This is a genomic window from Anaerococcus tetradius (assembly GCF_947087635.1).
Classification (GTDB): Bacteria; Bacillota; Clostridia; order Tissierellales; family Peptoniphilaceae; genus Anaerococcus; species Anaerococcus tetradius.
This window is the reverse complement of record NZ_CAMUDP010000005.1, coordinates 57,672-115,342: the sequence shown is the minus strand read 5'-3', so window position 1 is coordinate 115,342 and position 57,671 is coordinate 57,672. Positions and strand designations below refer to the sequence as shown.

The 57,671-nt window shown below is 35.5% G+C and carries 48 protein-coding genes, 1 tRNA gene, 1 riboswitch and 1 other annotated feature (1 of these 51 only partly in view); of the genes, 46 read left to right on the top strand and 3 right to left on the bottom strand.

Going from position 1 to position 57,671, the window contains the following annotated elements:
* The 4 genes from pflB to P6936_RS02955 form a co-directional block, all read left to right on the top strand.
* Positions 1-559, top strand: partial view of a formate C-acetyltransferase gene (pflB, locus tag P6936_RS02970; RefSeq protein WP_276861605.1) — the end only. It extends 1,688 nt beyond the left edge of the window; 559 of the gene's 2,247 nt are visible here — the last part of the coding sequence; its start codon lies off the left edge, out of view; its stop codon occupies positions 557-559.
* Between the two features lie 12 nt (positions 560-571).
* Positions 572-1,291 carry a pyruvate formate-lyase-activating protein gene (pflA, locus tag P6936_RS02965; protein WP_004837182.1) on the top strand — a complete coding sequence of 240 codons (720 nt, stop codon included), beginning with the start codon at positions 572-574 and terminating at the stop codon, positions 1,289-1,291.
* A 9-nt stretch (positions 1,292-1,300) separates the two neighbouring features.
* On the top strand, positions 1,301-1,975 hold the full coding sequence (locus P6936_RS02960) for a Crp/Fnr family transcriptional regulator (RefSeq protein WP_004837183.1): 675 nt from the start codon (positions 1,301-1,303) through the stop codon (positions 1,973-1,975).
* Positions 1,976-2,153: 178 nt separating this feature from the next.
* The gene (locus tag P6936_RS02955; RefSeq protein ID WP_276880798.1) at positions 2,154-3,392 is read left to right on the top strand and encodes a YkvI family membrane protein; all 1,239 of its coding nucleotides are present in this window, start codon (positions 2,154-2,156) and stop codon (positions 3,390-3,392) included.
* Positions 3,393-3,696: 304 nt separating this feature from the next.
* On the opposite strand, the gene P6936_RS02950 is transcribed toward P6936_RS02955, so the two are convergent.
* Positions 3,697-4,794 carry a sortase gene (locus P6936_RS02950; protein WP_276880797.1) on the bottom strand — a complete coding sequence of 366 codons (1,098 nt, stop codon included), beginning with the start codon at positions 4,792-4,794 and terminating at the stop codon, positions 3,697-3,699.
* Between the two features lie 342 nt (positions 4,795-5,136).
* Here P6936_RS02950 and P6936_RS02945 point away from each other — a divergent pair, with 342 nt between their 5' ends.
* The 37 genes from P6936_RS02945 to P6936_RS02765 all read left to right on the top strand — a co-directional run bounded on the left by P6936_RS02945 (position 5,137) and on the right by P6936_RS02765 (position 48,025).
* On the top strand, positions 5,137-5,823 hold the full coding sequence (locus P6936_RS02945; protein WP_060929321.1) for a hypothetical protein: 687 nt from the start codon (positions 5,137-5,139) through the stop codon (positions 5,821-5,823).
* Complete coding sequence (locus P6936_RS02940; RefSeq protein ID WP_060929322.1) at positions 5,823-6,746, top strand: P1 family peptidase; 924 nt, start codon at positions 5,823-5,825, stop codon at positions 6,744-6,746. Before P6936_RS02945 ends, P6936_RS02940 begins: the two co-directional genes overlap by 1 nt.
* A gap of 498 nt (positions 6,747-7,244) precedes the next feature.
* Positions 7,245-7,592 (top strand): CidA/LrgA family protein, encoded by a 348-nt coding sequence (locus tag P6936_RS02935; protein ID WP_004837188.1) that lies wholly within the window; start codon positions 7,245-7,247, stop codon positions 7,590-7,592.
* Position 7,593: 1 nt separating this feature from the next.
* The gene (locus P6936_RS02930) at positions 7,594-8,337 is read left to right on the top strand and encodes an LrgB family protein (protein WP_004837189.1); all 744 of its coding nucleotides are present in this window, start codon (positions 7,594-7,596) and stop codon (positions 8,335-8,337) included.
* Positions 8,338-8,358: 21 nt separating this feature from the next.
* A complete protein-coding gene (locus P6936_RS02925; protein ID WP_276880796.1) occupies positions 8,359-9,552 on the top strand; it encodes an ArsA family ATPase in 1,194 nt (397 codons plus the stop codon).
* The gene (locus P6936_RS02920) at positions 9,533-10,699 is read left to right on the top strand and encodes an ArsA family ATPase (RefSeq protein WP_276880795.1); all 1,167 of its coding nucleotides are present in this window, start codon (positions 9,533-9,535) and stop codon (positions 10,697-10,699) included. The genes P6936_RS02925 and P6936_RS02920 overlap by 20 nt, the downstream gene beginning before the upstream one ends.
* A 38-nt stretch (positions 10,700-10,737) precedes the next feature.
* Positions 10,738-11,286: a LutC/YkgG family protein gene (locus P6936_RS02915; protein ID WP_276880794.1), complete on the top strand. Its 549-nt coding sequence runs from the start codon at positions 10,738-10,740 to the stop codon at positions 11,284-11,286.
* A gap of 31 nt (positions 11,287-11,317) precedes the next feature.
* Positions 11,318-13,477: an L-lactate dehydrogenase (quinone) large subunit LdhH gene (ldhH, locus tag P6936_RS02910; RefSeq protein ID WP_276880793.1), complete on the top strand. Its 2,160-nt coding sequence runs from the start codon at positions 11,318-11,320 to the stop codon at positions 13,475-13,477.
* A 2-nt stretch (positions 13,478-13,479) separates the two neighbouring features.
* Entirely contained in the window at positions 13,480-14,472 is a 993-nt protein-coding gene (locus P6936_RS02905; protein WP_276880792.1) for a polyprenyl synthetase family protein, read from the top strand.
* Positions 14,472-15,392 carry a prenyltransferase gene (locus P6936_RS02900; protein WP_276880791.1) on the top strand — a complete coding sequence of 307 codons (921 nt, stop codon included), beginning with the start codon at positions 14,472-14,474 and terminating at the stop codon, positions 15,390-15,392. The genes P6936_RS02905 and P6936_RS02900 overlap by 1 nt, the downstream gene beginning before the upstream one ends.
* 1 nt (position 15,393) lies before the next feature.
* The gene (locus P6936_RS02895) at positions 15,394-16,083 is read left to right on the top strand and encodes a ubiquinone/menaquinone biosynthesis methyltransferase (protein WP_276880790.1); all 690 of its coding nucleotides are present in this window, start codon (positions 15,394-15,396) and stop codon (positions 16,081-16,083) included.
* A gap of 27 nt (positions 16,084-16,110) precedes the next feature.
* Positions 16,111-17,406: an FAD-dependent oxidoreductase gene (locus P6936_RS02890; RefSeq protein WP_040349529.1), complete on the top strand. Its 1,296-nt coding sequence runs from the start codon at positions 16,111-16,113 to the stop codon at positions 17,404-17,406.
* Complete coding sequence (locus tag P6936_RS02885) at positions 17,406-17,690, top strand: hypothetical protein (protein ID WP_004837198.1); 285 nt, start codon at positions 17,406-17,408, stop codon at positions 17,688-17,690. Before P6936_RS02890 ends, P6936_RS02885 begins: the two co-directional genes overlap by 1 nt.
* Before the next feature lie 282 nt (positions 17,691-17,972).
* Positions 17,973-18,257 (top strand): 30S ribosomal protein S6, encoded by a 285-nt coding sequence (gene rpsF, locus P6936_RS02880; RefSeq protein WP_004837199.1) that lies wholly within the window; start codon positions 17,973-17,975, stop codon positions 18,255-18,257.
* 3 nt (positions 18,258-18,260) lie between these two features.
* Entirely contained in the window at positions 18,261-18,791 is a 531-nt protein-coding gene (locus P6936_RS02875; protein WP_276880789.1) for a single-stranded DNA-binding protein, read from the top strand.
* 18 nt (positions 18,792-18,809) lie between these two features.
* The gene (gene rpsR, locus P6936_RS02870; protein ID WP_015777443.1) at positions 18,810-19,037 is read left to right on the top strand and encodes a 30S ribosomal protein S18; all 228 of its coding nucleotides are present in this window, start codon (positions 18,810-18,812) and stop codon (positions 19,035-19,037) included.
* A gap of 253 nt (positions 19,038-19,290) precedes the next feature.
* On the top strand, positions 19,291-21,255 hold the full coding sequence (locus P6936_RS02865; RefSeq protein ID WP_276880788.1) for a sodium-translocating pyrophosphatase: 1,965 nt from the start codon (positions 19,291-19,293) through the stop codon (positions 21,253-21,255).
* A gap of 65 nt (positions 21,256-21,320) precedes the next feature.
* Positions 21,321-21,549, top strand: a binding site (T-box leader).
* Between the two features lie 93 nt (positions 21,550-21,642).
* Entirely contained in the window at positions 21,643-22,866 is a 1,224-nt protein-coding gene (locus P6936_RS02860; RefSeq protein WP_276880787.1) for an argininosuccinate synthase, read from the top strand.
* An 8-nt stretch (positions 22,867-22,874) separates the two neighbouring features.
* Positions 22,875-24,254, top strand: coding sequence for an argininosuccinate lyase (gene argH, locus P6936_RS02855; RefSeq protein ID WP_004837204.1), 1,380 nt, complete (start codon positions 22,875-22,877; stop codon positions 24,252-24,254).
* A complete protein-coding gene (locus P6936_RS02850; protein WP_276880786.1) occupies positions 24,251-25,726 on the top strand; it encodes an ABC transporter substrate-binding protein/permease in 1,476 nt (491 codons plus the stop codon). Before argH ends, P6936_RS02850 begins: the two co-directional genes overlap by 4 nt.
* Positions 25,719-26,444, top strand: coding sequence for an amino acid ABC transporter ATP-binding protein (locus tag P6936_RS02845; RefSeq protein ID WP_276880785.1), 726 nt, complete (start codon positions 25,719-25,721; stop codon positions 26,442-26,444). The genes P6936_RS02850 and P6936_RS02845 overlap by 8 nt, the downstream gene beginning before the upstream one ends.
* A gap of 52 nt (positions 26,445-26,496) precedes the next feature.
* A tRNA-Leu gene (locus P6936_RS02840) sits at positions 26,497-26,587 on the top strand.
* Positions 26,588-26,857: 270 nt separating this feature from the next.
* Entirely contained in the window at positions 26,858-27,085 is a 228-nt protein-coding gene (gene relB / locus P6936_RS02835) for a type II toxin-antitoxin system RelB family antitoxin (protein ID WP_004837208.1), read from the top strand.
* Positions 27,075-27,341, top strand: a complete 267-nt coding sequence (locus tag P6936_RS02830) for a type II toxin-antitoxin system RelE family toxin (protein WP_060929331.1) — start codon at positions 27,075-27,077, stop codon at positions 27,339-27,341. Before relB ends, P6936_RS02830 begins: the two co-directional genes overlap by 11 nt.
* Before the next feature lie 197 nt (positions 27,342-27,538).
* A complete protein-coding gene (ispE, locus tag P6936_RS02825; protein WP_276880783.1) occupies positions 27,539-28,375 on the top strand; it encodes a 4-(cytidine 5'-diphospho)-2-C-methyl-D-erythritol kinase in 837 nt (278 codons plus the stop codon).
* Complete coding sequence (gene murI / locus P6936_RS02820; protein WP_060929333.1) at positions 28,368-29,120, top strand: glutamate racemase; 753 nt, start codon at positions 28,368-28,370, stop codon at positions 29,118-29,120. The genes ispE and murI overlap by 8 nt, the downstream gene beginning before the upstream one ends.
* Complete coding sequence (locus tag P6936_RS02815; RefSeq protein ID WP_276880782.1) at positions 29,117-30,022, top strand: exopolyphosphatase; 906 nt, start codon at positions 29,117-29,119, stop codon at positions 30,020-30,022. The genes murI and P6936_RS02815 overlap by 4 nt, the downstream gene beginning before the upstream one ends.
* A 1-nt stretch (position 30,023) precedes the next feature.
* Positions 30,024-32,222: an RNA degradosome polyphosphate kinase gene (locus tag P6936_RS02810; RefSeq protein WP_276880781.1), complete on the top strand. Its 2,199-nt coding sequence runs from the start codon at positions 30,024-30,026 to the stop codon at positions 32,220-32,222.
* A 326-nt stretch (positions 32,223-32,548) separates the two neighbouring features.
* On the top strand, positions 32,549-33,547 hold the full coding sequence (locus tag P6936_RS02805; RefSeq protein ID WP_276880780.1) for a M15 family metallopeptidase: 999 nt from the start codon (positions 32,549-32,551) through the stop codon (positions 33,545-33,547).
* Positions 33,548-33,612: 65 nt separating this feature from the next.
* A complete protein-coding gene (locus P6936_RS02800) occupies positions 33,613-33,984 on the top strand; it encodes a RidA family protein (RefSeq protein WP_004837215.1) in 372 nt (123 codons plus the stop codon).
* Positions 33,985-34,040: 56 nt separating this feature from the next.
* Positions 34,041-35,228 (top strand): amidohydrolase, encoded by a 1,188-nt coding sequence (locus tag P6936_RS02795; protein WP_276880779.1) that lies wholly within the window; start codon positions 34,041-34,043, stop codon positions 35,226-35,228.
* 309 nt (positions 35,229-35,537) lie between these two features.
* The gene (locus P6936_RS02790) at positions 35,538-36,374 is read left to right on the top strand and encodes an SAM hydrolase/SAM-dependent halogenase family protein (RefSeq protein WP_276880778.1); all 837 of its coding nucleotides are present in this window, start codon (positions 35,538-35,540) and stop codon (positions 36,372-36,374) included.
* Positions 36,374-36,925: an ECF-type riboflavin transporter substrate-binding protein gene (locus P6936_RS02785; protein ID WP_276880777.1), complete on the top strand. Its 552-nt coding sequence runs from the start codon at positions 36,374-36,376 to the stop codon at positions 36,923-36,925. The genes P6936_RS02790 and P6936_RS02785 overlap by 1 nt, the downstream gene beginning before the upstream one ends.
* 1 nt (position 36,926) lies before the next feature.
* Positions 36,927-38,645, top strand: a complete 1,719-nt coding sequence (locus P6936_RS02780) for an ABC transporter ATP-binding protein (protein WP_276880776.1) — start codon at positions 36,927-36,929, stop codon at positions 38,643-38,645.
* Complete coding sequence (locus P6936_RS02775) at positions 38,638-39,465, top strand: energy-coupling factor transporter transmembrane component T family protein (protein ID WP_276880775.1); 828 nt, start codon at positions 38,638-38,640, stop codon at positions 39,463-39,465. Before P6936_RS02780 ends, P6936_RS02775 begins: the two co-directional genes overlap by 8 nt.
* A 145-nt stretch (positions 39,466-39,610) precedes the next feature.
* Positions 39,611-40,978 (top strand): aldehyde dehydrogenase family protein, encoded by a 1,368-nt coding sequence (locus P6936_RS02770; protein ID WP_276880774.1) that lies wholly within the window; start codon positions 39,611-39,613, stop codon positions 40,976-40,978.
* A 480-nt stretch (positions 40,979-41,458) separates the two neighbouring features.
* On the top strand, positions 41,459-48,025 hold the full coding sequence (locus P6936_RS02765) for a S8 family serine peptidase (RefSeq protein ID WP_276880773.1): 6,567 nt from the start codon (positions 41,459-41,461) through the stop codon (positions 48,023-48,025).
* A 180-nt stretch (positions 48,026-48,205) separates the two neighbouring features.
* On the opposite strand, the gene P6936_RS02760 is transcribed toward P6936_RS02765, so the two are convergent.
* Positions 48,206-49,420, bottom strand: coding sequence for an FprA family A-type flavoprotein (locus P6936_RS02760; RefSeq protein WP_276880772.1), 1,215 nt, complete (start codon positions 49,418-49,420; stop codon positions 48,206-48,208).
* A gap of 256 nt (positions 49,421-49,676) precedes the next feature.
* On the opposite strand from P6936_RS02760, the gene P6936_RS02755 reads away from it, so the two are divergent.
* The 3 genes from P6936_RS02755 to P6936_RS02745 all read left to right on the top strand — a co-directional run bounded on the left by P6936_RS02755 (position 49,677) and on the right by P6936_RS02745 (position 54,425).
* Positions 49,677-51,362, top strand: coding sequence for an acyl-CoA dehydrogenase family protein (locus tag P6936_RS02755; RefSeq protein WP_276880771.1), 1,686 nt, complete (start codon positions 49,677-49,679; stop codon positions 51,360-51,362).
* A gap of 208 nt (positions 51,363-51,570) precedes the next feature.
* Positions 51,571-51,668: riboswitch (purine riboswitch) on the top strand.
* A gap of 61 nt (positions 51,669-51,729) precedes the next feature.
* On the top strand, positions 51,730-53,145 hold the full coding sequence (locus tag P6936_RS02750; protein WP_276861638.1) for an NCS2 family permease: 1,416 nt from the start codon (positions 51,730-51,732) through the stop codon (positions 53,143-53,145).
* Positions 53,146-53,153: 8 nt separating this feature from the next.
* Entirely contained in the window at positions 53,154-54,425 is a 1,272-nt protein-coding gene (locus P6936_RS02745; protein ID WP_276880769.1) for an amidohydrolase family protein, read from the top strand.
* A gap of 18 nt (positions 54,426-54,443) precedes the next feature.
* On the opposite strand, the gene P6936_RS02740 is transcribed toward P6936_RS02745, so the two are convergent.
* The gene (locus P6936_RS02740) at positions 54,444-54,962 is read right to left on the bottom strand and encodes a nucleoside 2-deoxyribosyltransferase (RefSeq protein WP_004837227.1); all 519 of its coding nucleotides are present in this window, start codon (positions 54,960-54,962) and stop codon (positions 54,444-54,446) included.
* Positions 54,963-55,047: 85 nt separating this feature from the next.
* Between P6936_RS02740 and nadE the strand changes: the two genes are divergently transcribed.
* The gene (gene nadE, locus P6936_RS02735) at positions 55,048-56,850 is read left to right on the top strand and encodes an NAD(+) synthase (RefSeq protein WP_276880768.1); all 1,803 of its coding nucleotides are present in this window, start codon (positions 55,048-55,050) and stop codon (positions 56,848-56,850) included.
* Positions 56,843-57,646 carry a metallophosphoesterase gene (locus tag P6936_RS02730; RefSeq protein WP_276880767.1) on the top strand — a complete coding sequence of 268 codons (804 nt, stop codon included), beginning with the start codon at positions 56,843-56,845 and terminating at the stop codon, positions 57,644-57,646. Before nadE ends, P6936_RS02730 begins: the two co-directional genes overlap by 8 nt.
* The last annotated feature ends 25 nt before the right edge of the window (positions 57,647-57,671 follow it).

Here is a 57,671-nt window from a genome sequence, read left to right as displayed (position 1 = left end):
TGATAGGGTTGATGAAATAGCAGTAGAAATTCTAAGCTACTTCTCAAATGAGCTTAAAAAACACAAGACTTACAAGAATGCAAAGATTACCCTATCAGCCCTAACTATTACATCTAATGTAATGTATGGTAAAAAGACAGGTACAACACCTGACGGAAGAATGGCAGGAGAACCATTTGCACCAGGAGCTAACCCAATGCATGGTAGAGATGAAAATGGAGCCCTAGCTTCTCTTAACTCAGTAGCCAAACTTCCTTACGAATGTGTATGTGAAGATGGTATATCAAATACCTTTACAATAGTCCCAGACGCCTTAGGAAAAGAAAATGAAGTTAGAATAGACAATTTAGTAAATATTATGGACGGATATTTCGGTCAAGATGCCTTCCACCTAAACGTAAATGTCCTCCAAAGGGAAAAACTATTAGATGCTTATCACAATCCTGACAAATATCCAAACCTAACAATAAGAGTTTCTGGATATGCAGTTCACTTTAATAGATTAAGTGATGAGCAAAAGAGAGAGGTACTTCAAAGAACCTTCCACAGCTTTGCTTAGATAGGAGAAATTATGGCAAAATTACACTCAATAGAAACTATGGGACTGGTAGATGGACCAGGGATAAGAACTGTGTTTTTTCTGTCTGGTTGTCCTCTTAGATGTGTTTTTTGCCATAATCCTGATACTCAAAGCCCAAATTATGGAAGAGATATTACAATAGAAGAAATTGTAGATAGGGCAAAGAGGATGAAGCCCTATTACAAAAATACTGGTGGGGTTACCATCTCTGGTGGTGAACCGATGAATGATGGGAAGTTTTTAGTTGATCTAATAGATGCCCTTCATAAGGAAAACATTCATGTAACGGTTGACACATCTGGGATTGGTGATAGTAAATATTACGAGGAGATTGCCCAGAAGGCAGACCTTTTTCTCCTAGATATCAAACACTATGACCCCGAAAAATTTGAGCGGATAACAAAGGCTAAGCAAGACCTTCTAGTAAAATTCATGTATCAAATATCAAAAACCAATACTAGGGTTTGGATTAGACATGTTATGATGCCACAAGTTACAGATACAAGGGAAGATATGGAAAGGCTTGTCGAATTTATTAAGCCCCTAAAGAAAAATATAGACAAGATAGAGATACTTCCATATCACACCCTAGGGGTAGAAAAATACAAAAAACTAAATAGGGATTATCCCCTAAAAGATATGCCACAGATGAATAAACAAAAGGCCAAGGAGCTTGAAAACTATGCCAACTTTATGCTAAAATCTAGCTAAGGAGAGGCTATGAGAAAAGAATTTTACAATATAGATCTGTTAGAATATATCTCGGATGAGGACTTAGATAAGTTTACCCATAAGGTTGAAATAAAAGAAGTCAAGAAGGGAACTATAATATTCAGATACAACGATTTGGCTGAATATATGTATATAATTGTAGATGGTTTCATAAAGATATCCATGTTTCTGACAGATGGTAGAGAGCAAGTTCTCTATACCTACTCCAAGGGAGAATTTGTAGGTGCTCATAATCTTTTAACCAACGAAAACTACCAATATGAGGCCAAGGCTCTTACAAAAAGTAAACTTATTTACATTCATAGATTAGATTTCTTTAATGTCATGATAAAAAATAACAAGATTCTAATCAAGATTTTGGCTCAGTCTTTTAAAAGAATTAGAAGAAGTGAGGAGCTTATAGATAGGCTAGTTGGTCTAAATGCGGATATGAAGGTAGCAAAACTCCTCCTCGACCTTGCAGAAGATGATGGGAAAAGTTGTAAGGAAAAAATAATCACCTGCTATCTAAATAGGGAAGAGCTTGGATCATATTCAGGCGTTGTAAGAGAAACTCTTTCAAGAAAATTATCCTACTTCGAGGACTTGGGTCTTATCAAGTTACTAGCAAAGGGAGAAATTCTTATAAAAAATATTGAAGCTTTGAGAAAAATTGTCAACTAAGAGGCTATTGAACTTATGGATTAGCATTTCATTCTTAGAAAATTTTCTAGGGACGATGAAAAATCATCCATAGACAATAGCTTCTTTTTTTATATGTTATTAAAAATAAATAAATCTATAAGAATAGTTATGTTTGAAAATAAATTTGAAACAAGTATTATGGTAAAACGGAGGAATTATGAATAAAAAAATAATTACTATAATGCTTGCCTATGTGGGCGTACTTACGGGAGCCGGTCTTGCATCAGGTCAAGAACTTATGCAATATTTCGTCTCTCTTGGCATATCAGGAATAGTTGGCATAACAATTGTCGCTATCCTTCATATGTTAATAGGAGGTATACTTTTACAACTAGGTAGCCACTATCTAGCGGGCGACCACTCGGAAGTATTTGATGAAATAACTAATAAATTTATAAGTAAATTTATGGACATATCTTTGATATTAACTTGCTTTATCATAGGCTTTGTAATGATAGCAGGAGCAGGTTCTAATCTTAATCAAGCCTTTGGTGCTCCTAGGTGGTTGGGGGCTGTGATTTGTACAGGCCTAATCATCGGAGTCGGCATGCTCGATTTTAACAAGGTTAGTAAGGTGATAGGATCTTTTACACCCCTTATTGTTATTTTTACCTTGCTTGCAAGTATTTATACCTTTACCAACTACAAGGTCGATTGGCAGAGTCTAAATCAAATAGCTAAATCCTTGCCCAGCAATTTCGATAGCCTAAGTTTGACTGTAATCAACTATTTTGGTATGTGTATCATGACAGCTGTTTCCATGGCCCTAGTTTTGGGTGGCGATGAGCTTAACACAGCTATGGCAGGAATTGGAGGCCTCCTTGGTGGTCTTTTGGTAGGAATTTTGGGAATCCTAATAGTTCTTACACTTTTTATAAGGGTTGATGAAGTAAAATCTTTGGATATACCTATGCTTTATATAATAGAAGATCTTAGTCCAGTCCTTGGCTTTCTTATGGCTCTTGTGATTTTCGGCATGATTTTTAATACAGGAATTTCACTCTTCTATGCCTTGGCACGTAGATTTGCTGGAGGAGATGAGAAGAAGTTTAAGGTTTTACTTATAGGAATTAGCTTGTCTGGCTATATTTTAAGCTTTGGAGGCTTTAAAAAGCTTGTTTCTATATTTTATCCTCTGATAGGCTATGCAGGAATGATTATGTTAATTGTACTTGTCTATGCCTATTATAGGGAGAGGACTTCTATTAAATATGAGAATGTAAGAAGATTTGCCATAAATCATTATATGAGAAAAAAACTAGATGATTCTATGGAATATAGTAGGGAAGATAAGGATAAATTAAAAAAATTAATTGAAAGATCGCATATAGATAACAAAGATTTGATAGAAAAATCCAAAGAAGCTGTTATGGAAAAAATAGAAGAAGAAAAGTAGCTAGGTATTGTCTTATTCTATCTTATGGATTTTTACTATGATAAAGAAAATTCGGCTAAATTAAGACCTAGCCTATAGAAAGCCTAGCTTTTATAAGAATAAGTTAAAAATAATAGCCCCTCTTAGCATGGATTTTGCTAGAGGGGCTAAATTTATTATTTAAGGGGATAGCCACAAAATTGACAGATGTATTTATCATCCTTAACTTCATTGACCCCACCACAAGATTTACATTCTATAATTTTTGAGCTTTGATTTAGGTCACAATTCTTATAGCTTGATTTATCAATTAAAGAAGTGTGAATTATTTTTTTCTTTTTGTAGCAAGGAAGGCTAAAGAGCTTGCGAAGAAAGTGGAAACAAGTCCTAGTGAAGATTCAACACCTGTTTTAGAATTAGGAGCTGCTTTTTTATCTTCCTTCTTTTGTTCTTTCTTTTCTTCCTTCTTTTGTTCTTTCTTTTCTTCTTTTTTATCCTTAGCAGTTGACTTATCCTTATTTTCAGCCTTTTCTTCTTGCTTTGGACTATCATTTATAGCAAAAACTAGATCACCATTTTCAAAAAATGTTCCATCAGCAAGTTTTTTGAGGACTATAGGCTTAATAAACTTTGTATTTTCAGGCATATGTAGGATTTCTACTACATATCCACCATCAACTTCTGTAAGCTTATAATCAGCTTCAGGAAGTTCTTGTTTATTGTATTTTGGTGTAGAAGAGCTAACTCCATCTACCTTGACAGCCTTGTAATCTTCATCAGTAACATAATTTAGTTTGATAAATTGATTTTTATTTTCACTAGCTTTCTTTAGTCCCTTTAGGCTAGATTTAATAAATATTTTATTATCATTTAGTGATGAATAATTCTTATTGTTGTGTGGATTTGTCTTTGTTCTTTGACCAAGAACTTCAAAGTCAACCAAGGCCTTGTGGGCAAATTTTCTGAGAAGTCCTTGTTTCTTTCCATTTACTTTCTTGAAAGGAATTTTTTCCATTTCACTAAGCTTTGCTTGATCAATATTTTTATCTTCAAGCAAGTCCCTTGCTCTCTTAACAGCGTCTTTAAGCTCTTGTCTGCTATCTCCTTCAAACTTTATAGAAGGATTGTCAATAGCAGCCTCATCCAAACCATCAAGGTAGGCCTTGAGTTCTTCTTTGGCTTTTTTTACTTTTTCATCAGCCACAGTATCCTTTGCTGAAGAAGTCTTTTCGGTACTTTCGCTTGGGTCAGCTTGAGGAGCTTTATTCTCATCGACCTTGTCCTTGTCAATTTCATCTAGGACTTTTTCTATTTCATCTATATTAATAGATTCATCTGCCTTACTTGTTGGAGCACTTAAACTCATGAAATTAACAGCCAACAATAAGGCTAGGGATAAGCTAACTTTTTTACTTATTTTCATATTTCCTCCTTTACTAAGTAGGCTTGGGACAAAAGTTTTTATATTTATTTTAAGAAAACTAAAAATAAAATGACACATATTGCCCACTAGCCCTACATAAGTTAAGTTTAGTATAATAAAAAATCAAGACTTTGTCAATAATGATAATCTTTTTCAGCCTACTTTTTTTTAAGATAGTTTATATAGAAAAATATAAATCTATAATATTTAAAAATAAAAATTACTTCTATAAAGCTAAAAGCTTTAAGCCAGTCTTCTTAACTCCATTATATTGTAAAAATCCATTATAATTGTAGAATATTATTTGAAAGATTTATATTTTAAAATAGAAAGAAGGGAAAGATGAGCGAGAAGAAGGAAAAATATATACCTCAAGTCCATTCCAAACTTAGAAAATCATTTATAACAGTTCCCAAGGAAATATATAAGGCAAGTGGCATCATGATTTTTGAAAAAAGAATCAAGTCCTTACTATTTACGACAGATTTGGCTATAATTAGAAATTCTAATGCAGATTCTATTATGGCTGTCTACCCATACACACCTCAAAATTCAATTTCTCAAGCAATCCTTGACGTTTCTAACGTTCCATGCTTTATTGGTGTCGGTGGTGGAACAACCAAGGGCCTAAGATCAAAATACATAGCAATTGAAGCAGAGCTTGCAGGAGCCTACGGGGTTGTAGTTAATTCACCAATCCCTAATGAGGATATCAAATCTATTTCGGATTTTATAGACATTCCAGTTATCGCATCAGTAGTTAGCTTTGAGAATGACTATATGGGCAAAATTGAAGCTGGTGCAGAAATTTTAAATGTATCTGGTGGCAAATACACAGCTGACTTAGTTAGAGAGATCAGAAGAAATATAGGCGATGAATTTCCGATTATTGCAACAGGTGGAAAGAATGGCGAACAAATACTTAAAACAATAGAAGCCGGAGCCAATGCAATTTCCTATACACCACCATCAAGTGCAGAAGTATTTGCTTCTATGATGGATACTTACAGAAATGAGGATATCCACTGATGTATGACGGATATTTGACAGATGTAGGAGGGCTTAGGCTAGGTCATGCCCAGGATATGGAAGGGGGATGTGGTCTATCCATAGTTCTTCCTGATAAGGGCAATACTTGTGGGGTCGATGTAAGGGGTGGAGCACCTGGAAGTCGTGAAATTGCCCTACTAAATCCCCTAAATCAAGTTTCAGAAGTAAATGGCCTTATCCTTTCTGGTGGGTCTGCCTATGGCCTTGAAGCAGGATCAGTTCTCATGAAACTCTTAGAAAAAGATGGTCTAGGCTTTGATGTCGGAGTTGGCATAGTTCCTATAGTTTGCCAGGCGGTCTTATTCGACCTTGCCTACAAGAACCCTCATGCTAGACCTAATGAAGCTATGACAGAAAAAGCCTACAAAAATGCAAGTTATGAAGATAAAAGCCAGGGCATTATAGGAGCAGGAACAGGAGCGACAGTTGCTAAGGGCCTAGGTGCAGATCATTTAGTAAAGTCCGGTCTAGGTCAAGCATCAATAAGAAGGGGAGACTTAGTAGTATCTGCCATGGTCGCAGTAAATGCCCTAGGAGATGTTTTCGACTACGGCAAACAAATTCAGCTGGCAGGTCCAATGGTCGATGGGAAAATGCTAAGGACTATGGATTTTATAGATAAAATTCTAGCTTCCTTTAAGGATGTCAAGCCAACCAATACTACAATAGGTATAGTTGCAACAAATGCAAGCTTTAATAAGACAGAGCTAACCAAAATAGCAGGCATGGCCCACGATGGTTATGCTAGAAGTATTAATCCTGTCCACACCCTAATGGATGGCGATACTATCTTTAGTCTAGCCACCAACAAAATCAAAGCAGATATAAATTTAGTAGGAGCTATGGCTGCGGATGTCATGAGCATGGCTATAGCTAATGCAATTTATTTTTCTAAAAAATAATTTTTCATAAAATTGAGCAAAACTACCATAAAAGCCTTATCTTAATTAAATAAGATAGGCTTTTTTATTACAAAAATTGTCAAATACTTTATCAAAACTTATGATTTATGACAAAAACAAACTTAGATTTTCATAAAAAAACCTTTTCTTTTATTTTGAAACATGCTATAATAAACCCAATAAATCTCTTAGCTTAATGTAGGAAATAATTAGTGATAAAAGTAAATGATTAAAGTCGATATTTTGGCGTATTAGCAAGGATTATGAAGGAAGAATAGAAAGGTTATAGCTTGTATCAATTTCATCTTTTGTATTGTTTTCTTGTTAGGGCTTTGAGTTCTGACTTCAATTGATAAACGTTATCACTAGACTTGCGGCTGATTCTTTAGAGTAAACTTTAAAGAAATATCGAAAGGAGGTAAGAAGGAAATAATTTATGTCGGCTGTTTATCAATAATTGAGCAAATTTGTTACTAATTAAATATAAGAGGAGTTTATATGAAATATTTGAAAGAATTTTGTTACTTGTTGTTTTTCTTATTGCTAGGCTTTATAGCAAAAAAAGTTACTGGCCTTCCAATTCCTGAACCAGTTTTTGGTATGATTTTCTTATTCATAGCCCTAGTAAGTAAGCTTGTTAAATTGGATGATATTCAATCTACATCTAGCTTTTTGACATCAATCCTAGCCTTTACCTTCACCCCACTTGGAGTTGGTCTAATGGTTCAATTTGATGTTATAAAAGACAATGCTATAAAAATCTTGATAGTAATGACAATATCATGCCTAATAACAATGGCAGTAACAGCTAAGGTTGTTGAATTAGTACAAAAAGCGAGGAAATAAGATGAGTGAGATTTTAAATACATATTTAGCGGACAATGATTTCTTTGGGATAATCCTCAGTATAGTAATGTTTAGAATTGGCATGATAATTAACAAAAAAACAAAAATTGCCATTCTAAATCCCCTTCTACTAGCCATAGTTTTTTCTATAGCATTTTTGAAATTGACAGGCATAAGCTATGACAATTTCAACAAGGGTGGTAAATACATATCATTTTTAATAGCACCTACAACAGTTGCCTTGGTAGTAAGTTTATATAAAAATATAGACAGATTAAAGGCTAATCTTCTACCAATCCTGATAGGAGTTATTGTAGGATCAATAGTAGCTATAATTTCAGCTTATCTCTTATCAAAAGTATTTAGTTTTGATAAGGAGCTTACTCTTGCTATGATGCCACAATCAGTAACAACACCAATTGCCAAGTCTCTAACAGAAGAATATGTAGGTAAGTTTATAACAGATGATGTAACAATCAAGACCTATGCGGCAATAACAACAATAACAGTTATCCTAAGAGGTACTGTTGGAGCAATCTTTGCACCTACCGTTATGAAAATAATGAAAGTAAAAGATGCTGTTGCTATGGGTGTTGGAATTGGTACATCAAGCCACGCTATGGGAACATCAAAAGCCATAGAGATGGGTGAAGTTCAAGGAGCTATGAGTGGTTTATCTATCGCTATAGCTGGTATTTGTACAGTAATCTTGATGCCTATCTTTGTAATGCTATTTATTGGATAAAACTGTAAGTAAGTGAATTAAATGCCTAAAAAAATATTCATGTACACAGGAAAGGGGGGAGTTGGCAAAACTAGCATAGCTAGTGCCACTTCACTCATTTCCGCAGGAAGTAATATCAAAACTATTTTGATAAGTATAGATACAGCTCACAGTTTATCTGATGTATTCGATATCAAAATAGCTGGAGATTTTAAGCAAATTAAAGACAATTTAACTGCCATAGAACTAGATAGTTCTAAAATATTAAAGGAAAAGTTTCCTAAGATTAAGACTAACTTAGCAGATGGCTTTAATAGGGCTGATATAGCAGGCTTACAATATAGTTCGAGTTTTGATATGCCCTTCATTGTTAATATTTTAACCTTACTTGAGATTTTAGCCATCTATGAGAACTACGATTATGAAAATATTATAGTCGATTGTCCAGCTTCTGCTTCTACTTTTGCTTATTTGAAATTTCCTGAGATGCTTTCTTGGTATTTGGAGAAATTTTTTGGAGTTGGCAAGAAGGTCATAAGGGGCCTAAGGCCTATTTCAAAATATAAGTATAAGATTGATTTACCTAGTGAAGATTCTTTAGGCCAGTTAGAAGTTATTTATAAAAGATTGCTAAAGTTAGTTAATATCTTAAAGGATCCAAATATTTCGACCATTAGGCTAGTAGGTCTTGCCGAAAAAATGGTTATAGAAGAAAGCAAGAGAGATTTATCATATCTAAGGCTTTTTGATTACAATGTTGATGGATTTTTCGTAAATAGACTCTATGAGGATGATGGAAGTGAATTTATTAAAAAAAGATTAGAGATTCAAAATAAAAATCTTGATCTTATTGATAAAATTTTCTACGATGTTCCTATTTTTAAAATCAACCTGATGAAAGAGGATATGAGAAATCTTCATGATTTAGAAAAATTCGCTATGAAAATAGAAAATAATGATAAACTTATAGAAATTAAGTCTATGCCAGATACATATATTATTGAAAAGAAAAAAGCTACTTATCTAATCAACATCGATGTCGGTGATGTGGATGATGTTGAAGTTTTAAAGAATGGTCTTGACTTAAATATTAGGATAAAGGATGTAAGAAGAATTATAAGTCTTCCTAATATCCTAAAAGATTCAACTCTATCTAATTATCATATAGAAGCTTCTAAGCTTATGATTTATTTGGATAAGGAGGATCCAGGGCAAAATGATGAGAATTATAATTAATACAGGCAAAGGCGGTGTCGGTAAAACTACCCTATCTGCTCTTACAGCCATAAATATCTCAAAGAGATTAAAAACTCTTGTTGTTAGTAGTGATACAGCTCATAGCCTTAGTGATTTATTTGAAAAACCTTTATCAAACGAAGCAAGACTAATAGATGAAAATTTGTATGCACTAGAAATAAATCCTTTAGTTGAGGGCAAGAAGGCTTGGGGTAAGTTAAATTCTTATTTAAGAGAAATTATTAAGAATAATGCAATGGATGATGTTCAGACTGATGAACTCTTACTTATGCCAGGTCTAGATGATATTTTTTGCCTGCTAAAGATTTTAGAAATTTATAAAGAAGGAAAATATGAAGCCCTAGTAGTTGATTGTGGACCTAGTGGAGAAACTATATCGTTTTTATCAACTGGGGAAAAGCTAAAGAACTTAGCTGATAATCTTCTACCGACCTTAAAGCGATTCAACAATATTTTTGGGGGCTTTATTGAGAAAAAAACAGAAGTTAAAAAACCCAAGGACATAGTCTTTGATGAGTTTATAAAATTGTCTAACGATTTATACGAGCTTGAAGAGATTCTTAGAGATAAGAAGATTACAAGTATAAGGCTTGTAAGTAAGGCGAATAGGGTTATAGCCAATGAAGCCTTTAGAACTTATAGCCTAGCTAATCTTTATGGTTTTACTACGGATTTAGTATTTATTAATATGATTTTTCCTGACCAGCTCAAGAATACAAGCTATGCTAATTTGTTAGATGAAGAAAGAGAAAATATAAAGAGAATCGAAGATTATTTCTTTGATAAGGAAATAATTAAACTTTCTTTACAAGATGATGAAGTGATTGGCATAAAAGCCTTAAATATTCTACACGATAAGGTATTTGCTAACTATAAGCTAGAAGATGTTTTTGTAGATTACGAGGCTTTTGAGATTATACAAGAGAAAGCTAGCAAAATAATTTCTATAGAAATTAAAGATGCGAGTGATAAGGAGGTGATTGTAGAAAAGATAGGAAATGATTTGGAAATTTCATATCTAAATTTCAAAAGGAGATTTAAATTGCCAGATAGTGTGTCTTCCAGGAAAGTAAGTTCATTTTCACTGAAAGATAATAAGTTGAGAATTGTAATGGATTATGACTGAAATTGTAAAAAAATTCTAATATTGAGAGGTTTTAAATAATGGAGAGTAGATTGGAATTATTTGATACTTTTGCCAAAAACCTAGAGGCTGTCAATGGTACTTGCTATAAGACAGATATAGCCAATTTGGCAGAAACCATTGTAAAGATTTATAAGGATAATGGCATTGATTCAACTTGTATGCTTGAAACAGACCTAGCTAAAAAAGCAGGTTTAAGTAAGGCACTTATGGATAATGGTATCCAAGTACATAGTGATCATATCAGATTAAATAACGAAACCGACAAGGGTGGGATAACAGAAGTTGCTTATGGTATAGCTGAACTTGGTTCTTTAATTCAAGCCAGTGATGATATAGATAATAGAGTGATGGCTATTATGCCAGAATATTATATAGGCATAGTTAATGGATCAACAATTGTGGAAACATACGATGATATGTTTGACAAACTTGCTGAGCTTAAACCATTTCCTAAATATGTCGGTTTTATAACAGGACCTTCTAGAACAGCAGATATTGAATGTGTTGGTACTGTTGGTGTTCATGGACCTTTACAAATGAGCGTAGTTATAGTTACAGACTTATAGTTTAAAGATCTAAATTTATGAGGAGAAAAATATGGTTGATAGTGTAAGTTTAAAAGACGAGATAAAGGATGCGTTAGATAATGCGACCTTGGGTAGAACTTTAGGAAATTTCTGTAAAACATATCCACAAAGAAGACTAAATTCTTATGCTGGAGTTGATTTTAAGAATACTCAACAAACTATTAAGAAGGTAAAATCTTATGCTGCTGAACATGTTGATCAAATGATCGCAGAGTTTACTAAAAATTGCGAAAAAAGAGGCGGACATGTTGTTGTAGTTAAGAGCAAGGAAGAAGCAGCTGATTGGGTTAAAAACTTCATTAAAGAAAAAAATATTAAGTCAGCAGTAAAATCTAAATCAATGTGCTCAGAAGAGATACATTTTAATCACATTCTTGCTGAAAATGGAGTAGAGTGTCAAGAAACTGACCTTGGAGAATTTATCATTTCCCTAGAACATAATACACCAGTACATATGGTAATGCCTGCTCTTCACTTAAATAAGGAACAAGTAGCAGATTTATTTTCAGATTATACAAAGACCAACCACGAGCCAATAATATCTGAAGAAGTAAAGACAGCAAGAAAGGTTATGAGAGATAAATTCATTAACGCTGACTTGGGTGTTTCAGGAGCAAATGTTGCTGTAGCTGAAACAGGAACAGTCTTTACAATGACAAATGAAGGTAATGGTAGGATGGTTGGAACCCTACCTAAAAATCATCTATATATCTTTGGTATTGAAAAATTCGTAAATTCTATATCAGATGCTAGATGGATTTTCAAGGCTTTGCCACGTAATGGTACTGCACAAAGAATAACTTCTTACTTATCTATGTACACAGGTGCTTGTGAAGTTGTTACAGATAAAGAAAATGACACTAAAGAAGATAAGGGATTTTATTGTCTAATATTAGATGATCCAGGAAGAAGAGAAATTTTAGCTGAAGAAGAATATAGAGAAATCTTTAACTGCATCAGATGTGGTGCTTGTCTAGACATTTGTCCAGCTTTTGCCCTAGTTGGTGGTCACGTTTATGGTTCTAATGTCTATACTGGAGGAATTGGTACCCTACTAACCCACTTCCTAATAGATGAAAATAGAGCAAGTGAAATCGAAAGTGTATGTCTCCAATGTGGTAGATGTAATGAAGTTTGCGGTGGTGGTCTTCCAATTGCCCAAATGATAATGGGAATAAGAGAAGAAAATGTAAAGAATAATCCAAATCCTATCAAGAAATTCGCCCTAGATGCTGTTACAGATAGGAAACTCTTCCACTCACTACTAAGGATTGCTTCAATAGCTCAAGAACCATTTAGCAAGGGTGGAACTATGATTAGGCACTTACCTGATTTTGTTTCAGGCATGACTGGAGGAAAGGTCCTACCAAGTATTGCAAAAGTTCCATTAAGAGATATCTTTGATCTTATCGAACAAGATGTCAAAAATCCTAAGGGAACAGTTGCCTTATTTGCAGGTTGTTTACTAGACTTTGTGTATGTCGATACTGCCAAATCACTAGTTAAGAATATGAACTCAATTGGCTATAAGGTTGAATTCCCACAAGGTCAAGCTTGCTGCGGATGTCCTGCAAGCAATATGGGTGATGTGGAAAATGCTAGAAAAGAAGCTGAAATTAACATCAAGGCTATGGATGCAGAAAAATATGATTACATCCTTCTTGCTTGTCCATCATGTACCCACCAACTTCAATCTTACAAGACTTTCTTCGAAGAAGGTAGCGAGATGTACAAGAGAGCAGAAATCTTGGGATCTAAGTGTGTAGATTTCTGTAAGCTATTCCACGAAATAGACGATAGCGAAAATCATGGAGATGGCAAAAATATCAAGGTAACCTATCATGATTCTTGCCACTTAAAGAGAACCTTGGGAGTATTTGAACAACCAAGAGATCTACTAAAGAATACCGACGGTGTAGAATTTGTAGAAATGGAAGATAGCGACAACTGCTGTGGATTCGCAGGGTCTTACAATGTTTTATATCCAGATATTTCTTCAAAAATCCTAAAGAACAAAATTGAAAACATTAAAAAATCTGGAGCAGATGTTGTAGCTGTGGATTGTCCTGGTTGTATGATGCAAATTAGGGGCGGTCTTGAGGCAGAAGGCTTAGATATTAAGGTTAAACACACTTCAGAAATTATATCTGAAAAGAGAGGACTCATCTAAAAATGAACTTGCAAATAAGTGATGTTTTATCCAAAGAAAATCTTATAGAAGACCTAGTCATTGAAATCCATCAAGAAATAAAAAATATTTTGGGAGATTATAAGTCTAGCCAAAATCTGTATGACATTATCAAAGATGCCTTGAGATCTTCTGGAAAGATGATTAGGACAAAGCTGCTTATTTGTATCAGTCTTATGGGAGAAGAAGAAATAAGTGATAAGATTATTTCCCAATGTGCGGCAGTAGAGATAACTCATCTAGCATCGCTAATTCACGATGATATTATAGACGATTCTACATTAAGGAGATCTCACAAATCAACTCAAGCAAAATACGGCAAGGATGTAGCTGTATTTGCTGGAGATTATATGATAGCTAAAGTTTTTAGTTATCTAGCAAAAAAAGGCTATGTCGAAGAGATTTCCGTAATAGCCGACACTATTAGGGATATGTGCAACGGAGAAGTTGGACAAAATCTAAATAAGTACAAGATAAATGTAAGTACTGATGAATATTTTGAAAATATTTCCGGTAAGACTGCTTCATTTTTTAAGACTGTTTGTTATTTTGGCTCCAAAAATTGTGGCTTTGATAGGAAAGATACAGAAAAAATGGTAAGATTCGGACAAAATCTCGGCCTAATGTTTCAGCTAAAAGATGATTTGCTGGATTTATTTTCTGAAAAAGCCCTAACAGGTAAGGAAGAATTTTCAGATCTTAGGGAGGGTATATATACCTATCCAATAATTCTTGCTCTACAAGATGAAGAATATGGCAAGGATATATATGATATATTGATGAAAAATAGACAAACTTCTCTAGATGAAAAAGACTTCCTTATCCTAAGGGACTTACTTAAAAAGGCTAGGGCGGATTTTCTAAGTTCAATGATGATTAAAAAACTTGCAGATGAAAACAGATTCATCCTAAAAAGCTTAGATTCTGGTAGAAGTACCTACATATATAAGATTTTAGAAAAAGTTGAGAAATTCTGATGCAAGCCTATCAAAGAATGACAGTAAAAAACATAATAAATTTTGCTAATCCTAGGACTTTTGTAGCTTCAATAATACCGGCAATCTTTGGCATATTATTAAGCCTTAAACTAGGCTATAGCCTAAGTATAGCTAGGGCCTTGGCTCTTATAATGGCTTGTGTATTTTTCCAGGCAGCTGTAAATACCATAAATGACTATAGCGACTTTGTTAATGGGGTTGATGGCTTGGATGATAATTTAGAAGAAGACGATAATGTTATGTTTTATTTTAACATTAGACCTAAGAGTGTAGAAAATTTAGCTATAATTTTTCTACTAATAGGAATCGGCCTTGGATTTTTGGGCCTTGATAGGATGAATTTTCCAAGCCTTGTCATAGCTTGTATAGGCTTACTTACAGTTTTTCTTTATTCCAAGGGGCCTTTACCAATTTCATACTTACCAATTGGAGAATTAGTAAGTGGCTTTGTAATGGGTGGTCTGATACCACTTGGAGTATTCAGTGCAGTAAGCAATAGCTTTGATGGAAAGATTCTATTAGCTAGCCTTCCCTTTATGCTAGGTATTGCTCTTATCATGATGAGCAATAATGCTAGTGATATAGAAAAGGACAGGAGAGCAAAAAGATACACTCTGGCAGTTGTGATGGGTAGACAAAGGGTAAAAGTTTTGTATAAAATATCTATTCTTCTCTGGCTAATAAGTCAATTAAGTCTAACATATTATTTGGCAGGACTTCCAATACTTGCACTAAACAGTGTCTTCTTGATCTTGAGGCTAAGATTGATAAGAAATGTTTTTACAGCAAGTCTTCTTCCAGAAGTTAGGATTGGGCAGATGATAAGTATTGTTAAGGCTAATGTTTTGATAAATGGAGTCTATTTGACTGGTATATTAATAAGTTTATTCGGAGCTTAGGATGGATAAAAGCAAAAAGGTTCATGATATATTTCAAAGAATATCGCCATTTTATGACGATGCTAACGATAGGATTAGTTTAGGTTTACAGAAAAAGTGGAAAGAAGAACTGGTTAAACTGATACTAGAAAATCCCAAAGCAAACTTGAGTCTACTAGATATATGTTGTGGAACTGGGGATATTTCTATAGGCCTTGCGAAAAATTCTCATGCAGAGATAGTCGGCTTAGACTTTTCGGAAAATATGTTAAAAATTGCCGAAAATAAAAAAGGCTCACTTACAAATCTTTCCTTTGTAAGGGGTGATGCCAAAAATCTAGCCTTTGCTGATGAATCTTTTGATGGGGTTTGTATATCTTTTGGCCTTAGAAATACAGATGACTACAAAAAAGTAATAAGCGAGATGTTGAGGGTCCTTAAAAATAATTCTTATATATATATTATGGATTCCTTTCTCGTAGAAAATAAGTTGATAAAGCCATTCTACAAGGTCTTTTTCAAATACCTAATGCCCATCTTAGGTGGGGGTATGCGACGATATAAAGATTATAGCTGGTTATATGAGTCAACCAAGAATTTTATTAGTCCTAGGGAGCTTATGGATATACTTGATAGTTTTGGTGTTAAAAATATAAGAACAAAAAAGATGTTATTTGGCGCTTGTGTTATAGTAAAAGGACAGAAATTATAGACTAAAAATAAACACATGGGGGAAAAAATGAGTGAAGATAAGTTTGATGTCATAATAGTTGGAGGAGGAGTTGCAGGTCTTGCTGCATCCATAGTCCTAGCTGAAAATGATTTTGAAGTATTGTTAGTTGAAAGAGGAGACTACTGCGGAGCTAAAAATGTTACAGGCGGAAGGCTTTATGGTCATAGTCTAGAGAAAATCATCCCAAACTTTGCAGATGAAGCTCCTATTGAAAGAAAAGTTGTAAAAGAAAAAATTTCTATGATGAGTGCAAAATCATCCCTAGACATAGGCTACTCATCAAAAGAATTAGGAAAAGATAAAGATTCTTCATCATATGTAGTCTTACATAGTAAGTTTGATCAATATTTGGCAGAAAAAGCAGAAGAAGCTGGTGTTGCAATAATCACAGGAGTTCTCGTAGATGAAATCTTAGTAGAAGATGGCAAGGTTGTTGGTATCAATGCAACAGGCGAAGAAATGTATGCTGATGCTGTAATAGTTGCTGATGGTGTAAACTCCCTCCTATCCCAACAATTAGGAGTTAAGAAAGAACTTGAACCTAACCAAGTGGCTGTAGGTGCTAAGGAAGTTATCGAATTATCAGAAGAAATAATTAACGAAAGATTTAACCTAGAAAGTGGAGAAGGAATGAGCTGGCTATCTTGTGGCGATCCAACTATGGGAGGCTTCGGTGGTGGCTTTATTTACACTAACAAAGACTCTATATCAATCGGTGTAGTAGCTACTCTTTCTGATATAGGCTACGCAAATACAAGCATTAATGACCTTCTAGAGAGATTTAAGGAACATGAAAGTGTTGCACCATTTATCAAGGGTGGAAAGACTATAGAATATTCAGCTCACTTGGTTCCAGAAGAAGGTTTACATATGATTCCAGAACTCTTCGGAGATGGCTTCCTAGTAGTTGGTGATGCAGCTGGCTTTTGTGTAAACCTCGGCTATACAGTTAGGGGTATGGACTTTGCTATAGAAAGTGGTAGACTTGCAGCCCTAAGCCTAATAGCAGCCAAAGAAAGAGGAGATTATAGCAAAGAAAGCCTAGCTATATACAAAACACTAGTTGATCAATCTTTCATCATGAAAGATTTACAAACTTTCAAGGCCTTCCCAACAATTCTAAGTAGAAGAGAAATCTTCAAAGACTTCCCAGAAATACTAAATGATGTTGCAGCTAGGGCCTTCACAGTAAATGGTGGCGACACTAAAGGCTTTATCATGGGTACAGTAAATGATCTTGCTAGCAGAATGAGTGCAGGACAAATTTCAGACTTTATTTCAACAGTAATGGAGGCAATGTAATGAAGAGAATGAGCGTTGAGGACAAGTTAGGTCTTGACATCTATCATACAGACGAACACAACTCACATATAGATGTAGATACTGACTATAAGGACGAAGAAGAAATCCATAAATTATTGATGGCTTGCCCAGCAAGCTGTTATACTTATGTAGATGGAGTATTTGGATTTAGCCACCTAGGTTGCCTAGAATGTGGAACTTGTAGGGTACTATCCCATGGCAAAATCGTAAAAGATTGGCAACACCCTCAAGGAGAAGTAGGAGTAAGCTTCAGACAAGGTTAAGTTAGACTCAATTAACTTAGAGATATAACTTGTATCAAATATCATAGAAAAGGCTGTATAAGGCCAATCACCATTTGCTTGTAGAATGATGATTGAAGACTAACAGCCTTTTTCTATGCTATATTAAGCAAAAATTTTATAAAAGAATAAAAATCTATAAAATGATATTTATAATTTATAGGAAATTCTTGACAATAAAGCTTATATGAAGTATTATACACAGGTAATGATTCTCTACTCCGTTTATATAGACGGGGTCAAAGACCACAGGGAGGTGAAAACATGAATAAATACGAAGCAGTATTGATTTTCAAAGCTGATATGGCGGATAGTGATAGAATCGCTTTACTCGATAGATTTAAAGAAATCATCGGTCAAAACGGTGAAGTAACTAGCGTTGATGATTGGGGAAGAAGAAAACTTGCTTACGAAATTAATGACCTAAAAGAAGGTTATTATTATATCGTTGACTTTAACTCAAACCCAGACCATATCAGAGAATTTGAAAGAAGACTAAGACTTTCAGATTTTATAATCAGATACATGGTTATCAGAAAAGAGGACTAATCAATGAACAGAGTTATCCTTATCGGAAGGTTAGTAAGAGATCCTGAGTTAAGATATACTCAATCTCAACAAGCTGTGTGTACTTTTACACTAGCTATAGATAAGAAACTTAGCAGAGAGAGAAGAAGCGAATTGGAAGCTTCAAATCGTCCTACAGCTGATTTCCCAAGAATAACAGTTTGGGGAAGACAAGCGGAAACCGCAAGCACATATCTCAAAAAAGGAAGTCAATGCGCTATAGAAGGTAGAATCCAAACAGGATCCTATCAAGACAAAGAAACAGGCAAGACTGTTTATACAACAGATGTCGTAGCTGATAATGTTGAATTTCTAGGTACTAGATCTGACAATATGGGAGGATCTAACTACAATTCTAGAAACAACTATGACAATCAAGACACCTATAGAAATGACTATTCACAAATAAATAACCACCAACAAAGTCAAGGCAATAATCAAGCTTTCGATGGTGGCGATGATTTCTTTGATGATGACTTTACCGAGATAGAAGACGATGGAAGAATTCCATTCTAATATAAGAAAGGATTTATGATGGCAGGAAGAAGATTCAGACCAAGAAAAAAGGTAGATCCATTTGTAAAAGATCCATCAAAAGTTATCGATTATAAAGATATTGAAACTTTAAAAAGATTCGTTACAGATAGAGGTAAGATCTTACCAAGAAGAGTAACAGGTCTAAATGCAAAACACCAAAGAGAAATCACACGTGCTATTAAACGTGCTCGTCAAGTTGCATTATTACCATACGAAGAAAACTAAGATAAGAAGATATAATATATAAACAAATTTCAATAAGCAATATTAAGGGAGCTATCTTGTTATGAAAAAGCGTATTAATTTATTGAGCTTCCTAGAACATTTTCTGTTAAGGATTTGTTGTTAGGAAGTCCAAGAGAAAATAGCATTTCATGGGAAGACTTGCTTCTTTTTTATTATAATCATGAAAAAATGAACTTTATTTGTATATTTCTATGATTTATATTAAAATTGTATAAAAGAAAAGGAGGAAATTATGTTCGTAGAAATTTTAGCCTTGCTTGTAGCTGTCCTTGCGATTTTATTTATGGGATTTACAATCAAGACAAAGATCATGCCTGTATCATCAGGTAACAAGAGAATGACAGAAATTGCTGGACATATCAAAGACGGTGCTATGACTTTCATTAGCCGTGAGTATAAGTATATAGCAATGTTTGTCGTAATTGTATCCATACTTATAGCAATATTTTTAGGTGTTAAGATTATGCTTTGCTATATTTTAGGATCTGTATTTTCAATGCTAGCAGGCTACATTGGTATGAGAGTATCAACTGCAGCTAACGCAAGATGTGCTAATATGGCTCTTGAAGAAGGTACAAGTGGTGCACTTAAAGTTGCATTTTCAGGTGGTTCTGTTATGGGCTTTGCCGTAACTGGACTAGGATTTTTAGGTATTATGATCACTTATCTCGTATTCAGAGACCCAGCAATCCTTATGGGTTATTCCCTAGGTGCTTCATCTGTTGCACTTTTTGCAAGAGTTGGTGGTGGTATCTATACAAAGGCAGCTGACCTTGGTGCAGACCTTGTAGGTAAGGTTGAAGCAGGTATTCCAGAAGATGACCCAAGAAACCCAGCAGTTATCGCTGATAACGTTGGTGATAACGTAGGTGACGTTGCAGGAATGGGTGCTGACTTATTTGAGTCTTACTCAGGTGCAATTATCTCAGCTGTTGCTCTAGGAGTTGTGGCTAGTGGAGACGCTGGAATGAAGTTTACCTTCTTCCTTGTAGCTATAGGAATCCTTGCAAGTATTTTTGCAAGTGTAATGTTCTTGACAACCAAGCACAATAACCCACAAAAATCTTTGATGAACACAATATACGTTTCAGGTGCAATAGTTCTTGTTGCATCATTGATACTATCATTTGTTTACTTCAAGAACCTAAATGCAGCTTTGGCGATTATAGTTGGTATAGTAGTAGGTATTTTAATCGGTCTTCTTACAGAGTATTACACTTCTGATAAGTATAAATATGTTAGAGCGATTGCAGAAGAATCAAAAACTGGTGTTGCTACAAACATCATCGCTGGTCTATCAGCAGGTATGCTTTCAACAGTATTCCCAATCATCCTAATAGCTATAGGTATAATGGTTGCTTACTGGGCAAATGGCGTATTTGGTATAGCCCTATCAGCTGTAGGTATGCTTTCAACAACAGCTACAACAGTTACAGTTGATGCTTATGGTCCAATCACAGACAATGCTGGTGGTATTGCTGAAATGAGCTATCTACCAAGCAATGTTAGAGATATCACAGATGAGCTTGACTCAATAGGTAATACAACAGCAGCTATTGGTAAGGGATTTGCTATTGGTTCAGCAGCCCTAACAGCCTTATCTTTATTCGTAACTTACTCAGAAACCCTAAAACTTGGTGCAATTTCAATTCTTGATGCCAAGGTAGTAGCAGGAATGTTTATAGGAGCTATGCTTCCATTCCTATTTACAGCCCTTACAATGAACTCAGTTGGTAAGGCTGCAACAGAAATGATTGAAGAAGTTAGAAAACAATTTAGATCAGACGATAGAATCCTAAAGGGAGAAGTTGAACCTAACTATGCAAGATGTATCGACATCTCAACAACAGCTTCCTTAAAAGAAATGATTCTTCCAGGAGTTCTTGCTATAATCGTTCCAATATTTGTTGGTAAAATCTTAGGCCCATATGCCCTAGGTGGATTATTGGCAGGTGCCCTAGTAACAGGCGTACTATTGGCTATCTTTATGTCAAACGCTGGTGGAGCTTGGGATAATGCGAAAAAATACATCGAAACTCTAGGAGGAGAAGATGGAAAAGGATCAGAAGCTCATAAGGCTTCAGTAGTAGGAGATACCGTAGGAGATCCATTCAAGGATACATCAGGTCCATCTCTAAACATCCTTATCAAACTTATGACTGTAGTATCAGTTGTATGCGCTAGCCTATTTATTTAATAAAAAAATAATTTGACAAATCATCCATTAGATTGTAGAATATAATCAATCAAAGAATTTAGTTAAGAGATGTGTTGAAGAGAAGAGTAGTTGGCTTAAAGCTTAAAGCGAGTCCCGATTGGTGGAAGGGGATAAGTAGACGGTCGATGAAAAGAACCTTGGAGCATATAGGTCGATACAAGGAGACTTATACGGGAACTCCCGTTACAGAGTTAGAGTATGTTAGTACTTGATGAGGTCTATTTTGTGAGAGATAGATGAAAATGGGTGGTATCACGAGCTTTCGTCCCTGATGGGATGAGGGCTCTTTTTTTATTACTTTGAGATTCTTGGGCACTTATAACTAATTTTTAACTAAGCTTGATTAATAAATTTAAAGGAGACAATATGTTAGAGAAAGAAATAATTAAAGAAGCTAAGAAAGTTATACTTGCCTACTCAGGAGGACTAGATACTTCAGTTCTTACAACATGGCTTAAAGAAAATGGGGCAAAAGAAGTGATTTGTGTATCAGTTGACTTAGGTCAGGTCAAAGATCCTAAAAAGCTAGAAGAAAAAGCCCTAACATCTGGAGCGAGTAAATTTTATAATATCAATGTTGAAGAAGAATTTATAGAAGAATATGCTTACAAAACTTTGATGGCAGGAGCTAAATATGAGAACTTATATCTTTTGGGAACAGCTATAGCAAGGCCACTAATCGCCAAAGTCTTGGTTGATGTAGCTAAAAAAGAGGGAGCTGACCTTATAGTTCATGGATGTACTGGCAAGGGAAATGACCAAATTAGGTTTGAGCTTTCTATAGGTTCTCTCGCACCAGAAATAAAGGTGCTGGCACCATGGAGGTTCTGGGAAATAAAGGGACGTAGTGAGGAAGAAGCTTATGCTCTAGCACATGGAATTAAGCTTGACTTTACAAAAGAAGAAGATTACTCAATGGATGAAAATATTTGGCATCTTTCCCATGAGGGACTAGATTTGGAAAATCCAGAAAATGAAGCTAAGCTAGAAAAAGTTCTTAAATGGATAGTTCCACCAGAAAAGGCCTGTGATGAAGCTGAAATTGTAGAGATTGCTTTTGACAAAGGAAAACCCCTAAGCATTAATGGAAAGAAGATGTCAGCAGCAAATCTTGTTAAAGAATTAAATAAAATTGGTGGCAAACATGGAGTTGGCATTGATGATATGGTAGAAAGCAGGGTAGTAGGTATGAAGTCAAGGGGTCTTTATGAAAATCCTGCTGCAAGTATTCTCTACTTTGCCATTGAAAAACTTGGCTCTGTAACTATCCATCCCGACGCCCTAGCCTATAAACAAAAGATGGGGCTTGATTATGCGAAACTAGTCTATGAAGGAAAATGGATGACTCCATTAAAAGAAGCTATGGATATGTTTATGGAAAAGGTCAATGAAAATTTAAGCGGAAGTGTAAAAATTAAACTATACAAAGGAAATATGTACCCAGCTGGAATATTTGCTGATAAGCCTTTATACGATGAAAACTTAGCGACCTTTGAGGATTCGTATTATAAGCATTCAGATGCGACAGGCTTCATTAACTTGTTTGCTTTAAGCACAATAACTTACTCTAAAGCAGTAAAGAAAAATTAGGAGATGGAATGAAATTATGGAGTGGAATGCTTACAGGGGACCTGGATAAGCTAGCAGAAGAATTTAATGATTCGATAAAAATAGATAAAAGACTAGTCTTTGTTGATATAAAAGCCTCCATAGGCCATGTGAAAATGCTGGGAGCGAAAAATATCATTAGTTATGAGCAGTCCAGTCTAATAATCAAGGGTCTAGAAAATATTTACAAAAAATTAAAAGAAAAAAGCCTAGTAGTAGATGAGTCTTATGAAGACATCCACACCTATGTGGAAGCAAAGTTAATCGAAGAGATTGGCCCGGTTGCCAAGAAAATGCACACAGCAAGGTCAAGAAACGATCAGGTTACAACCGACTTTAGGCTCTATATTAGGGAAGAATGTGAAAATATAAAAAATGATCTTATTTATCTAATCAAAAGTTTACTAGACCTTGCCCAAAAAAACACAGACACAATAATGCCGGGTTATACCCACCTTCAAGCAGCTCAACCGGTAAGCTTTGCCCACCATCTTTGTGCTTATCAAATGATGGGTCTGAGGGACTTATCAAGACTTCAAGATTACAAGAAAAGACTTAACCAACTTCCCCTTGGGGCATGTGCTTTGGCAGGAACGACTTATGACATTGATAGAAATATGGTAAAAGATGAACTTGGCTTTGATTCTATAATGGAAAACTCGATAGATGCAGTAAGCGATAGAGATTATGTAATTGAGCTATCCTCAATAATTTCGATAATCGCTATCCATCTATCAAGACTCGCTGAAGAGCTTATCATTTGGTCATCTCAACCCTACTCATTTATAAGAATATCTGACAAATATTCAACAGGTTCTTCAATAATGCCCCAGAAAAAAAACCCAGACATGGCAGAACTTATCAGAGCAAAGGCAGCAAGGCTTATAGGAAACACCAACCAAGCCTTTATAATGATGAAGGCCTTAGCCCTTAGCTACTCAAAAGATATGCAAGAAGACAAAGAAAGCCTGTTCGATAGTATTGATACAATAAAGATATGTCTAAAAATTATGGCAGGTCAAATAGAAAGTCTTGAAGTCAATGAAGAAAATATGTTCGAAGCTTGCAAGAAGGGCTATCTAAATGCCACAGATGTGGCTGATTATTTGGCAAATAAGGGAGTTTACTTTAGGGATGCCCATCATATTTCAGCAAGACTAGTCAAATACGCAAGCTCCAAAGCTTTAAGTTTAGACGAACTTGACCTTGAAACTTATAAAAATGAATCGGACTTATTCGAAGAAGATATCTATAAGAAAATAGAACTTAAAACATGCGTAAACAAAAGAAAATCCTTGGGAGGACCAAACAAAACCGAAGTCCTAAGGCAGATAAATATAGTTAAAGAAAAAATTAAGGAGTATATATGAAAAAGAAACAATTTGGAATCTTGGCAATATTCTTGGCCTTTTTATTACTAGTACCAGGAAAAATATTTGCTGATGAAAAAATAGTAGATGACAATGTGATTGACCTTGGAACTAGTGCAGACTTTCCACCATATGAATACTATGAAGGAAAAAATATAGTAGGAATTGACCCAGATATAGTAAAAGCTATCGGAAAAGAATTAGGCATAGAAGTTAAGCTTCACGATATGGATTTTAATAATATCATAGCAAGTATCCAATCAGGCAAGCTTGACGGAGGAGCTGCTGGTTTTACTGTAACTGAAGAAAGAAAAAAATCAGTAAACTTTACAGAGCCTTTTGCAAAGACCAGCCAAATTATAATCAAGAGAAAGGCTGACGATATTAAATCAGTAGACGACCTTAAAAAGGGCAAAAAAATAGGTACCCAATTGGGAACTATAGGAGATACCCTAGCCAAAGGCGATTTTGGTGAGGAAAATGTCAACTCCTTTAACAAATTCCCTGATGCTATAATCTCTCTTCAAACTAAGAAGATAGACGCAATTATAATTGATAAGGAAAGTGCAAAAAGGTTTATAGCTGCTAACAAGGATCTTGAAATTGTCAATACCCCATACATGGAAGAAGAATACGCCATAGCAATAAGCAAGAACAATCCACTTCTACTTAAAAAAATGAACGAAGCGATAGAAAAACTTAAAGCCAATGGAGAAATTGATAAAATCATGGCAAAATACCAAGGAAAAGACGATGCAGAAGAATCCAAGGGTCTTGTAGGAAGGTTTAAATCAACAATAATTGACAATGGATCCTACAAATACCTCCTAGATGGACTAAAGACAACAGTTATTGTAACCGTATCATCCCTTATAATCTCATTTATCCTAGGACTTATCATAGCCCTAGTAAGGTCAGCAAAAATAGATATGGCAGACGAGCTAAGTGGATTGCCAAAATTCATTCTCCTAGCCCTTGATAAAATTCTTGGACTATTTGTAACAATAATACGTGGAACCCCTACAACTATCCAACTTTTGATAATGTTTAACGTAATACTTGCAAACCTCGATAACCTAGTCCTAGTTGCAATCATCTCCTTCGCCCTAAACTCATCAGCCTACATGGCAGAGCTCTTTAGGGGTGGAATCAACTCAGTAAACAAGGGTGAAAAAGAAGCTGCAAGAAGCTTAGGCCTATCAAACTTCCAAACTATGAAAAAAGTAGTAATGCCACAAGCTATCAAAAACTCCCTCCCAGCCCTAGGTAACGAAGTAATAACCCTCTTTAAGGAAACATCAATATCAGGCTTTATAGGCCTTGCAGACCTAACAAGGGGAGCATCAATAGTAATAAGTCAAACCTTCGATGCCGCAACAGCTTACTTCTCAGCAGCTATAATTTACTTAATAATAGTAATGTTAATGGAAAAGATTTTTAAACAACTAGAGAAAGGATACCTATATGCTTAAAGTAAAAAATGTAAAAAAATCATTTGACAATCTCAAAGTCCTAAACGGCATAGACCTTGATGTCGAAAAAAAGGACGTAATCTCAATAATAGGCCCATCAGGATCTGGTAAATCTACCTTCCTTCGTTGCCTAAACCTCTTAGAAAAACCTGACTCAGGAGATATCATATTCGAAGATAAAAAAATCAACGATGAAAATGTAGACATCAACAAACTAAGAGAAGAAATAGGCATGGTATTTCAAAACTTTAACCTCTTTTCTAATATGTCTATCATTGACAACCTAACCCTCGCTCCTGTAATGAGAGGGAAAATGAACAAAAAAGAAGCAGAAGATGAGGCTATGAAATTACTAGAAAGAATAGGCCTTGCCAGCAAAAAAGACGTCTATCCAGTAAGCCTATCAGGTGGACAAAAACAAAGGGTTGCAATAGCAAGGGCCCTTATGATGAAACCAAAACTAATGCTTTTCGATGAACCAACCAGCGCCCTCGACCCAGAAATGGTAGGAGGAGTATTGGAACTTATGAAAGAGCTAGCAAATGACGGAATGACCATGGTAGTAGTAAGCCACGAAATGGGCTTTGCAAGAGAAGTATCCAACAAGGTAATCTTTATGGATAAGGGAGAAGTAGTCGAAAGGTCAACAAATCCTGAAGAATTCTTCAAAAATCCAAAAGAAGAAAGAAGCAAACAATTTTTGTCCATGGTTTTATAAAAAAATTTGACAAAGATAAAAAATAAGTGTATTATATAAAGGTAATACACGAGCGGGATTGGCGGAATTGGCAGACGCGCAAGACTAAGGATCTTGTGACCGATTTTAAGGTCGTGGAAGTTCAAGTCTTCTATCCCGCACCAAGATTTTAAAAGAAACGTCGAGAAATTGGCGTTTCTTTTTTATTTGTGGGTAATTTGTGGTCAAAATGATGATTGACTTTAATAGAGTTATTTACAAGGCAAACTTTAACAGATTCAATAAAAGGAAATATATGTTTATTTACTGCTTCAAATGCTAAAGTATAAGTTTCGTATTATAGCAAAAAAATTTTAAAATATTCTATAATTAATACTGTTTTTCTAGATTTATCACATACATGTAGTACAATGTAAACAAACGAGGAGGGTTTTATGAGTGTAGTTTCATTAAGATTAAATGAAGAAGAGAATAAGCTTTTTAGAACTTATTCCAAGCATACTGGGAAAAGTCTATCTGAATTATTCAAAACTGCTTTAACTCAACAAATTGAAGATGAACTAGATTATTCAAGTGGAATAAAGGCCTTGGAGGAGTTTAATAAAAATCCTAAGACTTACAGTATTGATGATTTAATTTCGGAACTTGAAAATGACTTATAGGCTTTTGATTTCTGATGATGTAAGAAAAAAAATTAAGAAGATGGATAAGTATTTAGGCCTTATGTTAGCTAAAGATATGAAGGCTAAATTAGACGGACTTGAAAATCCCAGAAGTATAGGCAAGGCTCTTCTTGGTCAATATAAGGGACTTTGGAGATATAGAATAGGTAATTATAGGGTGATTTGCGACATAAGGGATGATGAACTTATTGTTTTAGCGATTGATATTGGACACAGAAAAGAGATTTACAAGTAGGGCAATATGCAGTTTTTTTTATAGAGTAAAAAGTAATTCTTTTAAAAAATAAGGGGAGATATAAATATTAGCAGACAATCGTACTTTTTTGGTGCGATTTTTTTTGATATTTTATATTTACATTTTGTTTTTTATAATATTTATAATTTCTCAATACTAATAAGCCTTACTTATGATATAATTAATTAGAGGTATATATGGAAAGAAAATGTTATGCTAAGGTTAATCTTAGTCTGGATTCTCTTTACAAAAGAGAAGACGGTTATCACGAGATTGATAGCCTCATGACTAGGATTAGTCTTTATGATAAGTTAATAATAAATAAGAATAAGGAAAAGAAGTTTTCCTACAAGTCGAATATCGAAGGAATTTGTCCCTTGGAGGAGAATTTAATATACAAGGCTTGGGCTCTCCTAAAGGATAGGGTTGATGATAATGGAGTTGATGTAACTCTAATTAAAAATATTCCCCTTGCAGCAGGTCTTGCAGGGGGCTCCACTGATGCGGCTGAGATGATCAAGGCCTTAAATGAGCTTTGGGATTTGGGCCTATCACAAAAGGAAATGATGGCTTATGGCAAGAGTCTTGGAGCCGACCTTCCCTTCTTTTTTATAGAAGAAAACGCTAGGGCTCAGGGCATTGGCGAGATTCTTACTCCCTTTACGAATAAGCTTAATATGAAGCTTCTTTTAGTAAATGATGGTACAGAAATATCTTCTGCTTTTGTCTATAAAAGGATGGCAGATTATGGAGTTATCGATAACGATATGATTATATCTAAGCTTAGTAGGGGTGATGAGTCTGCTATTAAAGATTTTAGAAATGTGATGGAGGATGTTATTTTCGATTTTTTCCCACATTTGAAGGAGATTTGCACTAGACTAAGAGAGCTTGGGGCGGAAAATGCCTTGGTAAGTGGATCTGGGGCTAGTATTTTTGGTGTATTTACTGACGATAATCTCCTTGATAGGGCCTATGAAGAAATAAAAGATGACTACAAGACCGTCCTTAAAGTGGAGCTAGTAGATGACTAGGATTGGAGTGTTTGACTCAGGTCTGGGTGGCTTAACCGTCCTAAGAGAGCTTTCTAAGACTAACAAGGCCCAATATTTTTACTTTGGCGATACTTTAAGAGTTCCTTATGGTGGAAGGAGTAGAGAAGAGCTTATTGGCTTTGCTTGTGATATAGTGGATTTTTTGGAAAAATTTGATATCGACTATTATGTCATAGCCTGCAATACTCTTTCTGTTACTGCTAAGGATTTTCTAGTTGATAAGTACAAGAAGAAATTTATTCCCATCACCAAAATGGGCCTAATGGCAAGCGAGACTTATGGGGGTTCTTTCCTAGTTCTAGGGACAAAGACAACTATAAATAGTCATTTTTATAAAAATAATTTGGAAAAGATTCCTGGAAATATTGTCTATGAGAAGGCAGCTACTAGGCTTGTAGATTTCATAGAAAGTGGGAATATGGCTTCAAGTGAATTAGAGACTTACATAGATTCATATATTTCTCTTGCCAATGAGAAAGAAATTGCCAACATAATCCTTGCCTGCACTCATTATCCAATAATAAAATCCAAAATTGAAAATAGATTGACTTACAAGGCAAATATCATTGATCCAGCGATTTTTGCTGCTGACTATCTTAGAAGCGATGAGGATAATTTGGATATAAATATTTTTATGACCAAGAAGACCTTGGCAACAGAGACTTTGATTCCACAACTTATAGATGGATCCTATAAGCTAACTTATCTTGAGGAGTTTTTATGATTTTTGCAATAATGGATATAGGAAGTAACACAATTAGGTTGTCAGTTTACAAGCAAGTAGGGGATAAGGCTGTTCATCTTTTCAGTGAAAAGGAGCAAGCTTCTCTGAGAAATTATGTAAAAAAGGGTCAATTAACAGAAAAAGGCATAGATAGGCTTATTTCTACCTTGAGGAAATTTAAGTCTATTATTACGAATTTCGATGATATTGATAGCATCCATCCATTTGCGACAGCTACCATAAGAGATGTCGCCAATAGATCAGAAATTCTTAGGAGGGTTAAGGATGAACTAGACCTTGACATAGAAATTCTTTCAGGAGAAGATGAGGCGAGGTTGTCTTTTCTTGGAGCTAGTAAGTCCGTCGATGTAAGCGAAGGAGTCCTAACAGATATAGGAGGTGGCTCATCCGAGGTCGTTATTATTGATCAAGCTAAGGTCATCAAGACTGTATCCTTGGCCATAGGCTCTCTTTCTGCCTTTAATGATTTCGTAAATGGCTTATTTACCAATAAAAAAGAAAAAAAGGCTATTGATAGGGAAGTTAAGCTTTTGCTTGGAGAAAACAAGATGTATAGGGAGGAGCAATCAGTCCTTTGCGCTGTTGGAGGTTCTGCGAGGGCTTCTCTAATTTTTTATAATGAGTTTTATAATCTATCTGCCTATAATTCAACCATGAATGCCAAGAAATTTGATAAGATGCTAAAGGAGATTCTCCTCATGCCTGAAAGAGAAATCCTAGATAAGATTCTTGAAGTTAAGGCGGACAGGGTTCATACCTTGATTCCGGGTATGGTAATACTAAATAGACTAGCAAAATATTTTTATGTAAGTGAAATAAATATCAGCCAAACAGGCGTTAGGGAAGGGTACGTATATAGCAAGTTATTAGAAAGGAAATAATATGAACGACGTATCTTTTACACAAAATAGGGAATTGTCCTGGCTTAAATTTAACGACAGAGTTCTTGAAGAGGCGGCGGATAAGTCTGTGCCCCTCCTAGAAAGATTGAAGTTTCTGTCAATTTTTGATACTAATCTTGAAGAGTTTTTCATGGTTAGGGTTGGCTCTCTTACAGACTTATCCAAACTTTCCAAAAAGGCCATTGACTCTAAGTCAAACCTTACTCCAAAAGAGCAATTAGATAAAATTCTAGCCTATCTGCCAAAATCTTATGCTAGAAAAGATGAAGTGTATTTCGATATCCTAGAGGATATGAAAAAAGCGGGTCTTTTTATATCTAAGTTTTCTGATCTGGATGAGAAAGATAGGTTGGCTTGCAAGAATTATTTCGATACTAAAATCGAACCGATCCTAAATTTTCAACTAATTGATAGGACCCATCCTTTCCCTAGACTCCCCAACTTGTCCATAGTTATAATCTTTGACTTAGTTTCTCAAGAAAAAAAGAAAAAAGAAAAAATTGGCATAATCTACTTGCCAGATAGGATAGACAGGTATTTAAAGCTAGCTGACAATCATTTTGTCTTGATTGAAGATATAATAGAAGTATTTGCCTATAATTTATTTTACAAGTACCAAATAGAAAGGTCCTATGCTATATCCCTCACAAGAAATGCGGATATCAACTACAATGACGATGATTATGAAGTTGACCAAGACTTTAGGGACTATATGAAAGGAAAACTAAAGAAGAGAAAGAGGCTTCAACCTGTTAGGGTCGAAGTCGACAGACCCCTTTCTGAAACCTCCCTAAAATTCTTGACCAAGCAATTTAATTTAAGCAAGGAAGCCATCTTTGTAACCAAGTCCTTGATTCAGTCTGATTTTATATATGATTTGATAAAGGACCTGCCTGAAAGTTTTAGAAAGGAAAACTCCTACGAGGAATTTTCTCCCCAAGAGTCTATCTATATTGACGAAAAAGAATCCATTATTAAACAAATAGAAAAATCCGACAAGCTCCTATCCTTCCCTTATGAGTCCATGGATCCACTTATTAGACTCCTAGATGAAGCAAGTAATGATCCTGATGTTATATCTATTAAGATTACCCTTTATAGGATAGCCAAGGAAAGCGAAATCGCCAAGGCCTTGATTAGGGCAAGTGAAAATGGGAAGGATGTCATAGTCTTAATGGAGCTTAGGGCAAGATTTGATGAAGATAATAATATCCTTTGGTCTTCAAGGCTTGAAAAAGCTGGATGTAATGTTGTATATGGTTTTGAAAACCACAAGACCCACTCCAAGGTCTGTCTAATAACAAGGGTTGATATGAATGAGGAAATTTCCTATATCAGCCAAATAGCCACAGGTAACTACAACGAAAAAACTGCCAAGCTTTATACAGACTTCTCCTTAATGACCGCCAACAGGCAAATAGGAACTGACGTCAAGGAAATTTTCGATAATATCCTAATAGGCAATCTAGATGGAGACTACAAACATCTCTTGGTAAGCCCAAAATCTATGCAAGAAGGTCTTGATAAGCTTATAGATGAGCAAATAAAGGCCCAAAAGAAGGATGGAAATGGTTATATAAGGCTAAAGATGAATTCGATTTCTGATAGGAAGTTGATAGATAAACTATCTCATGCGAGTAAGAAAAATGTCAAAATTGATATGATGGTTAGGGGGATCACTTGCCTTCTTCCCGGTATAAAGGAAAGAACTGAAAATATAGAAATTTATCAAATAGTAGGAAGATTTCTAGAACATCACAGGATTTATCAATTTGGCAAGGGGGAAGACGCCAAAGTCTACATCTCATCTGCTGATTTTATGACTAGAAATATTAGAAACAGGATGGAAGTAGCTGTTCCTATCTACGACCCAGCCATAAAAAAACGCATAATCGACTTTCTAGACCTTATGTTTGCTGATGATGTAAAAATCAGAAGGCTTAGGCCTGATGGAGACTATGAGAGAGTAGAAAATAAGAAAAATCTCATAGCCCAAGAAAGGCTAATAGAACTAGCTAAGCAAAGATGCAAAAAAAAGGCTTTACTCCTTGAAAAACAAATAGAAGAAAGACCTATACCTAAGGCTATCAGTCAAAAGAAAGATATAGAAAGTCATACAAACAAAGAAAAAACCAAGGGCCAAAAGCTTAAAGATTTTTTCAAAAATTTATTCAAATAAGATAAAACGTTAGTAGAGTAAGCTTGCTTTACTAACTTTTTTAGTGAAAACTATTTGCTAGTTATTTAGTGAGAAATCCATCCTATCTAAATAAAATAAGTCGTTTATTAATTGAAAGAAAAAATTTTGGTGAAAACTTATCAAAATCTTTGAAAATACTTCAAATTGCCCTATTATTTTTTTCATATCCGTGTTATAATAAATATAAGAATTTAGTAATCTAAAGTAAACTTGATAGATTGAAATATATCTGTTAATTTTGCAAAGGATTGCTTATCCCAGTAGATTTTACAAGACAAATATATTGAAATAAATAGAGGAAGGTTATGTCTAACAGAGGTATCAGAGAGCTAAAGAGAAAGAAGAGAAGGCTACAGAAAAATAGAAGAAGAAAAATCCTAGTTACCGGTCTAGCTAGTCTAGCCCTAATCATAGGTTTGAAGGTTTTTACAAGCAAAGATGACGATTTCACTATCCAAAGACCAGCCGAATATAGACAAGCAGAGGCGGCAGATGGAGATGAAGAAAAAGAAGAAAAAAACATCAATGGAGATACTATCCACATAGCTACCAAGCATGGTTTTAAGGATGTCAAAATTGATGATGATAAAAGAATAGATGACGATAAGTATGAAGATACTTTGATAAAGTACGTCCAATGTGCAAAAACTCAATATGCCTACCAATATCCAAATGATTACTCCAAGACAGAAAAGTTTGTCAAGGAAGGTGATTATTTGCCTTATTATGGAACTGAAAATGGTTTTTCTAAAATTAAATTAGATGACTCTTTTTACTATGTAAACAAATATGGCCTAAGAGAGCTTGATGATGACAAAGAAATCAAGGTCGTAAATGGTATAGCCTATGTTAGCGCTGAGTATCCTCTACCAAGTGATTTCAATCCAGGAGTAGATAAAACTGCCAAGCGTGCCTTCGAGACCATGCGTCAAGATATGGAAAGAGAAGGACTAAGCATAAAGATTGCATCTGACTACAGGGACTATGAACTAGAAAAGAAAATGAAAGATGCTGGTGAAGTCGATAGCGAAGAAGCAGGATGTAGCGAGCACCAACTAGGTCAAGCCTTCGACTTTTTCACAGAAGGAACTAAGTACAATGATAAGTTTGTAACAACAAAAGAATACAAGTGGCTTTGTGAAAATGCTTACAAGTATGGTTTCATAGAAAGATATCCTGCCGATAAGCAAAAGATTACAAAGCATGCTCCTATGCCATGGCACTTCAGATTTGTTGGTGTGGAAAATGCCAAGGAAATCTATGAAAATGATTTAACCCTTGAAGATTATTTAAAGACAAAATAATTGTAATTTGCGAATATTTCGATATAATATATATGTCAAAATGAAAATTAAATAAGGAGAATTATATGAAAGCAATTAATACAAATGATGCTCCAAAAGCAGTAGGAGCTTATGTTCAAGCAATCGCAACAGATAATCTAGTATTCACTTCAGGACAACTTCCAATTGATCCAAAAACAGGTGAATTAGTTACAGAAATTAAGGCTGCTACAAAACAAGCCCTAACAAATGTAGAAAACATCCTAAAAGAAGCTGGATCAGGAAAAGATAAAGTTATCAAATGCGTTGTTTACCTAAACGATATCAATGACTTTGCTGCTTTCAACGAAGTTTATGCAGAATTCTTTGGTGATCACAAACCAGCTAGATCAGCTTTCGAAGTAGCTAATCTCCCACTCAATGGATTACTAGAAGTCGAAGCTATAGCTAGTCTATAAGTAATAACGAACGGCAGTTTGACTGCCGTTTTTTTAATATAAATAAGGAGAAGCTAATGGAAGATAAATTAATAATTGAGCAGATAAATAATCAAAAGTCTAAGATAATTGAAGAAAGAAGGCACTTGCATAAGCTTGCTGAAGTCTCAGCTAAGGAATTCAAGACTTCTGCCTACCTAAAAGAAGAAGTAAGAAAATTAGGCCTTCCCATAGTAGAGGTAGAGGGTACGGGCTTTTTTGCTATATTAGATACAGGCAAAGCTGGAAAGAGCCTTGGCCTTAGGACAGATATTGATGCCCTTCCGATTTGTGAAAGCAAAAATAATCTCAAAAATCCTAGATTAGTCCTATCAGATGATCCTAATGTTTTTCATGCTTGTGGCCATGATGGTCATATGGCAACCCTACTTGCTTCAATGAGAATCCTAGTCAAAAATAAGGATAAGCTAAAGGGTAAGATTTATTTTATCTTTGAAGAAGGTGAAGAAAGTGGAAGTGGAATCTTTCCTATGATAGATGGCCTAAAAAACGAAAATATCGACGCCTTCTATGGCAATCACCTAGCAAGTTTTCTAAAAACTGGTGAGATTTCCTTCCATCCCGGTCCAATAATGGCTGGCTTTATTATGGTAGATTTCACAGTTAAGGGTGTAGGTGGTCATTCATCAAGACCTGATAAGGCAATTAGTCCAATTTTTGCCCAAGCTGCTATCATCCAATCCCTAGCTTCAGCATGGGTTAATAGACTTGACCCAACCAAAACTGTAACCCTTGGTCTTAGCACCATCCATGGGGGTAGTGCCCACAACGTCATAGCTAGTGAAGTAAGGGTAGATGGAACCCTAAGATACTTTGATTGGGATGAAGTAGAAAGAGCCATAGAGCAAATCCAAATTGTTGGAGAAAATGTCGCTAGGGCCCATGCTTGTGAATTTATAAATAGAACTGCTAGTGAAATCTTTAGCCCTGTTATTAATGACGAAAAGCTTGCCCTCTTAATGAAAGAAGCAGTAGTTCCTTACTTTGGAGAAAATATCAAAGAAGACACAACTTGGTTTGCTTCAGAATCCTTTGAGGCCTATGGTAAGCTTGCTCCAAGCCTTTTTGCCCTAGTGGGAAGTGCTAATGAAGAAAAAGGAACAGGAGCACAACACCATACACCAGAATTTGACATAGACGAAGATAGTATTAATCATGCTATCTTTGCCATGGTAAAATTTGCAACAAGCTTTCTAGAAGCTTAATCAATAAGAAAATTAATCGTGTCATAGACTAGCTAAAGTTGTTTATGACACGATTATATGCTATCATTATTTTACCAGCTATTATTTGTAGCTATTTTTAGTGAATTATTATCATAGTTTTTCAAAAACACTAGGACAATTTTTATTTAATCAGTTTTTCTTTTTCAAACTAAGTAAAAGACATTTGCCTAAAAGCCCCAAGGCCAAGCAAATAAAATAGCCAAGCTTCATTTGACTATGCTTAATAAGTTAATATAATTAAAGAGTAAATTTTTTAATATTTGCAATTTTTTTATTTTAGGAGGAAAAATGAGCACACTTGTTTTTCAGTCAGACTTCGGTCTAGGTGATGGTGCAGTTTCAGCTATGCACGGGGTAAGCTTCATGGTCAATCCAGACCTTACTATTGATGATTTAACCCATGAAATTGAGCCATATAATATTTTTGAGGCTTCCTATAGGATATTACAAACAATCAAGTATTGGCCTAAGGGAACAGTTTTTGTATCTGTTGTTGATCCTGGTGTAGGTTCTGCTAGAAAATCCATAGTTGTCAAAACAAAATCTGGTCATTATCTCGTTACTCCAGACAATGGAACTATCTCCCACATAGCTAAGTATATTGGTCTCGAGTCAGCAAAGATAATAGATGAAGTCAAGGATAGACTTCCTTTTTCAGAAAACTCTCATACTTTTCATGGAAGAGATGTTTACGCCTATAATGGGGCAAAACTAGCAAGCAATCCTCTCTATTATGATAGTTTGATGGAAACTGATCTAGATAGCCTTGTTTACAAGGAAATAAAAGATGCCAAGATTAATGGAGATGTTATTGAAGGAACAATTGACATCCTCGATGTTAGATTTGGTTCTCTATGGACTAATATTAGCCTTGATCTATTGAAGAAAATGGATATTAAGCAAGGAGATACTATCAAGGTAACTATCTTTAATAAAACAATCAAAAAATACGAAAATCAAATGACCTTTGGTCACTCCTTCGCCGATGTTGGACTTGGAGAAACTATTGCCTATATCAATTCACTAATCAATTTGGGTATAGCTATCAATCAGGCATCGTTCTCTGATACCTATCAAATAGCTACTGGTAATGATTGGACTATTTTTATAAGAAAGGAATACTAATGAAAAAAAATAATTCTATAACAAGCATTGTAGCCATAGGTATTGGCGCAGCTGTATTTTTTATTTTGGGAAGATTTTTGTCTATTCCAATAGGCTTTATACCAAACACTTCCCTAGAAACAACCTATCCCTTCCTAGCCCTAATGTCAGTTCTCTTTGGACCTTTTGCTGGTGCCTTGATAGGTCTTATTGGTCATGCTATTAAAGACCTTTTGACTTATGGTTTGTGGTGGTCATGGGTGATTTCATCAAGTGTTACTGGCTTTGGCTATGGCCTTGTAGGCAAGAGCTTGAATGTAAATAAGGGAGAATTTTCCCTAAAAGACCTTGTTAAATTTAATCTTGGTCAAATCATAACAAATATTGTTGCTTGGGCCCTAGTAGCTCCATGTCTTGATATTTTAATCTACTCAGAACCAACCAACAAGGTATTTACTCAAGGTATTGTATCGGCAGGACTTAATTCTATTGCAGTAGCTATACTTGGATCTATCTTGTTGACAGCATACGCTAAGAGCAAAACAGCAGATAATTCCCTAAGCAAGGACTGATATGCAGACAGGCAAAGCACCCATAGTAGACTTTAATTCTTACAATTTCAAATATAAATCTCAAAAGGACTTTTCCCTCTTTGATATCAATTTGTCTATAAAGAAGGGAGAGAAGATTGTAATTGTAGGACCATCAGGTTCTGGCAAGTCAACCCTTGCCAAGAGCCTAAATGGACAGATACCTAATAGTTTTTATGGCGATATTTTAGGTCAAATATCAATTGATGGCAAGGACCTAAAAAGCTCATCTATTTTTGATTTATCCTTATCAGTCGGAACAGTCCTACAAGATACAGATGGACAATTTGTCGGACTTACAGTAGCGGAAGATATAGCTTTTTCCCTTGAAAACGACTGTGTAAACAAGGAAGAGATGGAAAAAATTGTCCACAAGTGGGCTAAGGAGCTTAATATTTCAAAACTGCTTGAAAGAAAACCAAAGGATTTGTCTGGTGGTCAAAAGCAAGCAGTTTCTATAGCCGGGGTCTTGGTCTCAGATGTGCCAATTTTGCTTTTAGATGAACCCCTAGCAAATCTAGATCCAAAGTCTGGCAGGGCAACCATGAAGCTTGTAAGAGACCTTGCGGAAAGACTAGGCTATACAGTTGTTGTAATCGAGCATAGGCTGGAAGAGGCACTCTTGTTAAATCCAGATAGGATAATAGCAGTTAGTGATGGTAGGATTGTTTTTGACGGATCTGTTGAAGATATTTTGAAGTCTGATAAGCTTGATCAAATTGGCATCAGAAAACCCCTATATATTGATGCCTTATCTTATGCAGGCCTCGACCTTAAAAAATATGAACGAATCTCAAAAGTCGATGACCTTGACCTATCAAAAGATGATTTGGAAATCCTAACGACTTGGGCAAGCAAGGTCAAGAAGGAAAAAATCGCAAAGTCTAGGGAAAAAATCATAGAGATAAGAAATCTAGACTTTGCCTACACTAATGAAAATATTCTAGAAAATATTAATTTGACTATAAACAAGGGCGAGATTATTTCAATTGTCGGACCAAATGGAGCTGGTAAGTCCACCCTAGCTAAGCTTATGTGTGGCTTTATCAGACCAAACAGGGGCGAAATCTTAATAGATGGCAAAGACAGTAAAAATCTTTCCATAAAAGAAATAGCCGATAAAATTGCCTTCGTCCTCCAAAATCCTAATTCTATGATTTCTAAGACTATGATTTACGATGAAGTAGCCTTCGGTCTTAGGATAAGGGGGCTTGAAGAAGAGGAAATTCAAAAGAGAGTAGAAGAAGTTCTTAAAATTTGCGGGCTTTATCCTTTTAGGAACTGGCCTATTTCAGCCCTATCTTATGGGCAGAAACGTAGGGTAACCATAGCTTCTATCTTGATTTTAAATCCTGAAGTCATAATCTTGGATGAACCGACAGCAGGGCAGGACTTTAGCCATTATACAGCTATGATGGAATTTATAAGAAGGCTAAATAGGGATTTATCCTTGACAATCCTAATGATTAGCCATGATATGCACTTGATCCAAGAATATACGGATAGGGCCTTGGTAGTTTGTGATAAGAAAATCCTAGCTGATCTAAGCCCTGCAGAACTTTTTTCTAGGGAAAAGCTAATTGATCAGTCAAACCTAGCCCCAACTTCCCTATACAAACTAGGCAAAAAACTTGAAGCTCTTAGTGCCTTGGACTTCATAGAAAGCTTCATAGCTTATGAGAGGAGAAAAAAGAATGGATAACACACTTGGTTTTATAGACAACGATACTTGGATACACAGACTTTCTGGTACAACTAAGCTCCTTTCCTTCCTTCTCCTATCAATCATAGTAATGACTTCCTATGATACGAGATTTCTAATCCTTGTCATGCTTATATCCTTTTTTATAATGAAACAAGCCAAGATAAAATGGGACAATATCTCCATCCTGGTAAAAATTGTAGCTATATTTTCTGTGATTAATCTTTTAGCTATTTACATCTTCGAGCCAGAATTTGGAGTTAAGTTGTACTCATCAAGAACAATTATATTTAGGGGAATTGGCAGATATAGTGTAAGTTTGGAACAGTTGTTTTATGAGTTCAATGTATTTTTAAAATATTTTTCAACCATACCCCTTGCTCTAATCTTTGTCCTTGCTACCAATCCCTCTGAGTTTTCGTCAAGCCTTAACAAAATTGGCCTATCCTACAAAATATCCTATGCCGTAGCCCTCGCCCTAAGATATATACCTGATATACAAAATTCCTATATGGAAATTCGACAAGCAAGCCAGGCCAGGGGGATAGAGATGAGTAAGAAAGTTAGCCTAGCTAAAAGATTAAAGGCTAGTGCTGATATAGTCATGCCCTTAATTTTTGATAGTTTGGAGAGGATAGAAACAGTTTCTCAGGCTATGGAGCTAAGACGCTTTGGCAAAAACAAAACTAGAACGTGGTATAGGCAACGAGCCTTTGGGAAAAATGATTATCTAGTCCTCTTAGGAGTACTTATTCTAATAGCAATAGGGATTTTATTATTTATTGCCAATAATGGCAGATTCTATAATCCTTTCATCTAAGCAAAGATCCTTGCTAATATAGCGAGGGTCTTTTTCTAAGCCTTAAAAGCAAAACTTGGGGGCTTATATATTATTTGGTATAATTTTTTATAAGATGATAAGGAAAAAACTTTAAGTAGCTAGGATAATCACTAAAGGAGGCTATATGAATGAATTAAAAGAAATTATAGAAGGACAAAGAGCTTTCTTCTATGGAGGAGCAAGCAAAATAGAAGCTTTTAGGAGAGAAAGTCTTGAGAAATTGGAAAGCCTACTTGAAATCTATGAGGATGACATCCTTTTGGCCTTAAACAAAGACTTGGGCAAGTCGAATTTTGAAGGCTATATAGCAGAAATTTCCTTCTTAAAACAAGAAATATCCTTTGCCTTAGCCAAGCTAAATAAATGGATGAAGCCTATTAGGGAGAAGACTCCCCTCCAAGCCATGCCCGCCACATCCTACACCCTCTATGAACCCTTGGGAGTAACTCTAATAATAGCTCCATGGAACTATCCCTTCCAGCTAGCTATAGATCCACTAATAGCAGCTATAGCATCTGGCAATACTGCAATTATAAAGACCTCATCCAAGACTAGGGAAACTTCAAGGCTCATAAGAGCAATGATAAATGATAATTTTAGCAAAGATTACATCTATGTTGTAGATAATGACAAAACAAGCCATGAAGAACTCTTAAATGGAAAATATGACCACATTTTCTACACTGGAGGCAAAAAAGTTGGCAAAGAAATAATGAAAAAGGCTAGTGAAAACTTGACCAAAGTAAGCCTAGAGCTTGGTGGCAAAAGTCCATGTATAGTTGATAGTACGGCGAATCTTGACAATGCAGCAAGGTCAATAATCTGGGCTAAAACTTTAAATGCTGGTCAAACTTGTGTTTCAGTCGACTATATCCTAGTCGATTATTCTATCAAGGACAAATTTATAGGAAAATTAGTCGAAGTCATTGAGGAATTTTATGGTTCTTGTCCAATAAAGTCAAAAGATTATAGCAAAATAATAAACGAAGAGAATTTGGAGAGGCTACTTGGGCTTATAGAGGGTCAAAATATAATATCAGGTGGCACTTACGATAGAAAAAATCTAAAACTCGCACCGACCATAGTAGATGATGTGGACTTTTCCAACAAGCTAATGGACGATGAAATATTTGGACCAATACTTCCAATAATAACTTACGACAATATAAATCCCATCCTCTATAAGATAAAGACCCTACCAAAGCCACTAGCCTTTTACCTCTTCTCAGAAGATAAGAGGCTTATAGAAAAGGTCATGTATAATATGGAATATGGCAATGGCTGTGTCAATGATTGCATCATGCAAATAGTAAGTCCCTACCTAGAATTTGGAGGAGTTGGGGAAAGTGGTATGGGAGGCTATCATGGCTATAATGGTTTTGTTAACTTCTCTAACAAAAAAAGCATCATGCAAGCCTCATCCTTTTTTAGACCAAAAATAAAATATCCTCCTTATGACAAAGGAAAGTTAAATTTAATAAAGAAATTCTAAAAAAACAAAGCTTTCTTAAAATTTTATTTAGCAAATTATGTAAAATAGATAAAATTTCAGGAGAGCTTTTTGCGTGGAGAAATAAAGGATTAAAGAAAATGATTGGCATTATCGATTAATCCTTTATTAATATATATATATTGAATATTAAATGTTTTTTTAAATCAAAGTCATTTCTATCATAAATATTTTATGTAAATACATAGAAAATTTGTTATAAAATATAAAGAAATCTGTATGTTGATTGTTAATTATTTACAAACTACAAAATAAACGGCTATATAAGCTAAGCTTATCGGATGGTTCAAATCCCCAAAAAGTGTTAAAATATTTGATAATTATATTGACAATCCTATATAAAAGTTTTATAATGGTTTTCGTGATACTGAAAATTGCTATCACATTTTTATATTTTGTACATTCATATGAATTAATATTTAACATGTTAAAAAAATAATTAGTAGAGGATATGGGGAATAAATGAATAATAAAAGAATTATTAAGGCGACATTAATTGCCGCCTTGTCTATTTCATTCTTATTTAACGAGCCTTCCTTTGCCAGTAGCGAAGAAGATAAACCGCTAGAGGCAAATAGCCAAGGTCTTTTTGAAGAAAATGAAGTAGCTACAGAAAAAAAAGAAGAAGCAAAAGAAGAAGGAGCTTCTGATAAAGAAAGTGAACAAAATAAAGAAGATGCAAACAAAGACAAAGCTCCTAATATAGAAACTTCCCTCAAAGAAGATAAGTCTGTTGAAAAAGAAGGGAAAGCAACAGAAGATACACATAAAGCTGACCTTACTAAGGATTCATCTATTGAAGAAAAGAAAGATGATAAAGCTGTAGAAAAGAAAGATGAGGGAAGGCTCATATACATAGCCGAATTTAAAGATAAAGAGGCTGGGGAAAGGGCAATGAAGGAAATATCAAAACTTTCTTCTACAAAAGTTTTGTATGCCTATAACACAATTTTTAATGGTTGTGCAATTGAAACAAAACAAGATAATCTTGATTTGATTAAACATATCGAAGGAATCTCATCTGTAGAAAGATCCCAAAAAGTTGAACCAATGATGAATCATGCAAGGGAAGAAATCGGTGTCAACGAAGCTATCGACTACCTAAAAGCCATCAACAAAGACATGGTAATGAAGTTTGATGGTAGGGGCATGGTAATTGCAAATATCGATACAGGAACTGATTATAGACACAAGGCTATGAGAATTGATGATGATGCTAAGCCTTATATGAGATTTAAAAAAGAGGACATGCAGGGAACTGACAAGGACTTTTGGTTGAGTGATAAGATTCCTCATGCCTTTAACTATTACAATGGTGGCAAAATCACTGTCGAAAAATATGACGATGGTTCTGACTACCATGATCCACATGGTATGCATATAGCAGGAATCCTTGCCGGAAATGATACTGATGAAGATATAGCTAAGTACAATGGTATAGACGGAATAGCACCAAATGCTCAAATCTTTTCTTACAAGATGTACTCAGATTCAGGCGATGGTTTTGCTGGTGATGAAACAATGTTTCATGCTATCGAAGATGCAATCAAGCATAAGGTTGATGTAGTATCCGTATCTTCTGGATTTACAGGAACAGGTCTTATAGGTGAAAAATATTGGCAAGCAGTTAGGGCTTTAAGAAAAGCAGGTATCCCTATGGTAGTTGCTACTGGTAACTACGCAACATCAGCTTCAAGCTCCTCATGGGACTTGGCTGTTAATAACCAACTAAGGATGACCGATACAGGAAATGTAACAAGGACTGCTGCCCATGAAGATGCCATAGCTGTTGCATCAGCCAAAAATCAAATAGTAGAGTTTGATAAGGTAAATATTGGTGGCGAAAGCTTCAAGTATAGAAATATCGGTACCTTCTTCGATAAGGATAAGATTATTACAAATGAAGACGGAAGCAAGCTATCTGACAAAGTAAAATTTGTTTATATAGGAAAGGGTCAAGATGAAGATCTAGTTGGTCTTAATCTTAAAGGCAAAATTGCCGTTATGGATAGAATCTATACCAAAGATTTAAAATATGCCTTCAAAAGAGCTGCCGATAAGGGTGCTCGTGCAATCATGGTTGTAAATACAGTTAACTACTACAACAGAGATAACTGGACAGAGCTTCCAGCCATGGGCTACGAAGAAGATGAAGGAACAACTTGCCAAGTATTTTCAGTATCTGGTGATGATGGACTTAAAATTTGGAATATGATTGATCCAGCCAATAAAACAGAAGTTAAGAGAAACAAGAAAGAAGACTTCAAAGATAAGCTTGACCAATACTATCCAATTGATATGGAAAGCTTCAACAAAAACCGTCCAAAACTTGGCGATGAGAAAGAGCTTGACTTTAACTTTGCTCCTGATACAGACAAGGAACTTTACAAGGAAGAAGTAATCGTGCCAGCAGCTTCTACATCTTGGGGCCCAAGGGTTGACCTCCTCCTAAAACCAGATGTATCTGCACCAGGAAAAAACATCAAATCAACTCTAAATGTAATTGATGGCAAATCAACCTATGGTTATATGTCAGGAACAAGTATGGCAACACCAGTAGTTGCAGCATCAACAGTATTGATTAGACCAAAACTAAAAGAGATGCTCGAAAAACCTGTCTTAAAAAACCTAGAAGGTGACGATAAAATCGACTTAACCACTCTTACAAAGATTGCCCTACAAAACACAGCAAGACCAATGATGGATCCAACAGCTTGGAAGGAAAAATCACTATATTATGCTTCACCAAGACAACAAGGTGCAGGTCTAATTAACGTTGCCAATGCACTAAGAAGTGACGTTATAGCAAGCTTTAAAAATGTTGATTCCGAAGGTCTAGTAAACTCATATGGTTCTATCTCACTTAGAGAAATCAAGGGTGAAAAGAGATATTTCACAATCAAGTTGATTAATACATCAGATAGGCCTCTAACCTTTAAGGCTTCATCATCTGCAATCACAACAGATTCCCTAACCGATAGGCTAAAACTTGATGAAACTTACAAGGATGAAAAATCAGCAGACGGTAAACAAATTGTTCCAGAAATTCATCCAGAAAAGATTAAGGGTGCAAATATTACATTTGACCATGATGTATTTACAATTGCTCCAAACTCTTCATATGATTTGAAAGCAGTATTAAATGTAGGAGATGCCAAAGATAAGGACCAATTTGTAGAATCCTTCATAAGACTTGAATCCAAAGAAGAACTCGAGGCAATGTGTGGCGATAAAAACAAGACAGTATTCCAACCATCTCTATCAATGCCACTTATGGGCTTTGCTGGAAATTGGAACAAGGAGCCAATCCTTGACAAGTGGGCTTGGGAAGAAGGCTCTAAATCAAAAACCATGGAAGGTTATGATGATGATGGCAAACCAAAAATACCTGGAACCTTGAACAAGGGTATAGGTGGAGAACACGACATTGATAAATTCAATCCAGCTGCCGTTATCCAAAACAGAAAAGATGGAGATACTAAATCACTCGACCAAGACCCTGAACTATTTGCACTAAATAACAACCAAGGCTTATTTGATCCATCACAAAGTGAATCAAAAGTGGCAAGAGTTTATCCGCTCGACTCTAAGGGACAAACCCAAGAAGTTCAAATAGAAAGAGCATTAACCCCATCTCCACTTGTTCTAAGAAGTGCAGAAGAAGGCCAAATCTCAATAGTAAATACTGACAAAGAGGGCGAAGGTCAAAAAGACCTCAAGGTCGTAACAAGAGAGCACTTCATCAGAGGAATCCTAAACTCAAAGAGAAATGACGCTAAGGGTATTAAGTCATCCAAGCTAAAAGTTTTGGGAGATTTGAGATGGGATGGTCTTATTTACAATCCTAGAGGTAGAGAAGAAGGCGCTAATGATAATAATAACCAAGACTTGGAAACAAAACTTAGGGGTCAATTTGAACCAATAGCTGAGGGACAATACTTCTACAAGTTCAAATATAGATTAACCAAGGATTATCCATGGCAAGTTTCTTATATACCAGTAAAAATTGACAATACAGCTCCAACAATTGTCGATGTTGATTTCTCCAACCCAGACAAAATCAAATTAATAGCAAAAGATACCTACCACAAGGTAAAAGATAAGTACAAAAACGAAACCTTGTTTGTAAGAGATCAAAAAGACCATCCAGATAAATTTGAAGAAGTAGCCAACGAAGTATGGTATGCAGGTGCAGCTATAGTTGACGAGAATGGTGATGTTGAAAGAAACCTTGATGTTAAATATGCCGGAGAAGGCGAAGGAAGACACAGAAAGCTTGATGAAAAAGGAAATACTATCTACGAAATTAAAGGAGCTGGAGATTTAAGAGGAAAAATCATAGAAGTAATCGCCCTAGATGGTGCAAGCAACTTCACCAAAATCCATAGGATTAAATTTGATACTAAGCCTAATGAAAATGGAATGATTTCTTATTACTTAGTAGATCCTGATAAAGATTTTTCTTCTTACAAAAAACTAGGTGAAATTTCTGAAGAAAAACTCAAAAATGCCAAGAGTCCAAAGGCTTTAAATAAGGCAGAAGAAAAGAAAGATACTGTTGAGGAAAATCCTATAGAGGGACCTTCAAAGCTAGATTTAGACAAAGAAATCTCTACTGTTAGAGGCTTTGAAGATAAAGACCTAAAGAAACTAGTTAAAAAGAAATATAAAGAAGTAGTCGACTATGTAAATGGCGGAAAAATAAAAGTAGAGCTTGAATATCAATATGATGAAAATGGAAAAATAAAAGCCTATGAAGATGGAAGTCCTCTAGAATATGAAACTGAGAAACTTGATGATGTTAAATCAAGGCTTGGTGGAGTATTAAGCCCATCAAAGGATGGTCATTTTGAAATTCTTGGAAAAGTAAGCAATGTATCCAAAGATGCTAAGGCTTACTATGGTAATGACTTTAAATTAATAGAAATTAAAGCAAGTAAATACGACCCACAAACCAAAACTCTAACCTTTGACTTGTTTAAAAACACCAATGATGTAGTAGATGGTCTATCCTTTACTGGAGATATGAATATTATAGTAAAAGATAAGGATCAAACAAAAGCTAAAACTATAATAAGAATGCCAGAAAAGAAGGATGAAGCCGAGGAAGCTTCGCCATATGCTTCAAGCTACGGAAATATTATAGAACTAGGTGAAGGCGAACTAACAAAAGTAGAACCAAAAGATCCAAGTGCGATGGATACAAACAAGATGTTCTTCGATAAGAAATCGGGTCACTATGTATTAAATGATAATATGATTGTAAGAAAGGGATATGCCCTAAGAGTTACTACATTTAATCCAGGAAAAACTGACATGATTGATAGCAATGGTCTTTATAGCAAGGAAGATATAGAAAAAATTCAAAAGACTGCCCCTAACATCAAGGCCCTATCACAAAAAACAATCTACTGCGATAGTAGAAATGTTAAAGATGGAAGAAGCGCTCAATCAGTCCTCATGTCAGCCTTGGACGGCTTTAATATAGTTAGATATCAAGTCTTTACATTCAAAACTAATGATAAGGGAGAGGCTATAGATAAGGATGGAAAGCTTGTAGATGATCCTTCTAAACTAGTTCTTCTTGGCAAAGATGGCAAGGAATATATTGGAGATGATAAATCCAACGTAGAAGCCATCAAGGAAGACGGAGCTATGCTATTTATAGATGCAAAACCAGTAGATTTGACTATGGATAGAAACTATTTCAATCCAACAAGGGACAATAAAATCTATGTAAGAAAACCAGAATTCTATTTAAGAGGAAAAATAGGAGATAAGGGTGGTTTCAACTGGGAAATGAGAGTTAATGAGTCAGTCGTAGACAACTACCTAATCTATGGTGATCTACACATAGATAATACAAGAGACTTTAACATTAAGCTTAATGTAAAAGATGGGGACATCATGGACTGGGGAATGAAGGACTACAAGGCTAATGGCTTCCCAGACAAGGTCAAAGATATGGATGGCAATGTCTATCTACAAACTGGTTATAGTAATCTTAATGCCAAGGCTGTTGGAGTTCACTATCAATTCCTCTATGATACTGTAAAACCAGAAATTGAACAAAAAGATGATGGTAACATAGCTATTGAATATGAAAAAGATAAATTTATCAAATTCAATGTTACAGATAAGAGAGATGGCGATAAAGCTGGAGAAATCCAAGACAAACAAATCTTTGTAAATGGTAGAGCATACAAGTCCTTAGAAGATATCAAAGATATAAAAGATGATAAGCTAACAATCAAGTTTGTAGTAAAAGACTTTGCAAACAATACTAGGGTAAAGGAATTTAGCTTTGACAAAAAAGCTGAATCATTGACTCCTATAGCTCCAGAAAAAGTCAAGATTACAATAGATAATAAGGAAAATGAACTTGTAAAGGGAGAGGATTTCCAATTACCAGAATACAAGGGAGAACTTCCAGAAGGTAAAGGCTTCAAGGGTTGGAAAGTCAAAGACAAAGACGGAAAAGAAGAAATTAAAGCACAAGGTTCCTTCCTATTTGCTATGGCTGATTTAAGTGTTGAACCATACTTCTACGAGCTTCCAAAAGAAGTTAAAGAAGAAAATAAACAAACTTTTGATGAAACAAAGAAAAAAGATGAGGATTATTCAAAGATTTGGAATATAACTTGCCCAAGTGATACTGAAGTACCTTCAGAAAATCCACAAATTCCAGAAACAAATATATCTCATAAGAGTGAAAATCCAAAAGACAATCAAGGATTAGTAGTAGAGACAAGCTCAGAGACTAAAAAGCTTAAAGGAGATCCTTCAAAAGACGATAACTTAGTTCAAAGTCCAAGGGAAGATAAGGAGAAAGAAGAAGCTCCATCAAAAGCCCAAAAAGAAGAAGCAAGGGAAAATAAGACCCAAAGAAGTGATGACAAATCACAAGCTAACAATGAGAAAGCTCCAACAAATACAAATGTTAAAACAGGAGTAGAGAGCCTATCATCAGTAGTTATGGGACTATTTGCAGCAAGCCTTGCCTTATTCAAGACTAAAAAAAGAAAATAAAAAGACCTAATATAAGCTAAGCAAATATTAGATCTTATGCCAGAGTTAGCGTGAAGCTTGCTCTGGTATTTTTTTGCTATCAAGTTTTCTATGAGAAAATCAGTTCTAGAATCTTAATAAAATAATTCGCAGAAAGATTTTCAAATTAAAAGCCCTCGATAAATTTGAGGACTTTTAGCTCTATCTTTTGCTATCCATATCAGCCTTGATAGCCTTAGCAAGGGCTTCGATTTCTTCTACTTGTTCCATCTTCACACCAGAATTAATTTTAACATCTTCACCTACATAATCAAGCTTAGCTTGAGATAGGATTTCCTTAGAAATCTCGAGACTTCTTCCGCCCCAAGACCAGTTGTTTAGGAAAGAAACAGTTTTATTGCTAAAGCCTGTTCCAACAAGTTCCCTTAGGAAGGCATCCATCTTGTAGTAAAGACCAGAGTTGTAGTTGATTGGTGCAAATACTGAGTGAGAGAATCTGTGGCAGTCACTAATTGGATAAGAAACATCCCAAGCAGCGACATCATAAATCTTGATATTTTCAACCCCTAGCTCAGCTAGCTTTGTTGCAAGAATGTCGGCTGCTTCTTCGGTATCTCCATACATTGATGCGTAAACTATAACCACACCTTCTTCTTCTGCTGTAAAGGTTGACCACTTGTTATACTTATCCATTATGAAGTTTATAGATTCTTCGTCCTTATAAACAGGACCATGGAGAGGAAGGATGGCATTAATAGCAAGGCCGTCGATTTTCTTGAAGGCATTTTGTACCATCTTGCCAAACTTACCAACGATGTTTATATAATATCTTCTAGCTTGATCTAGCCAATCACCCTTGTGGATAACATTCTTAGCATCTACATGACCTTCTATTACATTAAAGGCACCAAAAGCATCTGCTGAGAAGAGAAGACCTTCAGTTGTTTCGTAAGTCATCATAACTTCTGGCCAGTGAACCATTGGAGTGAAAACAAATTTGAGATTTCTCTTACCGATATTTAACTCATCCCCATCTTTTACTTCCACATATCTATCCTTAAATTCATCATTATAGAATTGTTCATAGAACTTGAAGGTCTTGGCATTGCCGACAAATTTAGCATTTGGCCATTCTCTCAAACAAAAATCAATATTTCTACAGTGGTCTGGCTCCATGTGCTCAACAATTAAATAATCTAAGTCTTCTCCGTTAAGAGCTGCCTTGACATTATCTATATATCTTCTAGTAAAGGCTGCATCTACTGAATCAAACAAAACGTTCTTTTCGTCCTTAATAAGGTAAGAGTTGTAGGAAACCCCATTTGTCAATTCGAACATATTTTCGAATCTGTCAATCCTTCTATCGTTAACTCCAACCCAATAGATATTATCTAATATTTCTACTATATTGTGCATCTTATCTCCTTTGAAACTCCTTTTATCTGTTTTGTTACATTATTAACTATACCAGCTATTTAGGAAAATTAAATTATATATTAATGATTATTATTATCAGTAATAATCTAAAAAAAATTAAATTTTGTATTTTGACAAATAATTATGTTAGAAATAATTTATTTGGGTATAAATAAGGTGAAAACAATTACAAAAACTTGCCAAACATATACAATTCGGCTGATATAATTTGTAAATTTTAAATTAAGGAGAAATAATGTCATATAATTTACCAAGAGATTTAGAAGAATTTAGAAAAGTTGTTAGGGACTTTGCTGAGGAAAAAATTAGACCCATAGCATTTCACTTAGACCAAAGCAAGGAATTTCCAAAAGAAATAGTGAGACTTATGGGCGAGATGGGCCTAATGGGAATTCCATTTCCAGAAAAATATGGTGGAGCAGGTCTAACAAATGAGCATTACGCCATAGCTGTTGAAGAATTATCAAGAGTAGATGGTGGAGTAGGTGTAATTTGTTCAGCCCACACCTCACTGGGTACTTGGGGAATTAACGAATTTGCGAATGAAGAACAAAAAGAAAAATATCTAAGACCCCTTCTTACAGGTAAGTCAATAGGTGGTTTTGGTCTAACAGAAGAAAATGCTGGTTCAGACTCTGCAGGAACTCAAACTACAGCAGTTCTAAAGGGAGATCACTACATCCTAAATGGTAAGAAAATCTTTATAACCAACGCCCCAGAAGCTCAAACTTATCTAGTAACAGCAGTTACTACACCTGGCAAGGGCAATCATGGTATATCCATGTTCATAGTAGATAAGGACTTCGAAGGTTTTACCTTCTCCGAGCCTTATGACAAGCTAGGTATCAGATCATCAGTTACAGCTGAGCTTCACTTTAATAATGTTAAAGTTCCAAAAGAAAATCTTCTTGGTGAAGAAGGCAAGGGCTTCAAATATGCTATGATGATTCTTGATGGTGGTAGGATTGGCATAGCTTCCCAAGCCCTAGGTATAGCCCAAGGCGCTTATGAATCTGCCAAAGATTACGGCCTAAATCGTGAGCAATTCGGACAAGCTATTGCAAGAATGCAACACAATGCCTTTATCCTAGCAGATATGGCAACTGAATTAAAGGCTGCAAGATTGTTAATCTATGATGCAGCAAGGAAGAAAGATAGACATGAACCTTATGGTAAGGATGCTGCTATGGCTAAGCTTTTTGCATCAGATATGGCAGAAAAACTTACCAGCAAGGCCCTCCAACTTTACGGTGGCTCAGGCTTCATCAAGGGAGTAGATGTTGAAAGATACTACAGAGACTCAAAGATTACTCAAATCTATGAAGGAACAAATGAGATTATGAGATTGGTGATCTCATCCTATATCCTACCTAGAGAAGAAAAAAAGGAAGTTAAGAAAGAAACTGTAAAGAAGAACAAATCTCAAGTTGGAGAAAGAAAACTTCAAATTTTTAAGGGCGATGAAAAGGAAGCTGCTAAGAAATTAGTGGAGGCCCTAAAGGCTCAAGGATTTAGTTTTGATAAAAAAGACATCGACCTAGAAGGCGATATAGACAATGCCCAATCAGCTGTAGGAGCAGGTATGGGAATTGGCGAAGAGCAAAACCTAGAGATGATTAAAGAATTGGCAAAGGAAACTGGCTCAGTTCTAGTATCATCAAGACCAGCTGCCCAAGTTAGAGGATATGTTTCTAGCGATAGATTTATCGGCCTATCTGGCAAGAAATTTAAGGGTAAACTCTACATCGCTGTTGGTATATCTGGAGCTATGCAACACCTAAGAGGAATAACAGATGCTGGAACAATAGTAGCTATAAATAATGACGAAAGCGCAAACATCTTTAACAACTGTGACTTTGGAATAGTAGGCGACTTCCACAAAGTAGTACCTGCCCTAATAGAAGAAATTAAAAATGCATAGATAGAAAATCCATAAGAAAAGAGGCTTAGGCCTCTTTTAACTTGTAAAAAATTCAGGGATTGGCTTTTATAGATTAGAGTTAGTAAATAGATATTGCTAGTAAGGCAATATATGCAAACGATTATTATAAGAAAACTCTTCGCTATTATTGACAAAGAAAATACTTGAGTTTATAATGGAGAAAACATTATCATAAATTTTGCCGGCAATGATATGTTTTTACTAAAGTTATATAATCTCATAATCTGGATGAGAGTTTCTACGACTTACCGTAAATAAGTGGCTATGGCTTTTAGTTGAATCGATAATAAGAAATCGATTCTATGTACTTAATTACAATTTAGAAAAATTATGAAGGAGGATCCTTATGGACTCAAAAACAAATGGTTTTCTAAGTAGGTTTTTTCATCTTGATAAAAACAATACTAACGTAAAAACAGAAATAATCGCTGGAATCACAACTTTTATCACTATCGCTTATGTTTTGATAATTAACCCTCAAGTTCTCGCAACCCCTTTTAATATAATGGGTGATGCAAGTATGGCTGAAAAAGTATCTAATGGGGTCTTTATTGGAACATGTCTCGGTGCCTTTATCGGTACAATTCTCGTAGCTCTTTATGCAAAACTACCTTTCGCCCAAGCTCCAGGTATGGGACTAAGTGCATTTTTCGCCTACACTACTATGCTTGGAATGGGATATACATATCCTCAAGCTCTCGTTATAGTTTTCATTTCTGGTCTACTTTTCATAGTAATAACTGCCCTCGGTATTAGGGAGGCTATTATCCGTGCCATTCCTGATGCTATAAAACTCGCCATGACTCCAGGTATAGGCTTGTTTATTACCATAATCGGCCTAAAAAACGCAGGTCTTGTCGTTAAAAACGAAGCAACCCTTGTCGCTCTAGTCGATTTTGCCAAATGGACAGGTCAGGAAAAAGAGTTGATTTTTGGGGCTGTTTTATCTCTAATCGGATTATGTCTGATTACAGTCCTAAGTCATAAGAAGGTAAAGGGAGCGATTTTAATTTCAATAATATTAACTACTCTCATAGGAATCCCTATGGGCATAACCCACATTTCCAATTTTAGTCTTGATATAGCTTCAAAGCTTAACGATTTTTACGAAATATCCTTCTTTAATTTAGACTTTGCAGGTCTCTTTAAGGGCTCTGATATGTGGACAAATATTTTTACAGTAACTATGCTTGTTCTAAGCTTTTCTCTTGTAAATATGTTTGACTCCCTTGGTACCCTTCTTGCAGCCGCCAAACAATCAGGTTTAGTTGATAAAGATGGAGAAGTCATTAATTTAAAGCAAGCACTTATGAGTGATGCGATTTCAACTGCAGCTGGTGCCTTGGTTGGAACATCAACCGTAACAACAGTTGTAGAATCATCAGCAGGCATAGCAGAGGGTGGAAGGACAGGACTTACCTCGCTTACAACAGCGGCCCTATTCTTGTTATCTATAATCTTCGTTCCACTAATTGCTATAATCCCAGCCCAAGCGACAGCTCCAGCTCTAATTTTTGTTGGCGTATTAATGTTATCAGGTGTTAAGGATATAGACTTTGATGATTTGACAAATGCCCTTCCAGCTTTTTGTACAATCGTCTTTATGCCTTTTACCTATTCCATAGCAAATGGTATAGCCCTAGGTCTGATAACTTTCTGTATAGTAAAGGCATGCACAGGTCAAAGCAAGGAAATAAAACCACTAACCTTAATTATAGCTCTAACTTTTGTCTTTAGATATGCCTTTATAACCTTAGGATAGGAGAATAAATGACAAATTTTGTTTTAAAGGGAAATATTTTATATAGTAAAAATAAGGATGAGATTAACTTTTTTGAAAATTCATATCTAGTTTGCCAAGAAGGCCTAAGTAAGGGAGTTTATGAAAACTTACCTGACGAATACAAAGACTATGAGCTTATTGATTATTCAGGAAAAATCATCATGCCTGGTCTAGTCGACCTTCACATCCACGCCCCTCAGTACAATTTTAGGGGCTGTGGTATGGACTTAGAGTTACTAGACTGGCTAAATACTTACACCTTTGTAAGTGAGGCTAAGTTTAAGGATACAAACTATGCGAGAAAATCCTACGAGAGATTTGTTGATTATATAAGGAAGGGACCAAATACTAGATCAGTTATCTTTGCAAGCCTTCATGTCGAATCGACCATAATTCTAATGGATCTTTTGGAAAAATCTGGCCTTGTTACTTTCGTAGGCAAGGTTAATATGGATAGGAATGGAGGGGCTGACCTTGAAGAAGCCGATGCAGATTTTTCAGCTAAGGCTACCCTTGATTGGCTACATGCCATAAAAAACAGGTACGAAAACACTTATCCAATCTTAACTCCAAGATTTATCCCATCATGCACAGATGAGCTTCTTAGAAAGCTAAAAAAAATCAAGGACGACTACAAGCTTCCTATCCAATCCCACCTATCAGAAAATTTAGGTGAAATAGAATGGGTAAAGGAACTTATCCCAGAGTCCAAATTTTACGGGGATGCCTATGATATGTTCGACTTGTTTGGAAAGACCAACAAGACTGTCATGGCCCACTGCGTTTATTCTAAGGAAGATGAACAAAAACTTATAAAAGACAACGGAGTTTTCATAGCCCATTGTCCAGACTCAAATACCAACCTCACATCAGGTATAGCTCCAGCAGGAAAATACCTAAGGGAAGGTCAAAAAATAGGCCTTGGCTCTGATGTAGCTGGAGGAAGCCACGCTTCAATCTTTAAGGCCATGGCAGATGCAATCAAGGTTTCAAAATTAAGATACAGACTTCTTGATGATTCAATTAAGGCCCTTAGCCTAGAAGAAGCCTTCTATATGGGGACACTAGGAGGGGGAGAATTTTTCGGCAAGGTCGGCTCCTTTGATAAGGATTACGAATTTGATGCAATAGTAATTGATGATCGAAGATTTCTAGAAGAAGACTATTTTAGCCTAATTCAAAGGCTAGAAAGAATAATCTACCTATCAGAAGATAGGGATGTTATTGGAAAAATTGTAAGAGGAAAAAAATTATTCTAAAAAGAGGGCTAGCCTAGGCTAGCCCTTGATATTTTCTCTAATAAATTCGATTAGGCCTTCTATCAAGTCATCAGAAGTCTTGTAGATTCTTGGCTTATCGAAAACATTACCGTCCTTATCCATATAGGAAAGACCAGTTATTAGCTTGTTTATATACAAAAAGTCGTTTTGGAAGACGTCTTTTTTTATTTCGCAAATCTTATCTTCTCTATCATTACCATTAAGTCTTATATCTGTATATAATTGAAAAATTGGGATGCCTCTTTCAAAGGCTATGCCCATCTCTCCAGCAAGGCCCAAATCTTCTGTATCCATAAGGCCAATCAAAAGGTCAGCTTCCTTGAGCCTCTTGTAGTCAGCCCAAAGAATATCATAACCATTAGCGAAACCTGCCGCCTTATCATTTATACTTAGATTATCGGCTGGATTATATAGGTCGATTTTATCGCCAAATTCTTTTTCTAGGGCATCTTGCACCTTTTTGGCTTGATATCTTTGTCCTTCTATAAATAAGTCACATCCTAAATATATTTTCATAATTTTCACCTCCCATCTATTATAACAAATAAAAAAATTTACTAAAACTATTTTATAAAATATAATAAGAATAAGAGAGGTGCTTATGAAAAAAAATATAAAAATTCTATCAACAAATTTCGATATAAGCCTAGGTAATGTAAGCGAAAACCTTGCTTCTATCAAAGATATAATAAAAAAAGCTGACAAATACGGGGTAAACATCCTATCCCTTCCAGAATTGTGCCTAACAGGAGCTTCCCTTTATGATTTATATAAGGAAGATGTATTAATAGAAAGGGTCAAAGAAGCGATCATTGACCTAAAAGCTTTCTCCAAGGACTATGATCTTCTCATAAGTCTAGGTGCTCCCCTAAGAGAAAATGGCAAGCTCTACAATACCATGCTTTTTATTAAGAAGGGTGAGCTTATAACAAGCTTTGTCAAAGAAAATCTCAAAGCCTACGAAAAAAACATCTTTTGTAGCGAAACTCCAAACTATTTTAGCCTAGGATCTAGTGAAGTTCCTGTAAATATGATTTATCCAGCAGAAATTTCAGGTATCAGGATTGGAGTAGTTATAGGAGAAGATGAAAGAGATGCCATAGCAACTTCCTTGGTCTTTAAGGAAATGGGGGTCGATTTAATCTTAAATCCTAACGCCTATGAGAAAACAGTCCAATCAAACAGACAAAGCCTTAGCGATATAAGCTACTTATCCAAGGGGCTTGTCTATGTATCATCAGGAGCTGGCAGGGGAGAATCTAGCACAGATTCAGTCTATCAGGGCTTAAATGTAATAGCTTATGATGGAGAAATAATCGAAAGTCGTGTAAATGACTCAGTAATCCTTATCAAAAATTTTGAAATTGATGAAAATAGCCCTACAGCCTTTAAGAAATTTACTGACGAGAAAAATAAAGTAGCTAAGTTTCCTTATCTTCCAAAAGAAGCAAATAAAAAAGAATTTGTAGGAGATATAATGGAAATAGGAAGCTCTGCCCTCCTAAGTAGGATGAAAAAAATCGGAGTCGAGGATGTATTCTTGGGAGTATCAGGTGGGCTTGATTCTACCATGACCCTACTTTTCATAAACGAAGCCTACAAGAAGGCTGGCCTTCCAAAAGAAAAAATCCACGCCTACACCATGCCTGCCTTTGCTACAAGTAAGAGGACTAAGTTAAATGCCTTTTATTTATGCCAAGCCTTGGGAATTGACCTAAAAGAGATAAACATATCCGAAGCAGTAAAAATCCACCTAGCAAATATTGGCCATGACCTTAAAAGTCAAGATGTGGCTTACGAAAATGCCCAAGCAAGGGAAAGAACCCAAGTCCTCCTTGACCTAGCCAATATGTACGGGGGAATAGTAATAGGAACTGGCGATTTATCAGAATGTATGCAGGGCTTTGCAACCTTCAATGGAGATCATATAAGTAACTACTCCCTAAACTCAAGTCTAACTAAGACCCACTTGCGTTTCATAGTAACTTACCTTGCCGAAAACACAGACAATGACAAACTAGCTAAAGTTCTAAAAGATATAGTAGAAACTCCAATCTCTCCAGAACTAAAAAATGAAACTGATGATAAAATAAGCCAAAAAACTGAAGACATCATAGGCCCTTACGAGCTAATAGATTTCTTTATCTACCATCACCTCAAAGACAAAAAAAGTCCAAGAGAAATCCTAGCCTTGGCAAAATCCGCCTTTGGGGATGACTATAAAGAAGAAGTCATAAAAAAATGGTTAACCTCCTACTTCAAGAGATTTGCAGCCTCCCAATTCAAGAGAGCAACTGCAGTAGATGGGCCAAACATCACAGGACTTTCAACATCACCTAGACTAGGCTATAAAATTGCCTCCGATATGGCTTCTACTTTGTACTTGGAAGATATAAATGAATAAGAAAAAAATCGCCACAGGCCTAGGACTCCTTGCCCTAGGTCTAGGCTTTTATATCGACAGGCAATGCTTCTACGCCAAGGAAAAAAGAATTGATCTTAGAAATCCCAAGGTCAAAGGAGAAATAAGGATTACCCAAATATCCGACCTCCACTCCAATGTCATAGCCAATCTAGATGACATGCTAAGAAAAATCAGACAATTCAATCCCCACTTTATAATCCTAACTGGCGATATCATCGATTATGGAACAGAAAGAAAAATAGAAAGAAGCCTATTTTTTCTTAAAAATCTAAGAAAACTTGAAATTCCTACTTTTTTCATATCAGGTAACCACGAAGAAAAAGGCCCCAATCTCGATTACTTTGTAAGTCAGATGGAAAAACTTGGCATAGTCTATCTATTTAATGATGGGGTAAAATTTTCTGTAGGAGACAATATAATAAATCTCTATGGCACAGGCCACTATGCTAGATTTTATGAAAAATATAAACCAAAAGATGATAATATCAACATCATCCTAAGCCACCTATCAAAATCAATAAGAGATGATCAAATAGATGACTTCGACTTTATCTTCTCAGGTCATACCCATGGCGGTCAAGTAAGATTACCAATAATCGGTGCCCTCCTAAGCCCAGCAGAGGGAATCTTGCCAGATTACGATATGGGAGTATTCCCTTACAAAAAAGGTATAATATATGTCGATAGCGGACTAGGAAACACCTTCCTACCACTGAGATTTCTAGATCCTGTGGGCTATTCCAACATAAGCATAAAAAATGGGTCTGTAGTTTAGTGGCAAAACAAGGGTGTCCGAAGCC

What these genes read in the sequence shown, in the direction of transcription:
- pflA (WP_004837182.1), top strand. Translation starts at nt 572, where the DNA reads ATGGCAAAATTACACTCAATAGAAACTATGGGACTGGTAGATGGACCA.
- P6936_RS02960 (WP_004837183.1), top strand. Translation starts at nt 1,301, where the DNA reads ATGAGAAAAGAATTTTACAATATAGATCTGTTAGAATATATCTCGGAT.
- P6936_RS02955 (WP_276880798.1), top strand. Translation starts at nt 2,154, where the DNA reads ATGAATAAAAAAATAATTACTATAATGCTTGCCTATGTGGGCGTACTT.
- P6936_RS02950 (WP_276880797.1), bottom strand. Translation starts at nt 4,794, where the DNA reads ATGAAAATAAGTAAAAAAGTTAGCTTATCCCTAGCCTTATTGTTGGCT.
- P6936_RS02945 (WP_060929321.1), top strand. Translation starts at nt 5,137, where the DNA reads ATGAGCGAGAAGAAGGAAAAATATATACCTCAAGTCCATTCCAAACTT.
- P6936_RS02940 (WP_060929322.1), top strand. Translation starts at nt 5,823, where the DNA reads ATGTATGACGGATATTTGACAGATGTAGGAGGGCTTAGGCTAGGTCAT.
- P6936_RS02935 (WP_004837188.1), top strand. Translation starts at nt 7,245, where the DNA reads ATGAAATATTTGAAAGAATTTTGTTACTTGTTGTTTTTCTTATTGCTA.
- P6936_RS02930 (WP_004837189.1), top strand. Translation starts at nt 7,594, where the DNA reads ATGAGTGAGATTTTAAATACATATTTAGCGGACAATGATTTCTTTGGG.
- P6936_RS02925 (WP_276880796.1), top strand. Translation starts at nt 8,359, where the DNA reads ATGCCTAAAAAAATATTCATGTACACAGGAAAGGGGGGAGTTGGCAAA.
- P6936_RS02920 (WP_276880795.1), top strand. Translation starts at nt 9,533, where the DNA reads ATGATGAGAATTATAATTAATACAGGCAAAGGCGGTGTCGGTAAAACT.
- P6936_RS02915 (WP_276880794.1), top strand. Translation starts at nt 10,738, where the DNA reads ATGGAGAGTAGATTGGAATTATTTGATACTTTTGCCAAAAACCTAGAG.
- ldhH (WP_276880793.1), top strand. Translation starts at nt 11,318, where the DNA reads ATGGTTGATAGTGTAAGTTTAAAAGACGAGATAAAGGATGCGTTAGAT.
- P6936_RS02905 (WP_276880792.1), top strand. Translation starts at nt 13,480, where the DNA reads ATGAACTTGCAAATAAGTGATGTTTTATCCAAAGAAAATCTTATAGAA.
- P6936_RS02900 (WP_276880791.1), top strand. Translation starts at nt 14,472, where the DNA reads ATGCAAGCCTATCAAAGAATGACAGTAAAAAACATAATAAATTTTGCT.
- P6936_RS02895 (WP_276880790.1), top strand. Translation starts at nt 15,394, where the DNA reads ATGGATAAAAGCAAAAAGGTTCATGATATATTTCAAAGAATATCGCCA.
- P6936_RS02890 (WP_040349529.1), top strand. Translation starts at nt 16,111, where the DNA reads ATGAGTGAAGATAAGTTTGATGTCATAATAGTTGGAGGAGGAGTTGCA.
- P6936_RS02885 (WP_004837198.1), top strand. Translation starts at nt 17,406, where the DNA reads ATGAAGAGAATGAGCGTTGAGGACAAGTTAGGTCTTGACATCTATCAT.
- rpsF (WP_004837199.1), top strand. Translation starts at nt 17,973, where the DNA reads ATGAATAAATACGAAGCAGTATTGATTTTCAAAGCTGATATGGCGGAT.
- P6936_RS02875 (WP_276880789.1), top strand. Translation starts at nt 18,261, where the DNA reads ATGAACAGAGTTATCCTTATCGGAAGGTTAGTAAGAGATCCTGAGTTA.
- rpsR (WP_015777443.1), top strand. Translation starts at nt 18,810, where the DNA reads ATGGCAGGAAGAAGATTCAGACCAAGAAAAAAGGTAGATCCATTTGTA.
- P6936_RS02865 (WP_276880788.1), top strand. Translation starts at nt 19,291, where the DNA reads ATGTTCGTAGAAATTTTAGCCTTGCTTGTAGCTGTCCTTGCGATTTTA.
- P6936_RS02860 (WP_276880787.1), top strand. Translation starts at nt 21,643, where the DNA reads ATGTTAGAGAAAGAAATAATTAAAGAAGCTAAGAAAGTTATACTTGCC.
- argH (WP_004837204.1), top strand. Translation starts at nt 22,875, where the DNA reads ATGAAATTATGGAGTGGAATGCTTACAGGGGACCTGGATAAGCTAGCA.
- P6936_RS02850 (WP_276880786.1), top strand. Translation starts at nt 24,251, where the DNA reads ATGAAAAAGAAACAATTTGGAATCTTGGCAATATTCTTGGCCTTTTTA.
- P6936_RS02845 (WP_276880785.1), top strand. Translation starts at nt 25,719, where the DNA reads ATGCTTAAAGTAAAAAATGTAAAAAAATCATTTGACAATCTCAAAGTC.
- relB (WP_004837208.1), top strand. Translation starts at nt 26,858, where the DNA reads ATGAGTGTAGTTTCATTAAGATTAAATGAAGAAGAGAATAAGCTTTTT.
- P6936_RS02830 (WP_060929331.1), top strand. Translation starts at nt 27,075, where the DNA reads ATGACTTATAGGCTTTTGATTTCTGATGATGTAAGAAAAAAAATTAAG.
- ispE (WP_276880783.1), top strand. Translation starts at nt 27,539, where the DNA reads ATGGAAAGAAAATGTTATGCTAAGGTTAATCTTAGTCTGGATTCTCTT.
- murI (WP_060929333.1), top strand. Translation starts at nt 28,368, where the DNA reads ATGACTAGGATTGGAGTGTTTGACTCAGGTCTGGGTGGCTTAACCGTC.
- P6936_RS02815 (WP_276880782.1), top strand. Translation starts at nt 29,117, where the DNA reads ATGATTTTTGCAATAATGGATATAGGAAGTAACACAATTAGGTTGTCA.
- P6936_RS02810 (WP_276880781.1), top strand. Translation starts at nt 30,024, where the DNA reads ATGAACGACGTATCTTTTACACAAAATAGGGAATTGTCCTGGCTTAAA.
- P6936_RS02805 (WP_276880780.1), top strand. Translation starts at nt 32,549, where the DNA reads ATGTCTAACAGAGGTATCAGAGAGCTAAAGAGAAAGAAGAGAAGGCTA.
- P6936_RS02800 (WP_004837215.1), top strand. Translation starts at nt 33,613, where the DNA reads ATGAAAGCAATTAATACAAATGATGCTCCAAAAGCAGTAGGAGCTTAT.
- P6936_RS02795 (WP_276880779.1), top strand. Translation starts at nt 34,041, where the DNA reads ATGGAAGATAAATTAATAATTGAGCAGATAAATAATCAAAAGTCTAAG.
- P6936_RS02790 (WP_276880778.1), top strand. Translation starts at nt 35,538, where the DNA reads ATGAGCACACTTGTTTTTCAGTCAGACTTCGGTCTAGGTGATGGTGCA.
- P6936_RS02785 (WP_276880777.1), top strand. Translation starts at nt 36,374, where the DNA reads ATGAAAAAAAATAATTCTATAACAAGCATTGTAGCCATAGGTATTGGC.
- P6936_RS02780 (WP_276880776.1), top strand. Translation starts at nt 36,927, where the DNA reads ATGCAGACAGGCAAAGCACCCATAGTAGACTTTAATTCTTACAATTTC.
- P6936_RS02775 (WP_276880775.1), top strand. Translation starts at nt 38,638, where the DNA reads ATGGATAACACACTTGGTTTTATAGACAACGATACTTGGATACACAGA.
- P6936_RS02770 (WP_276880774.1), top strand. Translation starts at nt 39,611, where the DNA reads ATGAATGAATTAAAAGAAATTATAGAAGGACAAAGAGCTTTCTTCTAT.
- P6936_RS02765 (WP_276880773.1), top strand. Translation starts at nt 41,459, where the DNA reads ATGAATAATAAAAGAATTATTAAGGCGACATTAATTGCCGCCTTGTCT.
- P6936_RS02760 (WP_276880772.1), bottom strand. Translation starts at nt 49,420, where the DNA reads ATGCACAATATAGTAGAAATATTAGATAATATCTATTGGGTTGGAGTT.
- P6936_RS02755 (WP_276880771.1), top strand. Translation starts at nt 49,677, where the DNA reads ATGTCATATAATTTACCAAGAGATTTAGAAGAATTTAGAAAAGTTGTT.
- P6936_RS02750 (WP_276861638.1), top strand. Translation starts at nt 51,730, where the DNA reads ATGGACTCAAAAACAAATGGTTTTCTAAGTAGGTTTTTTCATCTTGAT.
- P6936_RS02745 (WP_276880769.1), top strand. Translation starts at nt 53,154, where the DNA reads ATGACAAATTTTGTTTTAAAGGGAAATATTTTATATAGTAAAAATAAG.
- P6936_RS02740 (WP_004837227.1), bottom strand. Translation starts at nt 54,962, where the DNA reads ATGAAAATATATTTAGGATGTGACTTATTTATAGAAGGACAAAGATAT.
- nadE (WP_276880768.1), top strand. Translation starts at nt 55,048, where the DNA reads ATGAAAAAAAATATAAAAATTCTATCAACAAATTTCGATATAAGCCTA.
- P6936_RS02730 (WP_276880767.1), top strand. Translation starts at nt 56,843, where the DNA reads ATGAATAAGAAAAAAATCGCCACAGGCCTAGGACTCCTTGCCCTAGGT.